This window comes from uncultured Pseudomonas sp. (genome assembly GCF_913774235.1).
In the GTDB taxonomy this organism is placed as follows: Bacteria; Pseudomonadota; Gammaproteobacteria; order Pseudomonadales; family Pseudomonadaceae; genus Chryseomonas.
The window spans coordinates 57672-115160 of sequence record NZ_CAJYDW010000013.1 but is presented as its reverse complement, the minus strand read 5'-3'; the positions used below and the strand labels follow the sequence as shown (position 1 = coordinate 115160).

Annotated in this window: 50 protein-coding genes (2 of these 50 running past the window's edge); 25 read left to right on the top strand and 25 right to left on the bottom strand. The window is 66.3% G+C overall.

Features of this window, described 5'->3' with window-relative positions; translation table 11 throughout:
* The 10 genes from QZ471_RS14440 to QZ471_RS14395 form a co-directional block, all read left to right on the top strand.
* Positions 1-124, top strand: the end of a protein-coding gene (locus QZ471_RS14440) for a polysaccharide biosynthesis/export family protein (RefSeq protein WP_295464908.1). Its footprint begins 989 nt before the window's first position; only the last 124 of its 1113 coding nucleotides appear in the window; the start codon falls outside the window, past its left edge; the stop codon is at positions 122-124.
* A gap of 376 nt (positions 125-500) precedes the next feature.
* Positions 501-3224: a bifunctional glycoside hydrolase 114/ polysaccharide deacetylase family protein gene (locus tag QZ471_RS14435; RefSeq protein WP_295465009.1), complete on the top strand. Its 2724-nt coding sequence runs from the start codon at positions 501-503 to the stop codon at positions 3222-3224.
* Positions 3205-6801 carry a tetratricopeptide repeat protein gene (locus QZ471_RS14430; protein WP_295464906.1) on the top strand — a complete coding sequence of 1199 codons (3597 nt, stop codon included), beginning with the start codon at positions 3205-3207 and terminating at the stop codon, positions 6799-6801. The genes QZ471_RS14435 and QZ471_RS14430 overlap by 20 nt, the downstream gene beginning before the upstream one ends.
* 22 nt (positions 6802-6823) lie before the next feature.
* Positions 6824-7339, top strand: coding sequence for a penicillin-binding protein activator LpoB (locus tag QZ471_RS14425; protein WP_295464904.1), 516 nt, complete (start codon positions 6824-6826; stop codon positions 7337-7339).
* On the top strand, positions 7339-8712 hold the full coding sequence (locus tag QZ471_RS14420) for a PelD GGDEF domain-containing protein (RefSeq protein ID WP_295464902.1): 1374 nt from the start codon (positions 7339-7341) through the stop codon (positions 8710-8712). Before QZ471_RS14425 ends, QZ471_RS14420 begins: the two co-directional genes overlap by 1 nt.
* Positions 8690-9679, top strand: a complete 990-nt coding sequence (locus QZ471_RS14415; protein ID WP_295464900.1) for a HEAT repeat domain-containing protein — start codon at positions 8690-8692, stop codon at positions 9677-9679. The genes QZ471_RS14420 and QZ471_RS14415 overlap by 23 nt, the downstream gene beginning before the upstream one ends.
* Positions 9676-11199 carry a GT4 family glycosyltransferase PelF gene (gene pelF, locus QZ471_RS14410; RefSeq protein WP_295464898.1) on the top strand — a complete coding sequence of 508 codons (1524 nt, stop codon included), beginning with the start codon at positions 9676-9678 and terminating at the stop codon, positions 11197-11199. The genes QZ471_RS14415 and pelF overlap by 4 nt, the downstream gene beginning before the upstream one ends.
* A 1-nt stretch (position 11200) precedes the next feature.
* Positions 11201-12571 (top strand): exopolysaccharide Pel transporter PelG, encoded by a 1371-nt coding sequence (gene pelG, locus QZ471_RS14405; RefSeq protein ID WP_295464896.1) that lies wholly within the window; start codon positions 11201-11203, stop codon positions 12569-12571.
* Positions 12572-12651: 80 nt separating this feature from the next.
* Positions 12652-13263 (top strand): hypothetical protein, encoded by a 612-nt coding sequence (locus QZ471_RS14400; RefSeq protein WP_295464894.1) that lies wholly within the window; start codon positions 12652-12654, stop codon positions 13261-13263.
* 103 nt (positions 13264-13366) lie between these two features.
* The gene (locus tag QZ471_RS14395; RefSeq protein WP_295464892.1) at positions 13367-14860 is read left to right on the top strand and encodes an aldehyde dehydrogenase; all 1494 of its coding nucleotides are present in this window, start codon (positions 13367-13369) and stop codon (positions 14858-14860) included.
* A gap of 185 nt (positions 14861-15045) precedes the next feature.
* Here the strand turns inward: QZ471_RS14395 and QZ471_RS14390 are convergent, their stop codons facing one another.
* On the bottom strand, positions 15046-16098 hold the full coding sequence (locus QZ471_RS14390; protein WP_295464890.1) for a hypothetical protein: 1053 nt from the start codon (positions 16096-16098) through the stop codon (positions 15046-15048).
* Between the two features lie 196 nt (positions 16099-16294).
* Positions 16295-16753, bottom strand: a complete 459-nt coding sequence (locus tag QZ471_RS14385; RefSeq protein WP_295464888.1) for an Lrp/AsnC family transcriptional regulator — start codon at positions 16751-16753, stop codon at positions 16295-16297.
* Between the two features lie 109 nt (positions 16754-16862).
* On the opposite strand from QZ471_RS14385, the gene QZ471_RS14380 reads away from it, so the two are divergent.
* A complete protein-coding gene (locus QZ471_RS14380; RefSeq protein WP_295464886.1) occupies positions 16863-17462 on the top strand; it encodes a LysE family transporter in 600 nt (199 codons plus the stop codon).
* 75 nt (positions 17463-17537) lie between these two features.
* Here QZ471_RS14380 and QZ471_RS14375 read toward each other — a convergent pair whose 3' ends face one another.
* From QZ471_RS14375 to QZ471_RS14360, 4 genes are all read right to left on the bottom strand, one after another.
* Positions 17538-18143, bottom strand: coding sequence for a hypothetical protein (locus QZ471_RS14375; RefSeq protein WP_295464884.1), 606 nt, complete (start codon positions 18141-18143; stop codon positions 17538-17540).
* Positions 18144-18154: 11 nt separating this feature from the next.
* Positions 18155-18673: a hypothetical protein gene (locus QZ471_RS14370; RefSeq protein ID WP_295464882.1), complete on the bottom strand. Its 519-nt coding sequence runs from the start codon at positions 18671-18673 to the stop codon at positions 18155-18157.
* A 603-nt stretch (positions 18674-19276) separates the two neighbouring features.
* Entirely contained in the window at positions 19277-19897 is a 621-nt protein-coding gene (gmk, locus tag QZ471_RS14365) for a guanylate kinase (protein ID WP_295464880.1), read from the bottom strand.
* 10 nt (positions 19898-19907) lie between these two features.
* Positions 19908-20768, bottom strand: a complete 861-nt coding sequence (locus tag QZ471_RS14360) for a YicC/YloC family endoribonuclease (protein ID WP_295464878.1) — start codon at positions 20766-20768, stop codon at positions 19908-19910.
* Between the two features lie 174 nt (positions 20769-20942).
* Here QZ471_RS14360 and rph point away from each other — a divergent pair, with 174 nt between their 5' ends.
* From rph to QZ471_RS14345, 3 genes are all read left to right on the top strand, one after another.
* Positions 20943-21665 carry a ribonuclease PH gene (gene rph, locus QZ471_RS14355; RefSeq protein WP_058791176.1) on the top strand — a complete coding sequence of 241 codons (723 nt, stop codon included), beginning with the start codon at positions 20943-20945 and terminating at the stop codon, positions 21663-21665.
* 13 nt (positions 21666-21678) lie between these two features.
* Entirely contained in the window at positions 21679-22041 is a 363-nt protein-coding gene (locus QZ471_RS14350; protein ID WP_295464875.1) for a DUF4870 domain-containing protein, read from the top strand.
* Positions 22042-22327: 286 nt separating this feature from the next.
* On the top strand, positions 22328-23620 hold the full coding sequence (locus QZ471_RS14345) for a hypothetical protein (RefSeq protein WP_295464873.1): 1293 nt from the start codon (positions 22328-22330) through the stop codon (positions 23618-23620).
* A 65-nt stretch (positions 23621-23685) separates the two neighbouring features.
* On the opposite strand, the gene garD is transcribed toward QZ471_RS14345, so the two are convergent.
* The 10 genes from garD to QZ471_RS14295 all read right to left on the bottom strand — a co-directional run bounded on the left by garD (position 23686) and on the right by QZ471_RS14295 (position 37726).
* Positions 23686-25242 carry a galactarate dehydratase gene (gene garD, locus QZ471_RS14340; protein ID WP_295464870.1) on the bottom strand — a complete coding sequence of 519 codons (1557 nt, stop codon included), beginning with the start codon at positions 25240-25242 and terminating at the stop codon, positions 23686-23688.
* 21 nt (positions 25243-25263) lie between these two features.
* The gene (locus tag QZ471_RS14335; protein WP_295464868.1) at positions 25264-26622 is read right to left on the bottom strand and encodes an MFS transporter; all 1359 of its coding nucleotides are present in this window, start codon (positions 26620-26622) and stop codon (positions 25264-25266) included.
* Positions 26623-26787: 165 nt separating this feature from the next.
* Positions 26788-27825: a LacI family DNA-binding transcriptional regulator gene (locus tag QZ471_RS14330; RefSeq protein ID WP_295464866.1), complete on the bottom strand. Its 1038-nt coding sequence runs from the start codon at positions 27823-27825 to the stop codon at positions 26788-26790.
* Positions 27826-28072: 247 nt separating this feature from the next.
* Positions 28073-29113, bottom strand: coding sequence for a low specificity L-threonine aldolase (locus QZ471_RS14325; protein WP_295464864.1), 1041 nt, complete (start codon positions 29111-29113; stop codon positions 28073-28075).
* Positions 29110-30921: an aminopeptidase P family protein gene (locus tag QZ471_RS14320; RefSeq protein ID WP_295464862.1), complete on the bottom strand. Its 1812-nt coding sequence runs from the start codon at positions 30919-30921 to the stop codon at positions 29110-29112. Before QZ471_RS14320 ends, QZ471_RS14325 begins: the two co-directional genes overlap by 4 nt.
* 121 nt (positions 30922-31042) lie before the next feature.
* Positions 31043-31213, bottom strand: a complete 171-nt coding sequence (locus QZ471_RS14315; protein ID WP_295464860.1) for a hypothetical protein — start codon at positions 31211-31213, stop codon at positions 31043-31045.
* A gap of 118 nt (positions 31214-31331) precedes the next feature.
* Entirely contained in the window at positions 31332-32273 is a 942-nt protein-coding gene (locus tag QZ471_RS14310; RefSeq protein WP_295464858.1) for a LysR family transcriptional regulator, read from the bottom strand.
* Between the two features lie 232 nt (positions 32274-32505).
* On the bottom strand, positions 32506-35556 hold the full coding sequence (locus tag QZ471_RS14305; RefSeq protein WP_295464856.1) for an efflux RND transporter permease subunit: 3051 nt from the start codon (positions 35554-35556) through the stop codon (positions 32506-32508).
* Entirely contained in the window at positions 35553-36626 is a 1074-nt protein-coding gene (locus QZ471_RS14300; RefSeq protein WP_295464854.1) for an efflux RND transporter periplasmic adaptor subunit, read from the bottom strand. The genes QZ471_RS14305 and QZ471_RS14300 overlap by 4 nt, the downstream gene beginning before the upstream one ends.
* Positions 36623-37726 carry an efflux RND transporter periplasmic adaptor subunit gene (locus tag QZ471_RS14295; protein WP_295464852.1) on the bottom strand — a complete coding sequence of 368 codons (1104 nt, stop codon included), beginning with the start codon at positions 37724-37726 and terminating at the stop codon, positions 36623-36625. Before QZ471_RS14295 ends, QZ471_RS14300 begins: the two co-directional genes overlap by 4 nt.
* A 297-nt stretch (positions 37727-38023) precedes the next feature.
* On the opposite strand from QZ471_RS14295, the gene QZ471_RS14290 reads away from it, so the two are divergent.
* Complete coding sequence (locus QZ471_RS14290) at positions 38024-38251, top strand: hypothetical protein (protein ID WP_295464850.1); 228 nt, start codon at positions 38024-38026, stop codon at positions 38249-38251.
* Positions 38252-38380: 129 nt separating this feature from the next.
* Here the strand turns inward: QZ471_RS14290 and QZ471_RS14285 are convergent, their stop codons facing one another.
* On the bottom strand, positions 38381-38590 hold the full coding sequence (locus QZ471_RS14285; protein WP_295464848.1) for a DUF1127 domain-containing protein: 210 nt from the start codon (positions 38588-38590) through the stop codon (positions 38381-38383).
* A gap of 354 nt (positions 38591-38944) precedes the next feature.
* On the bottom strand, positions 38945-40333 hold the full coding sequence (gabP, locus tag QZ471_RS14280; RefSeq protein ID WP_295464846.1) for a GABA permease: 1389 nt from the start codon (positions 40331-40333) through the stop codon (positions 38945-38947).
* A 563-nt stretch (positions 40334-40896) separates the two neighbouring features.
* Between gabP and QZ471_RS14275 the strand changes: the two genes are divergently transcribed.
* The 3 genes from QZ471_RS14275 to QZ471_RS14265 are packed head-to-tail and all read left to right on the top strand — an operon-like array spanning position 40897 to position 44776.
* Positions 40897-41634, top strand: a complete 738-nt coding sequence (locus tag QZ471_RS14275) for a gluconate 2-dehydrogenase subunit 3 family protein (RefSeq protein WP_295464844.1) — start codon at positions 40897-40899, stop codon at positions 41632-41634.
* Positions 41634-43421, top strand: a complete 1788-nt coding sequence (locus QZ471_RS14270) for a GMC family oxidoreductase (RefSeq protein WP_295464842.1) — start codon at positions 41634-41636, stop codon at positions 43419-43421. The genes QZ471_RS14275 and QZ471_RS14270 overlap by 1 nt, the downstream gene beginning before the upstream one ends.
* An 11-nt stretch (positions 43422-43432) precedes the next feature.
* Positions 43433-44776, top strand: coding sequence for a cytochrome c (locus tag QZ471_RS14265; RefSeq protein ID WP_295464840.1), 1344 nt, complete (start codon positions 43433-43435; stop codon positions 44774-44776).
* Positions 44777-44783: 7 nt separating this feature from the next.
* Here the strand turns inward: QZ471_RS14265 and QZ471_RS14260 are convergent, their stop codons facing one another.
* Positions 44784-45698, bottom strand: a complete 915-nt coding sequence (locus QZ471_RS14260) for a LysR family transcriptional regulator (protein ID WP_295464838.1) — start codon at positions 45696-45698, stop codon at positions 44784-44786.
* Between the two features lie 102 nt (positions 45699-45800).
* Between QZ471_RS14260 and QZ471_RS14255 the strand changes: the two genes are divergently transcribed.
* From QZ471_RS14255 to gpmA, 3 genes are all read left to right on the top strand, one after another.
* Positions 45801-46790 carry an aldo/keto reductase gene (locus tag QZ471_RS14255; RefSeq protein ID WP_295464836.1) on the top strand — a complete coding sequence of 330 codons (990 nt, stop codon included), beginning with the start codon at positions 45801-45803 and terminating at the stop codon, positions 46788-46790.
* 361 nt (positions 46791-47151) lie between these two features.
* Positions 47152-47379, top strand: coding sequence for a hypothetical protein (locus QZ471_RS14250; protein WP_145008465.1), 228 nt, complete (start codon positions 47152-47154; stop codon positions 47377-47379).
* Between the two features lie 128 nt (positions 47380-47507).
* Positions 47508-48254, top strand: a complete 747-nt coding sequence (gpmA, locus tag QZ471_RS14245) for a 2,3-diphosphoglycerate-dependent phosphoglycerate mutase (RefSeq protein WP_295464833.1) — start codon at positions 47508-47510, stop codon at positions 48252-48254.
* A gap of 195 nt (positions 48255-48449) precedes the next feature.
* Here gpmA and QZ471_RS14240 read toward each other — a convergent pair whose 3' ends face one another.
* The 4 genes from QZ471_RS14240 to QZ471_RS14225 all read right to left on the bottom strand — a co-directional run bounded on the left by QZ471_RS14240 (position 48450) and on the right by QZ471_RS14225 (position 52439).
* The gene (locus QZ471_RS14240) at positions 48450-49415 is read right to left on the bottom strand and encodes a YihY/virulence factor BrkB family protein (RefSeq protein WP_295464831.1); all 966 of its coding nucleotides are present in this window, start codon (positions 49413-49415) and stop codon (positions 48450-48452) included.
* Positions 49416-49493: 78 nt separating this feature from the next.
* Positions 49494-50336, bottom strand: coding sequence for a galactosyltransferase-related protein (locus tag QZ471_RS14235; protein WP_295464829.1), 843 nt, complete (start codon positions 50334-50336; stop codon positions 49494-49496).
* Positions 50333-51370: a hypothetical protein gene (locus QZ471_RS14230; RefSeq protein WP_295464827.1), complete on the bottom strand. Its 1038-nt coding sequence runs from the start codon at positions 51368-51370 to the stop codon at positions 50333-50335. The genes QZ471_RS14235 and QZ471_RS14230 overlap by 4 nt, the downstream gene beginning before the upstream one ends.
* Positions 51363-52439 (bottom strand): glycosyltransferase, encoded by a 1077-nt coding sequence (locus QZ471_RS14225; RefSeq protein WP_295464826.1) that lies wholly within the window; start codon positions 52437-52439, stop codon positions 51363-51365. Before QZ471_RS14225 ends, QZ471_RS14230 begins: the two co-directional genes overlap by 8 nt.
* 188 nt (positions 52440-52627) lie before the next feature.
* On the opposite strand from QZ471_RS14225, the gene QZ471_RS14220 reads away from it, so the two are divergent.
* A complete protein-coding gene (locus QZ471_RS14220; protein WP_295464824.1) occupies positions 52628-53359 on the top strand; it encodes a glutathione S-transferase in 732 nt (243 codons plus the stop codon).
* Positions 53360-53787: 428 nt separating this feature from the next.
* On the opposite strand, the gene QZ471_RS14215 is transcribed toward QZ471_RS14220, so the two are convergent.
* Positions 53788-53979: a CsbD family protein gene (locus QZ471_RS14215; protein ID WP_295464822.1), complete on the bottom strand. Its 192-nt coding sequence runs from the start codon at positions 53977-53979 to the stop codon at positions 53788-53790.
* Positions 53980-54224: 245 nt separating this feature from the next.
* On the opposite strand from QZ471_RS14215, the gene gloA reads away from it, so the two are divergent.
* The 3 genes from gloA (at position 54225) to QZ471_RS14200 (ending at position 56928) form a co-directional block, all read left to right on the top strand.
* Complete coding sequence (gloA, locus tag QZ471_RS14210; RefSeq protein ID WP_295464820.1) at positions 54225-54749, top strand: lactoylglutathione lyase; 525 nt, start codon at positions 54225-54227, stop codon at positions 54747-54749.
* Positions 54750-54937: 188 nt separating this feature from the next.
* Positions 54938-56566, top strand: a complete 1629-nt coding sequence (locus tag QZ471_RS14205; protein WP_295464818.1) for a methyl-accepting chemotaxis protein — start codon at positions 54938-54940, stop codon at positions 56564-56566.
* A gap of 239 nt (positions 56567-56805) precedes the next feature.
* Complete coding sequence (locus QZ471_RS14200; RefSeq protein WP_295464816.1) at positions 56806-56928, top strand: hypothetical protein; 123 nt, start codon at positions 56806-56808, stop codon at positions 56926-56928.
* A 44-nt stretch (positions 56929-56972) separates the two neighbouring features.
* Here QZ471_RS14200 and QZ471_RS14195 read toward each other — a convergent pair whose 3' ends face one another.
* Positions 56973-57489, bottom strand: partial view of a methyl-accepting chemotaxis protein gene (locus tag QZ471_RS14195; protein WP_295464814.1) — the end only. It continues 1109 nt past the right edge of the window; the window shows 517 of its 1626 coding nt (coding positions 1110-1626); the start codon falls outside the window, past its right edge — the gene reads right to left on this strand; the stop codon is at positions 56973-56975.

Below are 57489 nucleotides of genomic sequence, written 5' to 3'. Positions count from 1 at the left end.
ACCGCAGGACGTGGTGTTCGTCGGCCCGGCCGGCATCACCCGCTGGAACCGCTTCGTCAGCCAGCTCCTGGGCTCCACCAACATCCTCTCCACCAGCGCCAACCTGAACAGCAGCTTCAAGTAACAGCGCTCGCTTGCCGTCATGCCGGTCACGACCGTGCATGACGGCCATTCCTCTGACTTACCCCTCCCCGTCCTCCCGTCGCTCTCGTGTCGCTCTCGCGACCGCGGCCTCCCCGCCCGCCCCCTGAAAGCCGCCAGCCAGACGACTTCTCCGGCAGACCACTGCTCGTTTCGATAACCTATTGATCCCCTTATTGTTGCCGCTCAGCTTGACGCCGACAGTTTTTCGTCACGTTTTTGCGTAATGTAGCTAACCTGATACCAAGGCTGGTTACGGGTAAGGACAGGGTGTGGCGTCAGGTAAGGCAACAAGAACGAACGTCCGCCCCGGTTGGTGGCACAAGCTGACGGTCTGGCTGGTGGGCTATCTGTCCTTCATGGGCACCGCCTTGGCCGCTCCCGCCAGCGTCGCCTTCTGGTACGCCGAAAAGCCGCCCATCGCCGAACTCGCCCAGTTCGACTGGGTGGTCCTCGAACCCGGACATGCCGATTCCGCCGCCGTGCGCAGCCTGCGTCAGGCCGGCGCCGAACCCTTCGCCTACCTGTCTATCGGCGAATTCGCCGGCGATGCTGCCGCCTTGGCGCAGGCCGGCCTGAGCGCCGGCGCCAGTCCGGTGGCCAACAAGGCCTGGGGCAGCCAGGTAATGGACCTGGCGTCGCCGGTGTGGCGCGAGCATCTGCTCAGGCGTGCCGCCGAGCTGGCCAAGGCCGGCTACACCGGCCTCTTCCTCGATACCCTCGACAGCTTCCAGCTGGTAGCTCAGGACCAACGCGAGACCCAGCGCCTGGCGCTGAAGAGCCTGCTCGCCGAACTGCATCGCCGTCAGCCGTCGCTCAAGCTGTTCTTCAACCGCGGCTTCGAGGTGCAGCCGGAGCTGCCCGGCGTGGCCGCGGCCATGGCGGTGGAATCCCTCTATGCCGGCTGGGATGCCGGCAAGAAGAGCTACCGACCGGTCAGCGAGCAGGATCGCGAATGGCTCAAGCCGCGCATTGACGCCGCCCGGAGCGCCGGCCTCCCGGTGATCGCCATCGAATACCTGCCGCCGGAACGGCGGGAAGAGGCCGAGCGACTGGCCAAGCGACTGCGTGACGAGGGCTATGTGCCCTATATCACCACGCCGGACCTCAACACCCTGGGCATCAGTTCGGTACAGCTGCAGCCGCGGCGGCTGGCCCTGCTCTACGACGGCCGCGAAGGTGCCCTGCGCCAGTCGGCGGTGCACCGTTTCCTGGGCAGCGTGCTGGAATACCAGGGCTATCGCCTGGATTACTTCGATGCGTCCAAACCCCTGCCCGACGCCTGGCCCAGCGCGCTCTATGCCGGCGTGGTGCTGTGGATGACCAGCGGGCCGCCGCCCAACGCGCGCAGCTTCAGTGACTGGATCGGCCAACGCCTGGACGAAAAAATGCCGCTGTTGATCCTCGGCGGGCTGCCGCTGGACAACCAGGCCCTGCTCAAGCGGTTGGGTCTCAGCGTCAGCCGCAAGCCGCTGCCGGAGAATTTGACCTTCAAGGTGCTCGACCCGAGCCTGACCGGCAACTTCGAGGCGCCGGCCAAGCTGCGTACCCGTGGCATGCCCGCCGTGCAGGTCCTCCCGGACGGCCCGACGCCGGTGGTGTCCCTCGCCAGCCAAGGCGAAAACTATGTGCCCGTCGGGGTGGCCAACTGGGGTGGCTTCGCCTTCAGTCCGCACCTGATGGAGGAGGGTCCCGAAGCCAATCGCTGGATCATCGACCCCTTCGCCTTCACCACCCGCACCCTGCACCTGCCCCCGCTGCCAGTGCCCGATCCAACCACCGAGAACGGTCGGCGCATCGCCACGGTGCACATCGATGGCGATGCCTTCGTCTCCAAGGCCGAGGTGCCTGGGGCCCCCTACGCCGGCCAGATGGTGCTGGAGCACTTCATCCAGCCGCATCCCTTCCTGACCTCGGCCTCGATCATCGAAGGCGAGGTCGGTCCCAAGGGTCGCTATCCCGAACTCACCGCCCAGCTCGAACCCATAGCCCGCCGCCTGTTCGCCGATCCCAAGGTGGAGGTCGCCACCCATACCTTCAGCCATCCCTTCTTCTGGCAGCCGGCGGTGTCCGAACAGAGCGAGAACTTCGAAGCCCAGTACGGCTACATGATGCAGATCCCCGGCTACGACAAGGTGGACTTCACCCGGGAGGTCGTGGGCTCGACGCGCTACATCAACGAGCGGCTGACCACCCCGCAGAAACCGGTGAAGCTGATCTTCTGGTCCGGCGATGCCCAGCCCGATGCCGCCACCCTCAAGCTCGCCTACGACAATGGCCTGTTGAACGTGAATGGGGGCAACTCCCACATCACCCGCTCGCAGCCCTCGGTGAGTGGCCTCTATCCCTTCATCCGGCCGACCCCGGGCGGTCTGCAGTACTACGCGCCCATCATCAACGAGAACGTCTACACCAATCTCTGGCGCGGGCCCTACTACGGCTTCCGCGACCTGCTCTATACCTTCGAGCGCACCGAGCATCCGCGGCGGCTGCGCGGCCTGCATCTCTACTATCACTTCTACTCCGCCACCAAGCAGGCCTCACTCAAGACCATGGACGAGATCTACCAGAGCATGGCCGCGGAGCGGCCGCTGTCGCTGTGGATGAGCGACTACCTGGCGCGCCTGCAAGGTTTCTATACCGCCAGCCTGGCCCAGCGCGCGGACGGCAGCTGGACGATCAAGGCCCTCGATGGCCTGCGCACCCTGCGCCTGGACCCACGCCTGGGCTGGCCGGACCTGCAGCGCTCCCAGGGTATCGCCGGCGTGCGCGACCTGCCTCAGGGCCGCTACGTCCACCTGGCCGGCGATCAGGCCCGGCTGGTGCTGCGCGACAGCCGCGACACCACGCCCGCCCTCGAAGAAGCCAACATTCCGCTGCAGCAGTGGGAGTACCTCTCGCCGACGCGCATCCGCTTCGCCTTCGCCGGCCAGTTTCCCCTGGAGATGACCGTCCGGGCAACCTCGGCCTGCGAGGTTCGGGTCGGCCGCGAACGCTACAGGGGTCAGCCGGGAACGGCCGGACTCTGGACGTTCAAACTTCCGCTGACACGGGTGAGTGACGGTGAGATCGTCTGCGGCTAAGAAAACCCGTCTGCTGAGTGGCTGGACCCTGTTGTGGATCACGCTCAGCACCGCCCTGGTGCTGGTGCTGACCTTCCACGGCAAGGACGTCTTCATGCCTGGCGAAGAGCCGGCCGACCAGGTCTCCATCAGCTATGCCCAGGTGCTGCTCAAGGCGACGCCCGAGGACACGGCGCTGCGCATGAAGCTGATCGACCAGCTGATCGCTCTCGGCCGGGTCGACGAGGCGCGGCACCAGTTGGAGCTGCTGCCACGCTCCCTGGCGTCGACGCCCTTCTATACCCTGGAACTGGACATCCTGCAGGCGGAAGCCCGCCCAGCGGGTCTGGCCGACGCCGATCGCGAACGCCTGGCGCAGCGCCTGAGTGCCCTGGACGTGGCGAGCCTGAGCACGCCCCAGCTACAGCGGGTGGCCGAACGTGCCCTGCAGCTGGGCGATCCAGGCACCGCCGCCCAGCGTTACGTCGAGCTGGCCCGGCGCGATCCGCCGCGGCGCCGGCAGTGGCTGGAACAGGCGGCGCGTTGGAGCCTGGCCGGCGGGAGGCAGCAGGACGCCGCGCGTCTCTATCTGCGCCTGGCCGACCTCAGCGGTTCGGCCGAGCAGCGTCAGGGTTACCGGCACCAGGCCTTCGACGCCTGGCTGGCCGCCGGCAAGGGTGACGAAGCCGCCGCCCTGCTGGAGCAGGAACTGCCGCGCCTGCAACCCGACGCCGGTGGCCTGGCCTGGTTGCAGGCCGGGGTCGCCGCGGCCCAGGGCAGCGGCCGCCTGGACCTGGCACAACGGCTCATCGAGCAATGGCGCGCCTGGCGCCCGGACGACCCGGCCGCATTGGAAGCCGCCTATCGCCTGGCCCTGGCCCGGGGCGATACCCAGAGCGCCTGGAGCGAAGGCCAGCTATTGCTGGCGCTGCGGCCGGACGACGAGGAATTGCTGGCGCAGATGGCCCAGTTGGGCGAATGGACCGAGCACATGGACGAGGCGCTCGACCTCTGGCTGCGCCTGCTCGCCCGCCACGACGATCCCGCCCGCCGCGACCATGCGTGGAAGCTGGCCGCCCGCGCGTTCCGTTTCGATGCCGTGGTGGCGTTGCTGGGCGATGCCTCCCAGCAGCGCCAGCTGGACAAGACCGAACTGGACTCCCTGGTGTTCGCCTACGAATCCCTCGGCGATCCCGAGGCCGAGGAGCGTTGGTTGCGCGGCTATCTCAAGCGCCAGCCGAAGCAGCGCCTGGCCTGGGAGCGCCTGCAACAATTGCTTGGCCGGACCGAACAGGGCGAGGCCGCGGCTGCGCAGTGGGCCGCGTTCAGCAAGCGCTTCCCCTTGAGCACCGAGGAATACCTGGCCTGGGTACAGGCCCTGCTGCAGATCTTCAAGCCGGAAGAGGCCTGGGCCCTGCTCGAACGCATGCCGGCCAAACAGCGACAAGGCGACGACTATTGGCGGCTGCGCGCGGATCTGGCCTGGGAGTTGGAGCGCGATGGCGAAGCGCAACAGGCGCTCGAACGCCTGGCGGCAGGCAGCAAGGGGCTGAGCGGCACGGACGAGGATCGGCTGCTGCAACTCTACCAACGCACGGCACCGCAGAAAGCCCTCGCCCTGCTGGAAAAGAGTTGGGAAAGGCGCAAGGACCAGAATCTGCTGACCCAGGCCCTGCAATGGGCCGAGCAGCTCAAGGACAGTGCGGCCCTGGAACGCCTGCTGGCCAGTGCCAACCGCGAACCGGCCTCGGCCAACAATCCCGCGGTCTGGCTGGCACGCGCGGGCCTCGACTTTCAACGAGGGCGCATTGCCCAAGCCGAAGCCGGCTATCGGCAGGCCCTCGAACGCTTCCCGGACGACGACAGATTCCGCGAGCGGCTGCTGTGGTTGCTCATCGACCAGAATCGCCAGGTCGAACTGGCCGCCCTGCTGCGCGACTGGAAAGGCCGCGCGCGGGACAGTGAGGTGCTCTGGCTGCCCTTCGGCGGTGGCCTGGTGCTGCTGGGCCAGGCGGAGGAAGCCCTTGGCTGGTATCGCCGCTATCTGGACGCCCATGCCCAGGACTGGCTGATTCAGGCCGCCTATGCCGACGCCCTGGACGCCGCCGGTCACCAGGATGCCGCGCTGCGCCTGCGCAAGGTGGTCACGCCGCACCTGGCAGGCGACGAGTTGCCGGCTACCCCCGAACGCTACGCCACCTACCTGCGCCTGCTGAGCAGTCTGCGCGGTCCCCAGGCGGCGCTGGCCCAGGCCCGCGCCTGGCAGGACGGCTCGCCGAGCATGCTGCAGCTGTGGTTCGACCAGTGGCTCGACGCCCTCAGCCAGAACAACGACGACGGCCTCAAGGGCGAGTGGCTGGCCTGGGCCAAGAGTCGTGGCCTGAAGATTCGCCAGTACGAGCAGTTGCAGGAGGTCCTGCGCCGGCAGAATCGCGGCGAACTGGAGAAGCTGCTGGCAGCGGGCGACCTGGACCCGGCGCAACGGGTCGAGGTGCTGCAGCGCCTCGGCCACGCCGGCGATGCCCAGGCGGCGGCCCTGACGGCGGCCGGTGACGAACCACCGGAGGTCATCCAGCGGCAGTTGCTGCGCCAGGCCACCGAGCAGGCCGAACGCACCCCAAATGGGGTCCAGGCAGGCTGGGAAAGACGCGACTATGGCGGGCTGGTCGAACAGGGCACCGAGGTCCGCGCGGCGCGGCGACTCAGCGACGACGTCTACGCCGACGTCCAGCTCAAGCAGAATCGCGTGGAGAGCAACGGCCTCAAGTCCGATGCCCTGGGCAACGAACACCAGATGCTGCTCAAGGTGCTGAAGAATCTGGCCGACGGCGGTCTGGAAACCACCGTCGACGCCAGCCAGCGCTCGGACAGCAATCGCCTGGGCCTGGGCGTCGCCCGCACCTGGCGCCTCGATGGCAACACCGAGATCGAGGCGGCGCTGGACTGGCATCGGCAACCGGACGAGAGCGGCTACCTGCGCGCCCTGGGGCGGCGCGACAGCGCGAGCCTGGCCGGTCGCCACAATATCACCCCGCGGGACCAGTTGAGCTGGCGCGTCGCCCACAACCGCTATTCCAGTCGCGATGGCGACGACCTGGGTAGCGGCTTCGCCTTCAACCTGGAATTGAGCCATATGATCTTCTTCGAAGGTCCGACCTGGCAGGTGCGCAGCGGCGTGACCTACCAGCAGAACCAAGCGCGCAGCACCCTGCCCGACAGCGTCACCCGCTACCTGCAGCCCCTGGTCGGTAGTGGCGAGAACGGCGAGATCACCGCCGCGGACCTGCAAGCCCTGGGCGGTACCCAGCTGCTGCAGGATCGCTACGGCCAGCTCTACGTCGGCAGCAGCTGGCGCCGCGGCATTCCCGGTTCGCTCAACCGCACCCATCCCCAATACACCTGGCTGGTGGATACCCTGGTCGGCTGGCAGTGGACCGAGCGCGAATTCAACTACGGTTTGAATGTCGGCCTGGGCATGGCAGTGCTCGGCGACGACGAACTGGCGTTCACCGCCGGCTACCAGTCCGCCCCCCAGGGCAGCGGCGGCCAGGCCGGCAGCACCCTGGGCATTCAGTACAGCAATCGAATCGGTCGCTAGGCCGCCTCCACGGAGAGACTTCATGAACATCACCCGCCTGCTCGCCGCCAGTGTCGCCACCGTGCTCCTGGTCGGCTGTTCGAGCTTCACCCGCCCCAGCGGCGAAGCGTTGCCCAAGGACGCGCGCTGGGGCCTGGTGCCCCTGGCCAACTACGCCCAGGCGCCCATGGCCGGCGATCGCGCGGCGCAGATCCTGGTCAGCGTGCTCGGCGAGCGTGGCATCCGTCCGCAGGTCTACGACGACAGCCAGGGCGGCAATCCCACTGACGACGAGAAGGCCCGCCAGCGCGCGGCACTGGACTGGGCGCGCCAGCAGAATCTGCAATACGTGCTCACCGGCAGCGTCGACGAGTGGCAATACAAGAACGGTCTGGACGGTGAGCCCGCCGTGGGCGTAACCCTGCAGGTGGTGGATCCCGCCAGCGGCAAGGTGCTCTGGAGCAACAGCGGCGCCCGCTCCGGCTGGTCGCGGGAGAGCCTGGCCGCCACCGCGCAGAAGGTCCTGCGTGGTACGGCCCAAGAGCTGCAGCTGCGCTGATGGCCCTGCAATCCGTCCACAAGGACTTCACCCTGGCGCCCCGCGCCAGTGGCCGCCTGTCCTGGGTGGAGACCCTGCTGGTCACGGCGGCCGCCCTGGGCCTGGGTTTTTGGCTGGTGCCGAACGATCCGCTCATGGTCGACCTGGCCTTTCCCTGGGTGGTGTTCGCACCGATCCTCATGGGCGTGCGCTATGGCTTCATGCGCGGCCTGGTGAGCGCCGCGCTGCTGGTGGCGGCGCTGCTCTATCTGCACTACCAGGGCTATCCGGCCTATGCGGAGATCCCGCCGTCCTTCATCGTCGGCGTGCTGCTGTCAGCCATGCTGGTGGGCGAATTCCGTGACATCTGGGATCGGCGCCTGGAGCGCCTGGACCTGGCCAACGACTACCGTCAGCTGCGCCTGGACGAATTCACCCGCGCCCACCACCTGCTGCGCATCTCCCACGATCGCCTGGAGCAACGTGTCGCCGGCAACGACCTCAGCCTGCGCAGCTCCTTGCTCGACCTGCGCCGCCAGCTGCGCGAGGTGCCTCGCGAGCAGGATGCCCTGCAGGCGCTGGCCGAGCCCATCGTCGGCCTGCTGACCCAATACGGCTCGCTGCGGGTAGCGGGCCTGTATCGGGTGGCGGCGGATGGCACGGTGGATCGCCGCGCCCTGGCCAGCCAGGGCGAGATGCCCGGCCTCGACCCCGACGACCTGCTGGTGCGCCTGACGCTGCAACGCGGCGAGACCCTCAGCATCCGCCAGGCCCTGCTCGAACGCGGCGAGACCCAGCATTCGGCCTTGCAGGCCTGCGTGCCGCTGCTGGATACCGAAGAGCGACTGCTGGCGATCCTCGCCATCGAGCAGATGCCCTTCTTCTCCTTCAACGAACGCACCCTCAACCTGCTGACCATCCTCGCCGGTCACATCGCCGACCTGCTGGGCAGCGACCCCCAGGCCCTGACTCTGGCCGATGACGACGCCCAGCAGTTCTCCCAGCACCTCAAGCGCTCACTGCGCGACGCCCAGCAGCACGCCCTGCCCGCCTGTCTGTTCTGCTTCGAGATGACCGAGGCCGACGGCGGCGAACGGGCCCTGGCGCTGTTGGAAGGCAGTCGCCGCGGTCTCGACCTGCAGCTGCGCCTGACCAACCAGGCCGGCCACCCCTGCCTGCTGGTCCTGCTGCCGCTGACCTCGTCCGACGGACTGGAAGGCTATCGCCGGCGCCTGCGCCAGCTGCTGGCGGAGCGCTACGGCCAGGACAGCACCCTGGAAAGCCTTGGCGTACGCAGCCACGAACACGAGCTGCTGCCCAAGACCCGCGCCCAGGAGCTGCGCGTCTTCCTGTTCAACGAGTGTGGCCTGCATGAACAGCAAGTGGCTGTTTAGCGGCGCCTTCGCCTTCGAGGCCAGCAGCTGGGCGCTGCTGTTCGCCAACCTGCCGGTGGCGGCGGCGGCCCTGGCCTTCGCCGCCGCCCATGCCGCCGGCAGCGCCCTGCTGGCGGGCGGCGCCTGGCTGCTGCTGCCGCGGCGCTATCAGCGTCCGCTACCCTGGAGTCCGCTGTTCCTCTTCGCCCTGGCCTTCTTCATCCCCCTGGTAGGTGCGGCCGGGGTGATCGCCGCGGTCTTTCCGGCGCTCTACCTGCCGCGCAAGAGACGCGAGATCGCCTGGGAGGCGCGCAGCGTGCCCAATCTGCCGTTCCGCCCCCTGGAGCGCCGCGAGGAGATGCTGTTCAGCGACGGCGGCCTGCAGGATGTGCTGCGCCACGCGCCAAGCCCGGACAAGCGCCTCACCGCTCTCTTCGCCACCCGCCGCATGCCGGGGCGCGACGCCATCCCCATTCTCAAGCTGGCCCTGCGCGATCCAGCCGACGACGTGCGGCTGCTCGCCTATTCGATGCTCGACCAGCAAGAAAGCCAGATCAACCAGCGCATCGAGACCCAGCTCGGCGAATTGGCCAGCACCCCGGCGGAGCGCCAGCCCGCACTGCACGGCACCCTGGCCCGTGGCTACTGGGAGCTGGCCTATCTGGGCCTGGCCCAGGGCAGCGTGCTGCGCCACGTGCTCGGCCAGGCCCGCGAGCACGTCGAACTGGCGCTGGCCGGCGAAGAGAACGAAGAACTGCGCATCCTCGCCGGCCGTATCGCCCTCGAACAGGGCGAACCCGAGCGGGCCCTGGAGTTCTTCCAGGCCGCCGAGGCGGCCGGGGTGCCGCCGGCCCAACTGGCGCCCTTCCGCGCCGAGATCGCCTTCCTGCGGCGTGACTACGCGCTCATCCCGGCGCTGCTCGACAGCCTGCCGGCGGATCTGAAGAAGCGGCCGCCGTTCGCCGCCCTGGTGAAGTACTGGTTATGAAAGACGCCCCTGCCGCCACCGTCACCCCCGATGTCTGCCTGCTGCTGGAAGGCACCTGGCCCTATGTGCGCGGTGGGGTGTCGAGTTGGGTCAACCAGCTCATCCTCGGTCTGCCGGAGCTGACCTTCTCGGTGTTCTTCATCGGCGGCCAGCGCGAGAACTACGAGAAGCGCCACTACGCCATCCCGCCCAACGTGGTGCACATCGAGGAACACTTCCTGGCCGGCTCCTGGGTGCCCAAGGCGGCGCCCAAGAACCCAAGAAGGCAGGCGCCGGTGCAGTTGCTGCGTGACCTGCATGCCTTCCTGCACCACCCCGACGAGCCCAGCGCCGCCCAGGGCGACGCCCTGGTGGACGCCTTCGCCCAAGGCACCGTGACCCTCGAAGACTTCATGTACAGCCGCGCCAGCTGGGAGGCCATCACCGACGGCTATGAGCGCTACTGCACCGATCCCTCCTTCGTCGACTATCTCTGGACCCTGCGCGCCATGCAGGCACCGCTACTGATGCTGGCCGAAGCCGCGCGCCGACTGCCGCGGCCGCGGATGATCCACTCCATCTCCACCGGCTACGCCGGCATGCTCGGTGCCATCCTGCAGCGCCGCTGGGGCTGTAATTTCCTGCTCAGTGAGCACGGCATCTACACCAAGGAGCGCAAGATCGACCTGGCCCAGGCCAAGTGGATCGCCGAGGGGCCGGACGAGGCGCTGCGCACCGGGCTGGATGTGGATGTCAGCTATATCCGTCGGCTATGGATTCGCTTCTTCGAGCGCATCGGCCTGCTCACCTACAAGGCGGCCGATCCGATCATCTCGCTCTACGACGGCAACCGCCGCCGGCAGATCCAGGACGGCGCCGATCCGGCGCGCTGTCGGGTGATCCCCAACGGCATCAGCCTCACCCAGTGGCAGGACGCCCTGGAGCGGCGCCCGGAAGGGGTGCCGCCGGTGGTCGGGCTGCTCGGCCGGGTGGTGCCGATCAAGGACGTCAAGACCTTCATCCGCGCCATGCGCGGGGTGATCAGCGCCATGCCCGAAGCCGAGGCCTGGGTGGTCGGCCCGGAAGACGAAGACGAGGAATACGCCGCCGAATGCCACAGCCTGGTCACCAGCCTGGGCCTGGAGGGCAAGGTGAAATTCCTCGGCTTCCAGAAGATCGGCGACATCCTGCCCAAGCTCGGCCTCATGGTGCTGACCTCCATCAGCGAGGCCCAGCCACTGGTGATCCTCGAAGGCTGGGCCGCCGGGGTGCCGGTGGTGAGCAGCGACGTGGGCTCCTGCCGCGAACTCATCGAAGGTTCGATCCCCGAGGATCGCGCCCTAGGCACCGGCGGTAGCGTGGTGGCCATCGCCGATCCCCAGGCCACCGCCCGCGCCATCCTCGCCCTGCTGCGCAATCCCGGGCGCTGGCAGGCCGCCCAGCGCACGGGCCTGGCCCGGGTCAATCGCTACTACACCGAGCCGCTGATGCTGGAACGCTATCGCGAGCTCTACCAGGACGCCATCGGGAGGGTCGTCTGACATGGCCGGCATCGGCTTCGAACTGCGCAAGATCCTCGCGCGCGACTCCTACACCGCCACCCTGCGCGCCTACGTCTACGCCGGCCTGATCAGTTCGGGGCCCTGGGTGCTGTCGATCATCAGCGTCATGCTGATCGGCGTGCTGGCCACCGGCATCGTCACCCCCAGCGTGCTGATCAGGCAGTTCCTGGTCACGGTGACCTACCTCATGGCCAGCTCGCTGATCCTCACCGGCGGCCTGCAGCTGTACTTCACCCGCTTCGTCTCCGACCGCCTGTTCGAGGAGAAGCAGACCAGCATCCTGCCCAATCTGGTGGGCATCCTGCTGCTGGTCACCCTGGTGGCCGGCGGCCTGGGTTTCGTGCTGCTGGCCACCCTGTTCGACCAGCCCTTCGCCTACCGGCTGCTGGTGCTGGCCAACTTCGTCACCCTCTGCGATCTCTGGCTGGTGATCATCTTCCTGTCCGGAATGAAGGCCTACAACCGCATCCTGGTGGTGATGACGCTGGGCTACGCCATCATGATCGCCGCCGCCTTCGTGCTGCGCTTTCTCGGCATGAACGGCCTGCTGATGGCCCTGCTGCTGGGGCATGCCGCCCTGCTGTTCATGTTCCTCTACGACATCATCCGCGAGTACCCGGCCGACCGCCTGGTGGCCTTCGACTTCCTCGACCGCAAGCAGATCTTCGTCAGCCTGCTGGTCACCGGCCTGTTCTACAACCTGGGCATCTGGGTCGACAAATTCGTCTTCTGGTTCAATCCACCGACCTCCGACGCCGTCATCGGCCCGCTGCGCGCTTCCATCCTCTACGACCTGCCGATCTTTCTCGCCTACCTGGCCATCATCCCCGGCATGGCGGTGTTCCTGGTGCGCATCGAGACCGACTTCGCCGAGTGGTACGAGCGGGTGTTCAACGCGGTGCGCGGCGGCGAGACGCTGCAGCACATCGGCCAGCTCAAGGAGCAGATGATCCTCGCCATCCGCCAGGGCCTGTTGGAGATCTGCAAGGTCCAGGGCCTGACCCTGGTGCTGGTGTTCCTCCTGGCGCCGCAGTTGCTGGAATGGCTGGGCATGTCCCACTACTACCTGCCGCTGTTCTACATCGACGTGGTCGGGGTGAGCATCCAGGTGGTGTTCATGGCGCTGCTCAACGTCTTCTTCTACCTCGACCGACGCGACACCGTGCTGATGCTCTGTACCCTGTTCCTCGGCCTCAACCTGGCGCTGACCTTGCTCAGCATCGAGTTGGGCCCAAGCTTCTTCGGCTATGGCTTCACCGTCTCCCTGGCCTGCTGCGTGCTGCTCGGCCTGCACCGGCTGGACCGGGTGCTGGACGACCTGGAGTACGACACCTTCATGCTCCGGCACTGACGGCCGGCGGCACCGGACGAACGGTGTGACCCGATACCCGCGGGGGCGTCCAACACAGCTCACCCCTGCAGGACCCTGCCATGAATACCGCCGCCTTGCGCCTCGTGATCCAGACTACCCAGGTGCGGGCCCGGGACAGTGGCGAGGCCAGCCGTACCTTCGCCGACCAGGCGGCACGCAACGCCAGCGACGGCGCCAGCCGTGGCCCAGCCCTGGAGCGCTTCGCCAGCGCCTATGTCGACAAGGTACCCGACGCCCTCGAAGCGCTGCTGCTGCAGGCGCGGGCGGTGGCCTTCGAAGCGCCCCTGGCACAGGTCCTCGAACGCGCCCTGGCCGGCTTCGCTCCGGCCGCCCTGGCCCAGGCGCCCTCCGCCAGTCTGGCGCTGCTGGCCGCCGCCTATCGCGTCCATCGCCTGCTCGAAGGCCTGCAGGACAGATTCGCCGCCTGGTGGGGCGCCACCTGCGCCCCGGCCGCGCCCAGCCTGGGTAATCTCATCGCCCACCAGGTGCTCGGCCAGTTGACCGTCGACGCCCTGGAAGACGCCGTGGACGGCTGGCTCGACGATCTGGATGCCAGTGTCGAACCCCGGCTGACGCGCCAGTGCTTCCAGCCGCGCCAGAGCCGTACCCCGCTCGCCAGCCCGCGCGCGCCTCTGACCCGCAGCCGCCAGCGGCAACGCAGCGTTCGATAAAACGCACGTTTCGGCGTTTTTAGCCGCCGAGTGTCAAATATATTGATAACCCTTCCGGGCCGGTTTAGGGTGGCTGCTCACCGCCATTAGCGAGGAGTCACCCATGAGCATGCCCAGCCGCGCCGAGTGGGAGCAGCGCTTCCAAGGTCTCACCCTGGAAGGTCGCGCCTTCATCGACGGCGCCTACGTCGACGCCGCCTCCGGCGCCACCTTCGATTGCCTGAGCCCGGTGGATGGGCGCTTCCTCGCCAAGGTCGCCAGCTGTGACGCCGCCGACGCCGATCGCGCCGTCGCCGCCGCCCGTGCCGCTTTCCAGCAGGGCACCTGGGCGCACCTGGCACCGGCCCAGCGCAAGCGCGTGCTGATCCGCTTCGCCGACCTGCTGCTGGCCAATGCTGAAGAGCTGGCGCTGCTGGAAACCCTCGACATGGGTAAGCCCATCGCCGACTCCTTCACCATCGACGTACCCGGCTCGGCCAACGCCATCCGCTGGAGCGCCGAGGCCATCGACAAACTCTACGACGAGGTCGCGCCCACCCCGCACGACCAACTCGGCCTGGTCACCCGTGAACCGGTCGGCGTGGTCGCCGCCGTGGTGCCCTGGAACTTCCCGCTGATGATGGCCTGCTGGAAACTCGGCCCGGCCCTGGCCACCGGCAACTCCGTGGTGCTCAAGCCCTCGGAGAAGTCGCCGCTGACCGCCATCCGCGTCGCTCAGCTGGCCCAGCAGGCCGGCATCCCGGCCGGGGTGTTCAACGTGCTGCCGGGCTACGGCCACCAGGTCGGCAAGGCCCTGGGCCTGCACCCGGACGTCGACACCATCGTCTTCACCGGCTCCACCCGGGTCGCCAAGCAACTGCTGGCCTACTCCGGCGAATCCAACATGAAGCGGGTCTGGCTGGAAGCCGGCGGCAAGAGCCCCAACATCGTCTTCGCCGACGCCCCCGACCTCAAGGACGCCGCCGCGGCCGCCGCCAGCGGCATCGCCTTCAACCAGGGCGAGGTCTGCACCGCCGGCTCGCGCCTGCTGGTGGAGCGTTCCATCAAGGAGCAGTTCCTGCCCCTGGTGATCGAGGCCCTCAAGGGCTGGAAGCCCGGCCACGCCCTGGACCCGGAGACCAACGTCGGCGCCCTGGTGGACACCACCCAGCTGGAGACCGTGCTGCGCTATATCGAAGCCGGCCATGCCGAAGGCGCGACCCTGGTCGCCGGCGGCAAGCGCACCCTGGAAGAGACCGGCGGCGTCTACGTCGAGCCGACCATCTTCGACGGCGTGAACAACGCCATGAAGATCGCCCAGGAAGAGATCTTCGGCCCGGTGCTCTCGGTGATCACCTTCGACACCGCCGAGGAAGCCATCCGCATCGCCAACGACACCCAGTACGGCCTGGCCGCCGCGGTCTGGACCCGCGACATCTCCAAGGCTCACCAGACCGCTCGCGCCCTGCGCGCCGGCAGCGTCTGGGTCAATCAGTACGATGGTGGCGACATGACCGCGCCTTTCGGCGGCTTCAAGCAGTCCGGTAACGGCCGCGACAAGTCCCTGCACGCCTTCGACAAGTACACCGAGCTCAAGGCGACCTGGATCAAGCTGTAAGAGCCTGTTCATAATCTAGCGAGCTAGAGCCAAACAAGGCGAAAATGGCTGAGGAAGCGGAGTTTACGCGTGGTAAATGAGCATTCCGAAGCTATTTTCAACGCAGTTTGGCCGACGCGCAGCAGATTTTGAACAGACTCTAAGCCCTCGGCAGGCTGGCCCGGTCGGGGCCAGCCTGCCGCTACTCAGCGCTGGTAGACCGTCGCCTGGTTACCGAAGCCGCGCTGGTCGATGCGCGCCGTGGAGCCGACCTGGTCGATCACCGCCGAGTTGGAATCGCCGGTCTGGCCGATGAAGGCACTGGCGCCGGTGAAGCTGTCCGGCACCGTGCTCTGGGTGATGGACGCCAGGTTGTCATTGCCCTGCTGCTGGATCTCCGCCGTCACTTCGAAACCGTCCTGGACGAAGGTCGCCCGGTTGCCATCGCCCACGCTGCTGCCGGCGATCCGCGCCTCGATTCCGCTCTGGGTCGCGCCCACTTCGTTGGCATTGCCCTGCTGGGTGAAGGTGATGTCGCTGAAGCCGGCGCGCTGCGCCAGGGTTGCCTGGTTGTCGTTACCCACCTGGGTCAGCGCCAGGGCACTGATGTAGCGATTGGTCTCCTGCACGGCCTGGACGCCATTGCCATCACCCTGCTGGCGCAGCGTGGCCCGCCCACCGGCGAAGGAGACGTTCTGCCCGAGCTGCGCGGTGTTGCCGTTCCCGGTCTGCACCACCTCGGCCAGGCCGCCGCTACGCTGTTCCACCGTCAGCCGGTTGCCATCGCCGGTGGTGGTGGCGCGCAACTCGTTACCGCCGAAGCCCAGCTGGCGCACCTGATGGACGTTGAGATCACCCGCCTGGCTCAGGTAGGCCGAAGCCGCATTGCCGAGCTGCTCGAGCTCCAGGCTGTTGCCCGCACCGCCGCCGGTCTGCACGATCTCGGCGAAGTGGTTGCCGTTCTCCAGCTGGGTCACGGTGGCCTGTTGGGCGCTGCCCTCCTGAACCAGTTGCAGGACGTTGCCACTGGAGGCCTGCTCGATCCGCGCCAGGGAACCGAAGGCCCGGCGTTGCTCGATGCTGGCGCTATTGCCATCGCCGCTCTGCACCTGATCGATAGTGCTGGCGCGCCCGTCGCTCTGGCTCAGGCTGGCCTGATTGTCATTACCGGTCTGGCTCAGGGTGGTGCTCTGCTCGACGGCGAAGGCCGGCGTCGCAAGGCCGGCGAGCAGGGCCGCCAGCAAGGTAGGAATCTTCATGACGGTCTTCCGCTCCGGTGGAATCTACCGAGGGCAGGACGACTAGCCGCGACCCCGGCCAGCTGCCGGAATCGACCGTACTGCAACGAGGGAGCCGCCCACGAGCGGCCCCTGCCGAGTGTGATCAGCCACGCACCGGCTGCCATCCATCCAAAGAGCGATTTCGATGAGCGCTGGCTGCCGATTACCCAAGTGCTCAGCCGGTAGTCTCTTCAATGGGCAAGGGCCGTGGCGCCAGCCGGGTCGACAGCACCACCGCCGTCTCGGTCCGCCCGTAGGGGTCGAACACCGCGAGGGTGCGCTCCAAGGCAGCCAACGAGGGCGCTACCACCTTGAGCACGAAGGCCGCCTCGCCAGTGACATGGAAGGCTTCCCGAACTTCGGGCATGTCGGCCAAGAGGGCTTCGATCCGCGGATAGCGCTCGGCCGGCACGAACAGGCGGATCAGGGCGGTGACGGGATAGCCCACGGCATGACTGTCGATTTCCGTTCGATAGCCACGGACCACGCCACGCTCTTCGAGCCGCCGGAGACATTCCGCCAGCGCCGGGCTGGACAGCCCTACCCGCCGACTCAACTCGGCGAGACTGAGCCTGGCATCTGCCTGCAATTCCCTGAGCAGACGTCGATCGAGGCGATCCAGCGGCTTGGTCATCGACGAACCTTCGTTTCTTCGGTTTGCCCAGCAGCATACCTGCGAAAGCCCCTAGAGCCGCCCACCTCCAGGTAGCCAGACTGACCTCCTTCATCGGGAGGATAGTCGCATGCTCGTCTGGCAAGGAATGTTGTTGGGGATCGCCATCGCCGCACCGGTGGGTCCGATCAGCCTGCTGTGCATGCAGCGGAGTCTCGCCGGAGGTTTCGATGCCGGCCTTAGGTTCGGCCTGGGTATCGCCCTGGCCGATGGCCTCTTCGCCGTGGCCGGCGCCCTGGGCGCCACCGCCCTGGCGACGCTGTTCGCCAGCGTGCAGCCCTGGCTGCAACGCCTGGCCGCACTCTATCTGGGCTATCTGGCCTGGCGGACCTGGCAGGCCACACGAGCGGAGAAGACGCCCCAGGCACCGGCGCCTGGTGGTTACCGGGAGATCGCCACGGGTTTTTCGCTGACACTGGCCAACCCCCTGACCATCGTCAGCTTCGCCACCCTGTTCGTCGGTCTACCACCGAGCGCGTCCTCGCTGAGCAGTCACCTGAGCCTGGCGCTAGGTCTCTTCCTCGGTTCCCTGCTCTGGTGGCTGGCACTGGCGGCACTCTGTGGCAGCGCGAGGCACACCTTGAAGCCGCACTGGCGGCGACGGATCGACTTGCTGGCTGCGCTGGGGCTGGCCGGCCTGGGGCTGTTCGTCCTACTGCGTAGCCTGTGAACGGAACTTGCCGTGGCGCCAACCGAACGGGTCCACCACGACCGGCCGGGTCGCCTGCGACCCGGCCGGTAACCTTCACTGGTAGACGTGGTAGCTGGCGAACCTGCTGACCTCGAGGTTGCCACTCCAGCTACTGCTCACCCGGTTGCCGTCCCACTCGTACCAGTGCGGCCCGACCGGATCGCCGACCCCGACCGAACAGTTGCCGGTACGCACCCAGGCACCGCGGAACTGGCCGCTCTTCCAGCGCCGCTCGACGACCTGGATGGGCTGGGCGTTCCACCCCGGACTGATGCGAATGTCCCAGTTGTAGGACGTGGTCATCGAGTGATCCTGACTGTAGTTGCCGTCGACGCCCAGGATGCTCAGGAACTTGCCGATGAAGGGAAGCTTTTCCGGATTGAGACTGACCCCTACCGACCAGCCGTAGCCGGTGGTCTTGGACTCGCCCCAGCGGTAGGTGCAATCGATGGTGCCGCCGCCCGGACAACGGAAGATAGGTCCGCGCCAGATCCAGTCCTGCCAGGTATTGCGCGCCTGCTGAGTGGCGAAGGCCTTCGAGCCATCACCGAGAATGACCGGCTCGGTGTGGTTCTGGAAACACTCTCCCGCCTCGGCCAGACCGGATGCCAATACGAGGCCGAGCGCCCCGCCCAGGGTGAATTTCGCAAAAGAGGTCATGGCTTCACTCCTTAAAGGCCGAAGACGTTTTCGATGGTGTTTTCCAACGGGCCCTGTTTCGCCCCGGAGCCAGCGCTAGAGCCGGGGACCCGCAGCTTGCTCTCGGACAGGGTGTCGAGCACGCGGGGACGATCGACGGGGGTCATCAGCAGGCCGGAGCCACTCTTGGGCTTGCTGACCACCAGGGCATCGGCGTCGAGACTCATGCCGAGGGCGTGCTGGGCATTCTCGCTGGCCAGTCCCAGACCGATCTGGTTGTCGAAGAGCACCTTGCCGCCCTGGCTAAGGGTGGTGTTGACGGCCTTGCGCACGTTGTCGTCGACGATGACGTTGGGGCCCACGACCAGATAGTCGTAGCTGCCCGTGGTCACGATCTTGGTGTCCGCGCCCTTCAATCGATTGAGCACGAAGCCCGTATTGCCGAGGACCTTGAGGCGCAGGTAAGGCCCTTGATCGGTGGTTTCCGCGGCCTGGGCCGTAGTGGCGAGCCAGGCTGACAACAAGAGTACGGGTACGAATTTCGACGGCATTCCGTTGATCTCCCTAAGTTCTCCAAATGAATAAGCGATAGCGCTTTTGAGAGTAGAGTCAACGCCAAGCGGAATCGCGGCCAATGCCTGAGCAATGGGCTTGATCAAAACGAATGAAAAGCCACGCACAACTGGCAAAGTTATGCAGTTCTTTGAATTCGCCTGGATAAAGCCAAGCCTGGAAACGCTTGGCGCGGGGCATCCATAGCAGCAGAGCGCCAGAAACTTCCTAACGAACCGCAACTCAGAGACCGAAGTAGAGACTAATAATTATTTGTTAAAAACTAAAGAAAGTCGCAGAAAGGTACAGGGAAGCCAAAATAATAATAAGATATTATCAAAAGAGAAAATCAGATATGTGCCGTAGGCGTCGAAAATACAGGGAATATTGTCGCCCAACCCGTAATATCAAAATTCCATTAATGGAACGGCTAGACTTTTATCAGGGTGGCGCCAGGAAACCAGCAAGTCAGAAGAGGCAGTTTTTCTTGCAATTTTGTAACAAAATATTTCCAAACCGATGAACAAACGGATGGACTCCGGTGCGTCCAGGCATGCCAGGAGCCCGGCTCGCGCGGAGAAGCGGGCCGGGCAAGAGGGCACTCAGCCCAGCAGATCTTCCAGCAGATCGTCGTGCCGCCGCTGCTGCCGATCCAGGCGCAACTGGCGGGTACGGAAGATCGACTTGAGGTCTTCCAGGGCCTTGGCGAAGTCGTCGTTGATGATCAGGTAGTCGTACTCGACGTAGTGACTCATCTCGCTCACCGCCTCGCGCATGCGACGCTCGATGATCTCGGCGCTGTCCTGGCCACGGTTGTCCAGGCGCTGGCGCAGGGCGGCCTGGCTAGGTGGCAGGATGAAGATCGACTGAGCCTGGGGCAGCTTGCGGCGCACCTGCTGGGCGCCCTGCCAGTCGATCTCCAGGATCAGGTCGTGGCCTTCGGCGAGGGTGCGCTCCAGCGCCGCCTGGGAGGTACCGTAGTAGTTGCCGAAGACCTCGGCGTGTTCGAGGAAATCACCATGCTCGAGCAGGCCGGTGAAGGTCGCGCAGTCGACGAAGTGATAGTTCACCCCGTCCACCTCGCCCGGGCGCATGGCACGGGTGGTGTGGGAGACCGACACGCGCACCTCGGGCAGGGCGTCCAGCAGGGCCTTGACCAGGCTGGTCTTGCCGGCGCCGGAGGGCGCGGAAACGATGTAGAGGGTGCCGGGAAGGGCTGTCATGGAAATCCGCCTATTCGATGTTCTGCACTTGCTCGCGCATCTGTTCGATGAGCACCTTGAGATTGATGGCCGCCTGGGAGGCACGGGCATCGATGGCCTTGGAACCCAGGGTGTTGGCCTCGCGATTGAGTTCCTGCATGAGAAAGTCCAGGCGCCGACCCGCGGCGCCCTGGGCAGCCAGCACGCGGCGCACCTCGGCCACGTGGGTTTCCAGGCGATCCAGTTCCTCGGCCACGTCGCTCTTCTGCGCCAGCAGCACCAGCTCCTGCTCCAGCCGCGCCGACTCGAAATCGACGCCCGCCTCGGCGCAGCGCTCGAGGATACGCCGCCGCTGCAGGGCCAGCAGCTCCGGCAACAGCGCCCGCAGCGTCGCCACTTCCGCCAGCACCAGCACCAGGCGCTCTTCGATCAGGCGCCCGAGTTCCTCGCCCTCGCGTTGGCGACTCTCCAGCAATTGGTCCAGCGCCGTCTCGAACAGCGCCAGGGTCTGGGCCCTGAGTTCCGCACCATCCACCTCGTCGCCCACCAGCACGCCGGGCCAGGCCAGTACGGCCAGCGGATCGAGCTTGGCCGGCCGGGCGATCAGCGCGGCGACGTCTTCGGCGGCGGACACCAATTGTGCCGCCCGCCGGGCGTCGACGCGCAGGGCGACGGCCTCGTCGCGCTCTTCGCGCAGCACGCACTCCACCTTGCCGCGCGACAGCCGTCGGCGTAGCGCTTCGCGCACCCCGGCTTCGACGTCGCGAAAGGTCTCGGGCAGGCGCAGGTGTGGCTCCAGGTAGCGGTGATTGACCGAGCGCAGCTCCCAACTCAGGGTGCCCTGGGGCCCCGGCCGCTCGACCCGGGCGAACGCCGTCATGCTGTGCACCATGGCTGGATCCTCGTCTGGCGATACGCGGGAAGCGAGGGCGCCCCACCCACTTTCCACGCATGTAAAACGTACGATTCTAGCGCACCTGATCGGGGCGGCCCAACGCATCCGTGTGCACGAAGCGGGCGCTCCTATACTATGGCCCCGATATCTACGCCTTACAGGAAGCCCGCAATGAAGCGTCCCAGTGGCCGCGCCGCCGATCAGCTGCGCCCCATCCGCATCACTCGTCAGTACACCAAGCACGCCGAGGGTTCGGTCCTGGTGGAGTTCGGTGACACCAAGGTGATCTGCACCGCCAGCGTCGAAGCCGGCGTACCGCGCTTTCTCAAGGGCAAGGGTCAGGGCTGGCTCACCGCCGAATACGGCATGCTGCCGCGTGCCACCGGCGAGCGGAACCAGCGGGAAGCCGCCAAGGGCAAGCAGGGCGGCCGCACGCTGGAGATCCAGCGGCTGATCGGTCGCTCGCTGCGTGCCGCCGTCGACCTGTCCAAGCTGGGCGAGAACACCATCTACATCGACTGCGACGTGATCCAGGCCGACGGCGGGACCCGTACCGCCTCGGTGACCGGCGCCTGCGTCGCCCTGGTCGACGCCCTGGGCGCGCTCAAGCGTCGCGGCAACCTCAAGGGCAATCCGCTCAAGCAGATGGTGGCCGCCATCTCCGTGGGCATCTATCAGGGTACTCCGGTGCTGGACCTGGACTATCTGGAAGACTCCGCCGCCGAGACCGATCTCAACGTGATCATGACCGATGCCGGTGGTTTCATCGAAGTCCAGGGCACCGCCGAAGGTGCGCCCTTCCAGCCGGCCGAACTCAACGCCATGCTCGAACTGGCCCAGGGCGGCCTGCGCGACCTGTTCGAGATCCAGCAAGCCGCCCTGCGCGGCGAGTAAGGGAGTCTGCTCGATGCACGACCTCGTCCCCGCTCCCAGTGCCGATGCCCGGCGCTGGGCCATGCTCTGCCACTACGCGGCCTTCTTCGGCTTCCTGGTGCCCTTCATCGGTAACGTCATCGGACCGCTGGTGGTCTGGCAGCTCAAGCGCGAGGACGACCCCTTCATCGATCGCCAGGGCAAGGAGGCGCTGAATTTCCAGCTCACCGTGACCCTGGTGCACATGATCTGCTGGCTGCTGGTGTGGGTGCTGATCGGCTTTCCGCTGATGCTGCTGGTGGCCTGCGTGGCCTTCGTGCTGACGGTGATCGCCGGCATCAAGGCCAACCAGGGTCACGACTACCGCTATCCCCTGACCTGGCGGATGGTCAAGTGATAAGTGTGGCCTGCTTCCGATATCCGCGTTGAGGATTTCCGCTAGCGCCGGCGCCGTTTGACAGGCGCCGGAAGGCCTCCGCTATCATCCCTTCGGCTTACTCTTCGCACCTGCGCCCGCGCCCGTTTCCGACGGCCGTGGGCGGTAGCGTGTCCGCTTTTCCGCCTTAGCGCTTCGCGCCTGCAGTCCCACGGTCACGCCAAGGTGGCGCGCCGTCGGCTGTCCTTCGTTGCTCACGTCAGGACTGGTGGCCTCCGCCACCGGCATCAAGACAGGGATGATCACCATGTCGGCTGCAACCGCACCCTCTTCCGCCTTCCCGCGCGTACTCGAATGGCGCTATTCCACCCTGATGGTGTGGACGGCCATCGGCCTGCTGGTCGTCGAGACCTTCTCCGGCTTCCTGCGCTATGCCCTGGACATGGTCGGCGCCTCGGCGCTGGTCTATCTGCCCAAGATCGCCTGCTTGGCGCTGTTCGCCCTGCAGCTGGCCACGGTCAAGATCCCCAGGGTGATCTGGGTCGGGCTGCTGGCCGGTCTGGCCTACGCCGCCCTCGCCCTGCTCCACGGCGGCACCTTCAACAACGTGCTGTTCTCGCTGTTCGTCTACAGCCCGCTGTTGTTCGGCCTGCTCTGTGGCCGCGAATTGCTCAAGCAGCGCCGCCTGCTGGGCCGGGCCATGTTCCTGCTGCTGCTCGCCAGCCTGATCGGCATCGCCCTGGACAAGTACACCTCGGTGCCCTGGAAGGGCTACAGCTACAACCTCGGCGGCAACGACATCGCCGGCAATACCCAGTGGGTTGCCGGTGAAGAGGACCGGATCGCCGGCTTCGCCCGGGTCTCCAACGTGCTGGCGGCGCTGATCGCCGTCTACTGCCTATTCCTCGCGCAATTCGCCCGGTCCAAGGCGCTCTGGCTGGTGGTCGCCCTGGTCGGCTTCTTCGGCATCCTGCTCACCACCAGCAAGGCGCCCGCCGCGGCCTTCGCCTTTACCCTGGCGCTGATGATGACCCGCCGCTTCCAGTGGCCGACCTATGCGCTGATCCTGCTCGCCGTGGTCGGCGGCATGCTGCTGCCGGTGCTGAGCCTGATCCGCGACTTCGACCCCTTGGTGGTGATGAGCGACAGCGGCCTGGCCTCCTTCTACGATCGTCTGGTCAACACCTGGCCGAATGTGGTCGCGGAAATGAGCCGCCATGGCTGGACGGTGGAAGGTGCCGGCTTCGGCCTGTTCGGCAGTTCCATGGCCGCCTTCCCGGTTCCGGGGATAGACCTCTTCGTCACCAGCGACAGCAGCCTGGTCTATCTGTGGTGCGTGTTCGGCGTGGTCGGCATCCTCGGCTATGCCCTGCAGCTGCCGGTGTTCATCCGCCTGCACACCGCGCCCGACCGCCTGAGCCACACCCTGCTGGCCATCGCCTTCTGCCTCTGCCTGATCGGCTGGACCACCGACCTCTTCGATATCGGCGTCGGCAACCTCTTCGTCGGCATCATCCTCGGCTACGTGCTGATGCGCGACGCGGAAGAGGACGGCCAGCCGAGCCTGCGACCGGTCAGCGGCAGCGCTTTGACCGACTGAGACCCGGCGATAATGAAAAAGGGCCGATCCCGCGAGGGGTCGGCCCTTTTTCGTGGGCGCTCGACTCAGGTCACCGGAGCCGGATTGAACAGCGCCAGATCGTTGTGCAGGCGATGGCGCTCGGCCCAGGTCTGGCGGCGACCGCTGGCCACGTCCAGGTAGCATTGGAAGATCTCCCAGCCCATTTCCTCCAGCGACAGCCGCCCGCTCACCACCCGACCGGCATCGATGTCGATCAGGTCCGGCCAGCGCTCGGCCAATTGGGTGCGGGTCGAGACCTTGATCACCGGCACCATGGACAGTCCATAGGGGGTACCGCGGCCGGTGGTGAAGATGTGCAGATTCATGCCCGCGGCCAGTTGCAGGGTGCCGCAGATGAAGTCGCTGGCCGGGGTGGCGGCGAAATACAGGCCCTTGCCGCGGATCTTCTCGCCGGGAGCGATGACGCCGGCGATGGGGCTGGTGCCGGACTTGGCGATGGACCCCATGGCCTTTTCGACGATGTTGTTCAGCCCGCCCTTCTTGTTGCCAGGGGTGGTATTGGCGCTGCGATCGGCCATGCCCCGCTCCAGGTAGCGGTCGTACCAGTCCATCTCGCGGATCAGGGCGTCGGCTACCTCGGCGGTAGCGGCGCGCGGGGTCAGCAGGTGGATGCCGTCGCGCACCTCGGTGTTCTCGGAGAACATCACCGTGGCGCCGGCCCGCACCAGCAGATCGGCGGCTACGCCCAGGGCCGGATTGGCGGTGATGCCGGAGAAGGCGTCGCTGCCGCCGCACTGCATGCCCACCACCAGCTCGGACGCCGGCACCGTCTCGCGACGACGCTGATCGAGCACCTCCAGCCGCGCCTCGATCAGCCCCATGATCTGCTCGACCATGCCAGCGAAGCCGTTGGCCGAATCCTGCAGACGGAACAGCCAGTCCTCCTCGTTCTGCCCGGCGGTGAGGTCGTCGCCGGGCATCAGTTGGCTGGCCTGCAGCTTCTCGCAGCCCAGGCCGATGACCAGCGCCTGGCCACCGAAGTTGGGATTACGGCTGATGTTGTGCAGGGTGCGAATCGGGATCACCGCATCCGGGGCGTTGATGGCCACCCCGCAGCCGTAGCTGTGGGACAGCGGCACCACGTCGTCGACGTTGGGATAACGCGGCAGGATCTCATTGCGTACCCGTTCCACGCAGTGGTCCAGCACCCCCACCACGCACTGCACGGTGGTGGTCACCGCCAGGATGTTGCGGGTACCGACGCTGCCGTCCGGATTGCGGAAACCCTCGAAGGTATAGCCTTCCAGGGGTTCGCCGACCTGGCCGGGCGCGGTGGCCTTGGGCAGGTTGTCCAGCGCGGGCGGCTCCGGCATGCGCAGCAGGGCTTCGGTGATCCAGCTACCGGCGGGCACGTCCTGCAGGGCGTAGCCGATGACCTCGCCATAGCGCACCACCTCCGCGCCCTCCTTGAGGTCCACCAGGGAGACCTTGTGGCTCTGGGGAATGGCCTCGACGGTGGTCAACCCATCGGCGAAGGCCGTACCGGCGGCCACGCCGGGTTCGTTGACCACCACCCCGACGTTGTCCTGGGGGTGGAGCTTGATGTAACGCGGCGAATCTCGGTGATCGATCAGATTCATCTTCTTATCCTCTGCCGGGGCTCAGGCCCGGGCCGGGTCAGGCTGGGTCGCGCCCAGGATCTCGCCGTCGGCGGTACGCAGCTCGACGCGCTGGATGCGACCGACGATGAACAGGTAGCTGAACACCGCCACCAGGGCATTGGCCCCGACATAGACCAGCGCCCACTTGAAGGAGCCGGTGGCGGCGATGAGATAGCCGATGACGATGGGGGTGGTGATGGAGGCCAGGTTGCCGAAGGTGTTGAACAGGCCGCCGGAGAGCCCGGCGATCTGCTTGGGCGAGGTGTCCGCCACCACCGCCCAGCCCAGGGCGCCGATGCCCTTGCCGAAGAAGGCCAGGGTCATGAAGCCCACCACCATCCAGTCGGCCTCGACGTAGTTGCAGAAGATCATGCTGGTGGAGAGCAGCAGGCCGCAGACGATGGGCAGCTTGCGGGCAAAGGTCAGGGAATGCCCGCGACGCAGCAGGTAATCGGAGATCACCCCGCCCAGCACCCCGCCGATGAAGCCGCAGATCGCCGGCAGCGAGGCGATGAAGCCGGCCTTGAGGATGGTCATGCCGCGCTCCTGCACCAGGTACACCGGGAACCAGGTCAGGAAGAAGTAGGTGATGGCGTTGATGCAGTACTGGCCGAGGTAGACGCCGAGCATCATGCGATTGGTCAGCAGCTGGGTGATGTAGTGCCACTTGGGCCCGCCATCCTGCTGGCGCGCGCTGTTGTCCATGTCCACCAGGCCGCCGTTGTCACGGATGTGCGCCAGCTCCGCGGCGTTGATGCGCGGATGCTCCTTGGGGTTGTGGATGTACTTCAGCCAGGCCAGGGAGAAGAGGATGCCCAGGGCGCCCATGATGACGAAGACGTGCTCCCAGCCGAAGTGGAAGACGATGCCGCCCATGATCGGCGCGAACAGCGCGGTGGCGAAATACTGCGCCGAGTTGAAGATCGCCGAGGCGGTGCCGCGTTCGGCGGTGGGGAACCAGGCGGCGACGATGCGTGCATTACCCGGGAAGGACGGTGCCTCGGCCAGGCCGACCAGGAATCTCAGCATGAACAGGGTGGTGACCGCCCAGGCCACCGGCAGGCCGCCGACTAGTCCCTGCAGCAGGGTGAACAGCGACCAGAAGAAGATGCTACCGGCATAGACCTTCTTCGAACCGAAGCGATCCAGCAGCCAGCCGCCGGGAATCTGCCCAGCCACGTAGGCCCAGCCGAAGGCGGAGAAGATATAGCCAAGGGTGACGGCGCTGATGCCCAGGTCTTTCTGCAGGCTGGAGCCGGCGATGGCGATGGTGGCGCGGTCGGCGTAGTTGATGGTGGTGACCACGAACAGCATCAACAGGATCAGGTAGCGCACCCGGGTGGGTCTGGTGGCATCCATGTGAAGCCCTCTTGCATGATTGTTTTTATTGAAGACGCGGATCGCTGGATGATTGCGCAATCATATCTCGATGCGACAACCGGTCTCAGCCTGGTGTTTGCCCAAGACTAAGCCATGATTGCGCAACCATACAAGTACGACGTCTAACGACATCACCGCCGGTGGTCAGGTCGTGGCGCGATCGATGATATGGAAGCCGGTGTCGACGCGTACCGCGTCCTGGGTACCGTCACCCTCGTTGAACCGCTGCAGCAACGCCTCCGCTGCCAGGGTGCCCATGCGGTCGCCCTCGACGCTCACCGACGACAGTGCCGGGTGCATCTGGGCAGCGCTGGAGAGATTGCCGAAGCCCAGCACCGCCAGGTCCTCGGGCAGGCGCAGCCCCCGACTGGCGGCTTCCGCCATCACCCCTTGAGCGACGGTATCGGAGCTGCAGACCACTACGTCGAAGGCCTCGCCACGAGCCAGCAACTGGCGCAACCCGGCCCGCCCGGATTCCACCAGGGCGGGCGCCGGCAGGATCTCCACCGCAGGGGCCGGCAGGCCCAGCTCGGCCAGGCGCACGACCAGGCTGCGGCAGCGGCGCAGGGCGCGCGGATCGTCCACCGAGACCACGGCGAAGCGGCGATAGCCACGGGCATGCAGATGCTCGGCCTGGGCGCGGCCCACCGCCTCGTGGGAAAACCCCACCTGCATGTCCAGGGGGTCTTCACCGAGGTCCCAGGACTCCACCACCGGGATGCCGGCCTGGGCCAGGCGCTGGCGGCTGGCCGCGGTGTGCAGGGTGCCGGTCAGCACGATGCCATCGGGTTTGCGCCCCAATACCGCGGCCAGCAGCTGCTCTTCCTGTTCGGCGCTGTAGCCGGTCAGGCCCAGCAGGGTCTGGTAGCCGGCCTGGGACAGGCGCGCCATCAGTGCCTGGACGGTCTCGGCGAAGATGGAGTGGACGATGGTCGGCACGAACAGCGCCACCAGGCGACTGCGATTGGAGGCCAGGCCACCGGCGAGCAGGTTGGGCACGTAGCCGGTGGCCCGCACCGCCGCCAGCACCTTCTCCCGCGCCGCCTCGCTGACGATCTCCGGCCGATTCAGCGCCCGGGACACGGTGATCGGCGACACCCCGGCGACCCGCGCCACGTCGATGAGCGTGGGGGCAGCGGAATTGATCGCGGCGGAGAGGGCTTTGCTGGACTTCTTGGCCATGGAGCGCCGGAGACGAGGAAGAGATCGGCCATGGTAACGGTTGGTGCGGGCGGCGTCCCCGGAGAACACCGTAGCGTGGAAAACCGCGCAGCGTTTTCCACATTGAGTGGCGTGGCAGCGGTAGATTAGAGAAGCGATACTGTAGGAGCGGCCCATGGCCGCGATCAGATCTGGCACCAGTGTATCGCGGCCATGGGCCGCTCCTACAGCTCAAGCAGCCACCGCACCGCCATGGCCGCGATACGCGCTACCCCCCCATCGCCGTCCGAATATCCGTCGCCAGCTCCAGCACCCGGGCCTCTTCGGTATCCCAGGAGCACATGAAACGGGCGCCGCCGCTGCCGATGAAGGTGTAGAAGCGCCAGCCACGGCTGCGCAGGAATTCCAGCGCCGGCTCGGAGAGCTGCAGGAACACCGAGTTGGCTTCCACCGGGAACATGAAGTCCACGCCGGGCACGTCGCGCACCCGCTCGGCGAGCAGGCGCGCCATGGCATTGGCGTGACGGGCGTGGCGCAGCCAGGTGTCGTTCTCCAGCACGCCGAGCCAGGGCGCGGAGAGGAATCTCATTTTCGAGGCCAACTGGCCGGCCTGCTTGCAGCGGTACTCGAAGTCCTCGGCCAGGTCGCGGTTGAAGAAGAGGATGGCCTCCCCCACCGCCATGCCGCTCTTGGTGCCGCCGAAGCAGAGCACGTCGACCCCGGCCTTCCAGGTCACCTCGGCCGGGGTGCAGCCCAGGCCAGCCACCGCATTGGAGAAGCGCGAGCCGTCCATGTGCAGGTGCAGGCCAAGGTCGCGGCAGGTGGCGCTGATGGCCTGCAATTCGTTGAGGCCGTAGAGGGTGCCCACCTCGGTGGCCTGGGTGACGGTCACCGCGCGCGGCTTGGGAAAGTGGATGTCGGCGCGCTTGGTGGCGATCTGCTGGATGGCGCCCGGGGTCAGCTTGCCCTGGTGGGCGGGCGCCAGCAGCAGTTTGGAGCCGTTGGAGAAGAATTCCGGCGCGCCGCATTCGTCGGTCTCGACGTGGGCGGTGTCGGAGCAGATGACGCTGTGGTAGCTCTGGCACAGAGCCGCCAGGGCCAGGGAGTTGGCCGCGGTGCCGTTGAAGGCGAAGAACACCTCGCAATCGGTCTCGAACAGCTGGCGGAAGCGATCGGCGGCGCGGGCGGTCCAGGTGTCGTTGCCGTAGGCGGTCTCGTGACCGACGTTGGCCGCGGCCATGGCGGCCCAGGCTTCCGGGCAGATGCCGGAGTAGTTGTCACTGGCGAATTGCTGGGCGTTGCTGCTCATAGCGCGATCCTCGCGACGGGTTCGGTGCGGGCCAGCAGCCAGTCGCGCGCGGCGCCTTCGACCAGCGGCAGCACGCGGCGCCGGACCTCGGCATGGTAGTTATCCAGCCAGTCCAGCTCGTCGGCGCGCAACAGGGCGAGATCCAGGCAGCGGGTATCCAGCGGGCAGAGGGTCAGGGTTTCGAAAGCCAGGAAGTCACCGAATTCGGTGTGCCCGGCCTGGGTACACAGCAGCAGGTTTTCCAGCCGCACGCCCCATTGGCCCGGCCGATAGATGCCCGGCTCGTTGGAGGTGATCATGCCCTCGCGCAGCACGTGGTGCGGGGTAACGGTGGCATAGAAGGAAATCGACTGCGGCCCCTCGTGCACATTGAGGAAGTAGCCCACGCCATGGCCGGTACCGTGGCCATAGTCGATCCCGGCAGCCCAGATCGGCTCGCGCGCCAGGGCGTCGAGCATGGGCGCGGCGACCCCGGCGGGGAAACGCGCCCGCGACAGCGCCAGCATGCCCTTGAGCACCAGGGTGAAGTCACGCTTCTGCGCCGCGTTGGGCGTGCCGATGGGCACCACCCGGGTGATGTCGGTGGTACCGCCGAGGTACTGGCCGCCGCTGTCGATCAGCAGCAGACCATCGCCCTGGAGTTCGGCATGGGCCTCTTCGGTGGCGCGGTAGTGCGGCAGAGCGCCACCGGCGTTGAAGCCGGCGATGGTGGCGAAACTCAGGGAGACGAAATTCGGCCGGGCCGCCCGGGCCTCGCTCAGCCAGTCATCCACGGTCAGCTCGGTGAGGCGTTCGCCACGGGCCAGGGCCGCCTCGAAGCGGGCAAAGAAGACGCACAACGCCGCGCCATCTTCTTCCATGGCGATGCGTACCTGGGCCACTTCCGCGGCGGTCTTGCAGGCCTTGAACAGGGTGGAAGGATTGATCTGCTCCAGGCGGGTGACACCGGCGGGCGCCGCCTCGGCCAGTCCCAGGGTGACTCGCGCCGGGTCCACCAGCAGGCGACTACCGACCGGCAGCCTGGCCAGTTCCGCGGCCGCCTGGTCATAGTCGGCCAGGGTCACGCCGTCCTCGACCAGGGCGGCACGGATCTCGGCCGGGACCTTGGCCGGATCGATGAACAGCTGGCAACTGTCCTGGCCCAACAGCAGATGGGCGAGGAATACCGGGTTGTAGGGCACGTCCGCGCCACGCAGGTTGAGCAACCAGGCGATGTCGTCCAGCGAAGAGATGAAATGCCAGTCGGCGCCGGCCTCGGCCATCGCCTGGCGGACCTGGGCGAGCTTGGCGCTGCGCGGCTGGGGCGCAAAGGGCGCGGCATGCGCGAAGACCGGCGCCACCGGCAACCCGGGCCGGTCGCTCCAGATTGCCGCCAGCGGATCGCGGTCGGTGCGCAGGCGGATCTGCTTCGGCTCCAGGGCCCGACGCAGCGCCGCGGCGGCGCCCAGAGACAACACCTGGCCATCCACCAGCACCGTGCCGCCGGCCGGCACCTGCTCGGCCAGCCAGTGCAGGTGGGCCTGGGGCTGGCTGGCCACCTGTTTCATCAGGGCGATGCCGCTGCCGTCCAGTTCGCGGGCGGCCTGTTCCCAGTAGCGGCTGTCGGTCCAGACGCCAGCGGCGTCACGGGTCACCAGCAGCAGGCCGGCGGAGCCGGTGAAGCCGGACAACCAGGCGCGACCCTGCCAGTACTCGGGCAGGTATTCGGACAGATGGGGATCGGCGCTGGGGATCAGGCAGGCGTCGGCGCCCTGCTCGGCGAGGAAGGCGCGCAGGCGGGCGAGTCGTTGGGCGGAAGTGGCGGTCATGGGCACCTCGACAAGGTCAGGGAGCCAGTGTGCCGCAGATAGAAAAAAGCCGCACCCGAAGGGTGCGGCGGAGAAAGACCAAAGGAGCGAAGAGGGGGTGGTCTTTCGAAAGCGGAGCGGCTCAACGACGCGCGTTGCTGTCCTGAGCGGACTGATCGGCGTAGTGCTGCATGGCCGCATGATTCTGGTCGACCAGCTTGTATCTCAGGCTAGGATTTTCGTCGGCGAAGGCGAACTGAGCGGAAGTCAGGGCAGCGACGGTCAACAACAGGGCAGACAGAGAACGTTTCATCTCGAACTCCTACAAGGATGTGTTCATCGGGGTACGGGTCCATTGTAGGAATTGAACGCAACCTTATAAATAGTATGCTAACTAAATCACTGTTGCAAAAGCCGCAACAGCGCCTGCTTCAGTCCTTGGCCCAGAAGCGCTGGTCCTCCAACACTCGATTCTCCAGTTGCAGGCGTTCGGGCAGTTCTTCCTTGAGGAAATCGATCCAGGTCTTGATCTTGGCGTCGAGGAAGCGTCGTGACGGATAGAGCGCATGGATGTTGCGTTCGCGCAGCCGGAAGTCGGGCAGCAAGCGCACCAGGCTGCCGTCGCGCAGGTAGTTGACCGCGATGTAGCTGGGCAGCAGGCAGATGCCCATGCCTTGGCGGGCCACGCTGGCCAGGGCCTCGGCGACGTTGACCTGGAAGACATAGCGCGGGGTCACCTGCTGCTCGCCCTCGGGGCCGGCGAACACCCAGCGCTCGGAGAAGTTCGGATCGAGCAGGCGCAGGCAGTCGTGCTCGGCGAGGTCGGCCGGCACCTTGGGCGCCGGGCGCTGCGCCAGGTAGCTGGGTGCCGCGCAGACCACGCTGTAGACACCACCCAGGCGCTGGGCGACGAAGTCGGAATCGGCCAGTTCGGTGTCCAGGGTGATGGCGATGTCATGGCCCTCTTCAAGCAGCGCCGGATGGTTCTGCGACAGGTTCATGACGATCTCCACCTGGGGATAGCGGGCGCAGAAGCGCGACACCAGCGGCGCCAGCAACTGGGTGCCGAGACCGGTCATGGAATGCAGGCGCAGGTGGCCATGGGGCTTGAGGTGCGCACCACTGGCCTCCGCCTCGGCCTCACCGACGTCTTGCAGGATGCGGCGACACCGTTCGAGGTAGCGCTCGCCCGCCTCGGTCAGCGCCAGGCGCCGGGTGGTGCGGTGCAGCAGGCGGGTCTGCAGATGGCTTTCCAGCTCGGCCAGCAGCCGCGAGACCTGGGCGGTAGACAGGTCGAGGGTGTGGGCGGCCGCTGTGAGACTGCCCAGATCCACCACCCGGACGAAGATGCGCATGCCTTGGAAAATATCCATTATTGCCTTTTTCGCAATGGAGTTTCGTCAAGGCGTCACTTTATTGAAAAAGACCGACGCCCGATAGTGGTGCGGTGAGCTGCTGTGGATTCGACATCCTGACCGTTCGAATCCTTCCCTCCGGCAGTGGCTCCTTGGATAGCTCCTTGCGGCCTCCTGGCAGATGTCTTCGCTGAAGACCTCCGCCAGGGGGTCGTTTTTTTTGCCCGCCCGTGGCCGACGCACCCACTGATCAACCCGCACGACCCGGTTCGCGAATGCGATAGCTGGCGATGTACAGCGCGGGCAGAAACAGCAGGGTCAGCAGCGTGGCCGCCACGATGCCGCCGATCATGGCGTAGGCCATGGGCCCCCAGAACACTTCGCGGGCGATGGGGATCATGCCCAGGCTGGCCGCCGCGGCGGTGAGCAGGATGGGCCGGCGGCGGTGCTGGGTGGCCTCCACCACGGCATCCCAGGGCGAGCGACCGGCCTGTTCGAAGGCATCGATCTGGGTCACCAGGATCACCGAGTTGCGGATGATGATGCCGATCAGCGCCAGCACCCCGAGGATGGCGACGAAGCCCAGCGGCTGGCCGAAGGGAATCAGCCCCAGCACCACCCCGATCAGGCCGAGGGGCGCGACGCTCGCCACCAGGAACAGCTTGCGGATGCTGTGCAGCTGGATCATCAGGAAGGTGGCCATGAGGAACAGCATCAGGGGCACCACCTCGGCGATGGGACCCTGGGCCTTGCTGCTCTCTTCCACCGTGCCGCCCACCGCGACCTGATAGCGCGGCGGCAACTTGGCGATGAAGGCATCGACGTCCGGTTGCAGCTGCTTGACCAGGTCCGGCGCCTGGATGTCGCTGAGGATCGAGGCCTTGAGGGTGATGGTGGGCAGGCGATCGCGGCGCCACACCAGCGGCTGCTCCAGGGCGTAGTCGATGCGGGCGAAGGCCTTGAGCGGCACCGCGACGCCCTGAGGCGTCATGATCTGCAGGTTTTCCAGGGTTTCCACCGAGCGCCGCTCGGCCTCGCTGGCACGGGCCACCACATTGACCAGGTAGATGTCGTCACGCACCTGAGTCACGGTGGTGCCGGTGACCACGCCGTTGAGGATCTGCGCCACGTCCTGGGAGGAGAAGCCCAGCTGCCGCGCCTTGTCCTGGTTGACCTCCACCTTGAGCATCCGCGCCGGCTCGTTCCAGTCGTAGAGGAAGTCACCCAGTTGCGGACTCTTGCCCAGCACGCTGGCCAGGGCCAGGGCCTGGCGCCGCACCTCGGCGACGTCCGGGCCACTGACGCGGTACTGGATCGGCCGCCCCACCGGCGGGCCCATCTCCAATGGCTGGACATAGCCGGACAGGCCGACGAAGTCCTGGCGCAGGCGCTGCTTGAGCTTGGGCAGCAGGCGATTGCGCGCCTCCAGGTCCTTGGCCACCAGGATCACCTGGCCATAGAAGGGATTCTCCAGTTGCTGGTCCAGCGGCAGGTAGAAGCGCACCGCGCCCTGGCCGACATAGGAACTCCAGTGGGCCACGTCCGGGTCGTCGGCGAGGGTCTGCTCGAACCTGTCCATCTGCGCGCGGGTGGCATCGAGGGAGGCGTTCTGCGGCAGGTTGAAGTCGATCAGCAACTCGGGCCGGTCCGAGGACGGGAAGAACTGGTTCTGCACGAACTTCATCGAGAACAGCGCCGCGGCGAACAGCAGCACGGTGAGGATGATGGTCAGCCAGCGGTGGCGCATGGCGCCGAGCAGGAGGCCATCGGACCAGCGCGCCAGCCGACCGGGCTGGTCATGATCCTTTTTCTTCACCTGCTTCGGCAGGATGTGCACGCCGATCACCGGCGAGAAGAACACCGCCACGATCCAGGACAGCAGCAGGGCCACGGCGATCACCGCGAACAGGGTGAAGGTGTACTGGCCGGCGCTGCTGGAATTGAGGCCGATGGGCACGAAGCCGGCCACCGTCACCAGGGTGCCGGTGAGCATGGGAAAGGCGGTCGACTCGTAGGCGAAGGTCGCCGAGCGGTGCAGCGACTCGCCCTCCTCGCGCTTGGTCACCATCATCTCCACGGTGATCATGGCGTCGTCCACCAGCAGTCCTAGGGCGATGATCAGGGCGCCCAGGGAGATCCGCTGCATGGTGATGCCGCTGTATTCCATAAAGACGAACACCAGCGCCAGGGTCAGAGGGATCGACAGCGCCACCACCAGGCCGGCGCGCACGCCGAGACTGATGAAGCTCACCACCAGCACGATGATGACCGCCTCGAACAGCGCCCGGGTGAAACCGCCGACGGCCTTTTCCACCACCTGCGCCTGGTTGGAGACCACGTGCACGCCGATGCCCACCGGCAGGTCGGCGGTCAGTTCCTGCATCTTCTCGGTGAGCGCTGCGCCGAAGGTCTGGATGTTGCCGCCGCTGCTCATGGCGATGGCCAGGCCGATGGCCGGCTGGCCGTTGTAGCGGAACAGCGAACTGGGCGGATCGGCGTAACCGCTGCGGATGTCGGCCAGGTCGGTGAGGCGATAGAAGCGGTCGTCGATGCGCAGGTTGACCGCGGCGAGATCGGCGGTGGAACGGAACTCGCCACTGGTGCGCACGCTGATGCGCTCGGCGCCGGATTCGATGGTGCCCGAGGGCGCTACCGCATTCTGCTGCTGCAGACTCTGCATCACCTGGCGCTGGTCGATCCCCAGGGCGGCCAGCTTGCGGGTGGAGAAGTCCAGGTAGATGACCTCGTTCTCCGCACCGAGCACCTGCACCTTGCCGATGCCCGGCACGCTGCGGATCTCGCGGCGCACCTGCTCCACCTGGTCGCGCAGCTGGCGCATGCTGAAGCCGTCGCCGGTGAAGGCATAGATGCTGCCGAAGACGTCGCCGAATTCGTCGTTGAAGGCCGGCCCCTGGATGCCCTGGGGGAATTCGCCCTGGATGTCCGCGATCTTCTTGCGCACCTGGTACCAGATGTCGGGAATCGCCTTGGCCGGGGTGGTGTCGCGCAGATAGACGAACACCGTGGATTGCCCGGGCCGGGTGAAGCTCTTGGTGTAGTCCAGCGAATCCAGCTCTTCGAGCTTCTTCTCCACCCGTTCGGTGACCTGGCGCAGGGTCTCCTCGGTGGTCGCTCCCGGCCAGCGGGTCTGGATCACCATGGTCTTGATGGCGAAGGACGGATCTTCCTCCCGCCCCAGCTTCATATAGGAGAAGACGCCCATCAGCAGGGCGACGAACATCAGGTACCAGACGAAGGATTGGTGGCGCAGCGCCCAGTCCGACAGGTTGAAGCCCTTCATGGCCGTGCGCCCTCCTGATCCTTCACCCGCTGTCCCTCCTGGAGACTGTTGACGCCCGCAACCACCACCCGCTCACCGGCACTCAGGCCCTTGCCGATCCACGCCTGGCCAGCGGCTTCGCGCAGGACCTGGACCGGACGCTGGCGCACCTGGGCCTGGTCGCCCTTACCTTCCACCACCCAGACCGAGGTCTGGCCGTCCTGGCGTCGCAGCGCCTGGGCCGGCAGCGCCAGGCCGGTGGCCGGCGGCAATTCCAGCTCGCCCTGCACCAGGGTACCGATGCGTAGCGCCGCGGGCGGATTCTCCAGGGTCAGCCGGACCCGCCGGGTGCGGGTGGTGGCATCGGCCTGGGGTTCGATTTCCCGTACCCGTCCCTCGACGGCTACGTCCGGGTCCAGCGCCATGCGCACCGTCAGCCGGCGTTCGGGCGCCAGGTGGCCGATGGCCTGGGCGGGTAGGTCCAGCACTGCCTCGCGGATGTCCGGCCGGGCGACCCGTACCACCGGCTGGCCGGCGGATACCACCTGGCCGACCTCGGCCTGCCAGGCGGTGATCACTCCGTCGAAATCGCTGTAGAGCTCGGCATAGTTGCGCTGGTCACGAGCCTGGCGTTCGGCGCTCAGAGCCTGTTCGCGCGAGGCTTCCAGGGTGTGCAGCCGGGTCAGCGCCTGGTCCAGCTGGGAGCGCGAGCCGACACCCTGGTCGAACAGCTGCTGCTGGCGGCGGGCATCGTTGCGGGCATCGCGCCATTGCGCCTCGGCATCGGCGGTCTGGCCTTCGCGACTGCGCAAGGCATTGTCCTGGTCGGTGGGATCCAGCGCCGCCAGCAACTGGCCGCGGCGTACCGGAGCGCCCACGTCCAGCAGGCGGCGGGTCATGCGTCCGCCCACGCGAAAGCCCAGCACGCTCTCGTAGCGTGCCTGGATACTCCCGGCGAATACCTCGCGCTGCAGCGGCGGCGCACTCACTGTCACGGTCGCCACCGGCCGGATCGGCGGTGGCGGCGCCTCGTCGTCATTGGAGCAGCCGACCAGCGCCAGCAACACCCCGATCAGCAGGAGGGGCTTCATGGCCGCACCTCATCGAAGGCGGAACGCTCCGCCACCTCGACCTTCTGATTGGGGCTCAGCGCCTGGCCGCCGGCGATCACGATGCGCTCGCCGGCCTTGAGGCCCTCGCTGACGATGATGCTGTCGCGGGTGAATCGCTCGATGCGCAGCGGCTGCAGGCTGACCCGGCCGTCTTCGTTGAGGCGCCAGGCGGCGGGCTGGTCGGTGGTGCCGTTCAGCGCCGTCCAGGGTAAGGCGAAGCCCTGTCCGGCCGCACCGACCAATTGGGCGTTGACCACCGCGCCGAGGGTCATGGCCGCGGGTGGCTGATCGAGCTGTACCTTGATACGCACCGTGCCACTGCTCGCCACCGTCGGCGCGATCTCGCGCAGCCGACCCTGAGTGGTCACCTCCGGACGTGCCTGCAGCGCAATGGGCAGGCTCTGGCCCACCTGCAGCTGACGGGACAGGGATTCGTAGAGATCGAAGACGGCATCGAGTTCACCGCTCACCGCCAGATCGAAGATCGCCGCCCCCGCCTGCACTACCTGCCCGGCCTCGGCGTGGCGGGCAGTGAGCACGCCAGTGGCGCTGGCGCGCAACTCGGTGTAGCCCAGTTGCTTGCGGGCGTCGTCGCGCTGCGCCGTGGCGGTCTGCAGCGCACTGCGGGCACCATCCAGGGTCGCCTGGGCCTGGTCGTACTGGCTGCGACTGGTATAGCCCTTGGGTAGCAGCGCGGCCTGCCGCTCGAAATCGATCCGCGCCAGGCGCACCCGGGCTTCCTGGGCATCCACCTGGGCCTGGGCGGCCGCCAGGTTATTGCGCAGATCCTGGGGATCCAGGCGCGCCAGGACCTGCCCCTCGCGCACCCGGTCGCCCACGTCGGCCAGGCGCTCGCTGAGCTTGCCACTGACCCGGAAACCGAGGGGCGCCTGGACCCGCGCCTGGACGTCGCCGGTGAAGGGAATCCGCTGGCTATCGCTGACCGGCTTCACCTGGGCCACTACCACCCGCGCCAGCTCCTCGGCCGGCGTCGGCTCCTTGGAGCAGCCCGATAACGAGGCGACCAGTAACAGGATGACCGTTACCGGGTAGCAGGGGATACGGCGGGGAGCCCTCATGATTGTCCTTATCTATGGAAGAGGAGCGATCTGCGAACTGACCACGCGCTTGGCAGGGGGTTCGCCTCGGAATTGTCGGGCGCAGCGCGGCACTTGGAAAGTGCTCACACCGGTTACGTTGAGCAATCGTCCCGACATCTCGCCCACAAATGTTCACAAATACCCCGGAACCCCGCATTCCAGGCCGCAGTCAACTTAAAGGTGCACTGCGGATCAGAAGATTCGCGGCAGATGCCCGACTCCCTGCCGGAGCGGGCCCATTCGAATTCACGGGTTCATTCGAGAGAGGCCGTACTCATGAAAAAGCTGCTGATCACGTCTACCGCTGTTGTGATGCTGTCTATGGCCACGGGTGTCTTCGCGGCCGAAACCTCCAAGAGCGCCACCGCGGTCAACGGTTCCGCCACCGAGGCCGTACCGGGCAAGACCACGGTCAAGGGCGGTGCTGACGGCGCCACCGAAGTCCCCTTCAAGACCGAGAAGCCCAACAAGGTCGACGCGCGTAACCAGAACAACATGCAGTAACCCCTGCCCCAGGCAGGCGGTAACGAAAAAGCCCCGGCATGCCGGGGCTTTTTCTTGTCCGTACGGTAAGCGCCGGACAAAACAAACCCCGCCGGAGCGGGGTTCGAGAAAACTGTGCAGCCGTACGGCTTAGCGCCAGAAAGGCTTGTGCATTTCCTGGTAACGCTGGGCCTCGGTGATGCCGGCATCGGCCAGCATACGGGTATCGAGACGAGCCAGTTCGTTACGGCTGGCGATCCGACGTTGCCAGGTGGACAGCGTGGAGAGCACGCGCAGGGCGACGGGGATGCGATTGCTGGGTTGGGCATTGTGCAGCGAGGAACTGAAGGTGCGTTCCATGGTGGCTTTCCTTCCCGCTTATGACGGGTACTGGTCATCGAATGGCGCCATTGTCTCGCCAGGCGAGTGCTACCACCAGTAACAGTCCAGGGAAAGGTTCGCGGATCACCCCTGACACAATTGCAACTGTACTGCTGCAATATGGGTCATTCTGTAACGTTACGCACCATTGCAGTGCATTTTTAGGTTACCAGAGGGAACATTTGGAGAATTCCGGGCCGCACAGTTGGTTTCGAACGCGGCAAACCGGTGTGCTGTTCTACCTGTTACCACGCGCGCTGTCCAGTGCGAGGCCGATTTTTGCCCCAAGAAAGTGCGACCCCAACGACAGCCTCGGTGGGGTCGCTACGCGGATCAGCGCGCCGCAGCCGGCATGGCCGGAGCGCTTGGCTGACGCCGTCCTACCAGGGTACCGATGGCGACCACCACCAGCGCCAGCAGACCGGTCGCCAGGATCTCGAAGCGGTGAGCCTCACTGAACAGCATCACGGTCAGGGCGCCGACGATGAAGACGATCACCGCCCAGGTCAGCCAGGGGAACAGCCACATGCGGAACTCCAGGGTTTCGCCGCGGGCGATCAGCTTGCGTCTCAGGCGCAGCTGGGTAACGGCGATCACCAGGTACACCAGCAGCGCCACGGCACCGGAGGTGGACAGCAGGAAGCTGAACACGGCCTCGGGCATGGTGTAGTTGGCGATGGTGGTGAGGAAGCCGATGGCGGTGCTGGCCAGCACCGCCGTGCGCGGTACGCCAGCACTGGAGGCACGACCCAGCTTGGCCGGAGCATCGCCACGGCGAGCCAGGGAATAAAGCATCCGCGAAGCGGTGTAGAGCGCCGAGTTCAGGCAGCTGGCCACGGCGACCAGCACCACGCAGTCGACGATCAGCTTGGCATGGGGGATCGACAGCACCTCGAGGGCGCGCTGGTAGGAACCCACGATCGGCAGCTGGGCATCGTTCCAGGGCACCATGGAGACCACCAGGAAGATGGAGACCAGGTAGAACAGCGCGATCCGCCAGATCACCGAATTGGTGGCCTTGCTGATCTGCCGGGACGGGTCCTTGGACTCGGCGGCGGCGATGGTGACGATCTCAGTGCCCATGAAGCTGAACATGGTGGTCAGCAGGGCACCCAGCACCGCACCGAAGCCATTGGGCATGAAGCCACCGGTGTGGGCCATCAGGTTGCTTAGGCCGCTCACCTCGCGCCCTGGCAGGGCGCCGACCAGCGCTGCCGCGCCCAGGGCGATGAAGGCGACGATGGCGATGACCTTGAGCAGCGCGAACCAGAACTCGAACTCACCATACTTGGCGACGCTGAACAGATTGGTCACGGTCAGGATGCCGGTGATCACCAGCGCGAACTGCCAGGTGGCGATGGCCGGGAACCAGGCATTGAGGATGGCGGCGGCGGCCACCGCTTCCAGCGGAATCACCAGCACCCAGAACCACCAGTACAGCCAGCCGATGGTGAAGCCGGCCCAGCGACCGATGCCCTGCTGGGCATAGGAAGAGAAGGACCCGGTATCAGGGGAGGCGACCGCCATTTCCCCCAGCATGCGCATCACCAGTACCACCAGGGTGCCGGCCAGGGCATAGGCCAGCAGCACGGCGGGACCGGCAGCAGCGATGGCATGGCCGGAGCCGACGAAGAGACCGGCGCCGATGACGCCAGCAATGGACAACATGGTCACATGGCGCGGTTTGAGCGCCGGGGACAGATTGCATTCTGCGTTGGACATAAGGTGTTACCTGACAACGGAAAGCCTCCCAAGTGCAACTTGCGCGCCACCCCTGTCGAAATCGGCACAGAACGATCTAAAAGAGTGCAATCACTCGCGGAAAGCGGCGAAAAATCAGCACCTAAGCCACCTATCGCGCTAACCATATGATGGATAAGCGACTTTCCTGGAGAGCCATGCGCACCTTCAGCATGCTTCGTTAGGTATCACCTGTTGCAACTTGCACCTTTATGGTGCCATTCAAGGTGAAACCTTAGGTAACCCAGCCAGCTGCCTGGGGCGTTGTCGAAGAACCTCTAACCGAGGTTGGAAATTTTCTACCAAAACGGCAACTGGTCCGCGGACCTGAAACGCCTGCTCTAGCACCAAGGCCTCACCATGGCTCCAGGCCAAAAGGTTTCCGGAGCGACCTTCTAAATGTCTGGGAACTTGGCGCTACGCCAAGCCTCTGCACAGCTGCGACAAAATGTAACTGCCGCTGCCATATGTTGGTAATATTTCAACATATTAGCCAGCTAACTATAAGCCCGCGGCTCACCTCGGGCACCTGATGAGACCCGAGCATGCCCGCTGACGATTCCGTTCCGGCCCGGCGCGACTTCCTGCGCAAGTCCCTCTCCCTGATCCCCGTGGTCGCTCTGGCCGGCGGTGCAACCCCGGGCCTGGCCCTCGCTGCCACGACCACCAAGCCTGTGGACAAGCCCGGTAGCAGCGCCGAGGCTGATGCCTATCAACCGGTGTTCTTCACCGCCGAGGAATGGGCCTTCGTCCAGGCGGCGGTGGCCCGGCTGATCCCCGCGGACGACCTCGGCCCAGGCGCGCTGGAAGCCGGAGCGCCCGAGTTCATCGACCGCCAGATGCAGACCGCCTATGCCCGCGGTGGCCTCTGGTACATGCAGGGGCCCTTCGCCGCCGACGCGCCGCCGGAGATGGGTTACCAGAGTCGCCTGGTACCCCAGGATCTGTACCGCCTGGGCATCGCGGCAGTAAATCGCTGGACCGGCCAGCAGCACGGCAAGGCTTTCGCCGAGCTCACACCCGCCCAGCAGGACGAGACCCTTAAGGCCCTGGAAAGCGGTGACGCCCAACTGGACGGGGTGCCGGCCAAGCTGTTCTTCGCCCAGCTGCTGCAGAACACCAAGGAAGGCTTCTATTGCGATCCGCTGCATGGCGGCAACAAGCGACTGGTCGGCTGGAAACTGGTGAACTTCCCCGGGGCCCGCGCCGACTTCATGGACTGGGTGGAGCGCGACGAGCGCTATCCGCTGCCGCCAGTCTCCATTCGCGGGGAGCGCGGCTGATGGCCAAGGTATTGCCCAGCAAGCAGGTAGTGATCGTCGGCTTCGGCTGGACCGGCGCCATCATGGCCAAGGAACTGACCGAGGCCGGCCTGGACGTGGTGGCCCTGGAACGTGGCAGCTACCGCGACACCTATCCCGACGGCTCCTATCCCCAGGTGATCGACGAACTCACCTACAGCATCCGCAAGAAGCTGTTCGTCGATGTCTCCAAGGAAACCGTCACCATCCGCCATAGCGTCAACGACGTCGCCCTGCCCAACCGCCAGCTCGGCGTCTTCCTGCCCGGCGATGGGGTCGGCGGTGCCGGCCTGCACTGGTCTGGGGTGCACTTCCGCGTCGACCCGGTGGAACTGCGCCTGCGCAGCCACTACGAAGAGCGCTACGGCAAGAAATTCATCCCCGAGGGCATGACCATCCAGGATTTCGGCGTCAGCTACGCCGAGCTGGAACCCTATTTCGACTTCGCCGAAAAGGTGTTCGGCACCTCGGGCACCGCCTGGAGCATCAAGGGCCAGGTGGTGGGCGGCGGCAAGGGCGGCAATCCCTACGCCGCGGATCGCTCCAGCGACTTCCCGCTGCCGGCGCAAAAGAACACCGTCTCGGCCCAGCTGTTCGAGCAGGCCGCGCGGGAGGTGGGCTATCACCCCTACAACCTGCCCTCGGCCAACACCTCGGGCCCCTACACCAATCCCTACGGTTGCCAGATGGGACCCTGCAACTTCTGCGGCTACTGCAGCGGCTATGTCTGCTACATGTATTCCAAGGCTTCGCCGAATCTCAACATCCTGCCGGCGCTCAAGCAGGAGCCGCGCTTCGAGTTACGCAGCCAGGCCCATGTTCTCAGGGTCAATCTCGACAGCACCGGCAAGCGGGCCACCGGGGTGACCTACCTGGACGCCCAGGGCCAGGAGCTGGAGCAACCGGCCGATATCGTCATCCTCGCCGCCTTCCAATTCAACAACGTGCGCCTGATGCTGCTCTCAGGCATCGGCCAGCCCTATGACCCCAAGACCGGCGAAGGCGTGGTCGGGCGCAATTTCGCCTACCAGAACATGGCCACCATCAAGGCCTTCTTCCGCCAGGACCAGCACCACACCAATCCCTTCATCGGCGCCGGCGGCAACGGCGTGGCGGTGGACGACTTCAACGCCGACAACTTCGACCACGGCCCCCACGGCTTCGTCGGCGGCTCGCCTATGTGGGTCAACCAAGCCGGCACCCGGCCCATCGCCGGCGCGGCCAATCCGCCCGGCACGCCGCAGTGGGGCAGTGCCTGGAAAAAGGCCCAGGCCGGCTACTACAACCACCAGCTGTCGATGGACGCCCACGGGGCGCACCAGTCCTATCGCGACAACTACCTGGACCTGGACCCCACCTACCGCGACGCCTACGGCCAGCCGCTGCTGCGCATGACCTTCGACTGGAAGGACAACGACATCCGCATGACCCGCTTCATGGCCGCCAAGATGAAGAAGATCGCCGAGGCCATGAATCCCGAGCACATCAGCGTGTCGGTCAAGGATTTCGGCGGTCACTTCAACACCGCAAGCTACCAGACCACCCACTTGAACGGTGGCGCCATCATGGGCACCGACCCCAAGACCAGCGCGGTCAATCGCTACCTGCAGAGCTGGGACGTGCACAACGTCTTCGTGCCGGGCGCCTCGGCCTTTCCCCAGGGCCTGGGCTACAACCCCACCGGCCTGGTGGCGGCCCTGACCTACTGGTCGGCGCGGGCCATCCGCGACCAGTACCTGAAAAACCCCGGCCCGCTGGTGCAGGCATGAGAGGCGCGCCCATGATCCTTCGTACCCTCGCGACCCTGCTCTTGGGCACTGGCCTGGCGCTGGCGGCCCAGGCCGCCGAAGACGTCGATCCGGCGCTGGTCAAGAAAGGCGAATACCTGGCCCGCGCTGGCGACTGCGTGGCCTGCCACACGGCGCCCGGCGGCCAGCCCTTCGCCGGCGGCCTGCCCATGCAGACGCCCATCGGTACCCTCTATTCCACCAACATCACCCCGGATCGCCGGACCGGCATCGGCGCCTACAGCTTCGCCGACTTCGACGCCGCCATCCGCCAGGGCATCGCCAAGGAGGGCCATACCCTCTATCCGGCCATGCCCTACCCGTCCTACGCCCGGGTGACCGAGGGCGACATGCGCGCCCTCTATGCCTACTTCATGCACGGGGTGACGCCGGTCGAGCAGGCCAATCGCGACAGCGACATCCCCTGGCCGCTGTCCATGCGCTGGCCGCTGGCGATCTGGCGCCAGCTGTTCGCCCCCGAGGTGGTGCAATTCCAGCCGGCGCCCGACCAGGACCCGGTGGTGGCCCGTGGTGCCTATCTGGTGGAAGGCCTCGGCCACTGCGGCGCCTGCCACACGCCGCGTGCCTTCACCATGCAGGAGAAGGCCCTCTCCCCCGCCGACGGCAAGGATTTCCTCGCCGGCAGCGCGCCCCTGGAAGGCTGGATCGCCAAGAATCTGCGCGGCGACCAGCGCGACGGTCTGGGCCGCTGGAGCGAGGAACAGCTGGTGCAGTTCCTCAAGACCGGTCGCTCCGCCGGCAGCGCCGTGTTCGGCGGCATGACCGAGGTGGTGCAGCACAGCCTGCAGTACCTCAGCGACGCCGATCTGCAGGCCATCGCCCGCTATCTCAAGACCCTGCCGCCCAAGGACCCGCACGATGCACCCTTCCAGCCGGATGGCCGCGCCGCTGCCGCCCTCTGGCGCGGCGACGACAGCGCCCGCGGCGCCCAGGTCTATGTCGACAACTGCGCCGCCTGCCACCGTACCGACGGCCAGGGCTACGACCGGGTGTTCCCGGCGCTGGCCGGCAATCCGGTGCTGCGCACGGCCGATGCCAGCTCGCTGATCAACATAGTGCTCAAGGGCGGCACCCTGCCCGGCCTGCACACCGCGCCCTCGACGATCGTCATGCCGCCCTTCGGCTGGCGGCTGGACGATCAGCAGGTGGCCGACGTGGTCAGCTTCATCCGCGCCAGCTGGGGCAACGCCGCCGCGCCGGTCAGCGCTGCCGAGGTCGCCAAGTGGCGCACCGATGACAACCGCACCACCTCGGGCGACGACCTGGGCCAGGCCTTCGGTCACGGTCAGCCACAGACGCGCGAGGCGGGTAAGTAGCGGTCGCTCAACGCCGCAACCAGGCCGGATCGACCGCGGCGAATACCTCCTCCAGCCACTCGACCCAGGCGCGTACCCGCGGTGAGGTCTGGCTGGCCAGGGGATAGACAGCCGCCAGCGGCAGGCCCGGCGGACGCTGGTCGGGGAGCACCTCGCACAGGCGCCCTGCCGCCAGGTGCGCGGCGAGGTGATAGAGCGGTGCCTGGATCAGTCCGAGTCCGGCCAGGGCGGCACCGACATAGAGATCGGCGCCGCTGACCGCCAGGCGTCCGCCTGGCTCAAGCCGCCGGATCTCGCCTGCCTGGCAGAATTCGAAGGGCAGCCGGCGGCCACTGCGCAGCGAGCGGTAGTGCACCAGCTGGTGCTCGCTCAGGTCGTCCAGGCCATCGGGCAGGCCCTGTCGTTCGAGATAGTCCGGACTGGCGCAGGTGATCTGCACCAGCGCGCCCAGCGACCGCACCGCCAGGCCCTCGTCGTGCACTGGACCGCCGCGCAGCACACAGTCAATGCCCTCGCCGATGACGTCCACCGGCCGGTCGTCGGCACTGATCACCAGCTCCAGGTCTGGATAGCGCTGGCAGAAGTCCGGCAGGGCGGGCATCACCAGCACCCGCCCCAGACTGCTCGGCAGGTCGATACGCAGGCGGCCGCGCGGCTGCCGACGCCGCTGGCTGAAGGCGTCCTCGATGTCATCCAGCTCGGCCAGCCAACGGACGCAACGCTCGTAGTAGGCGGCGCCGTCCAGCGTCGGGCTGACCCGGCGGGTGGTACGGTGCAACAGCGTCACCCCCAGATGGGCTTCAAGCTGTTGCACCAGCAGGGTCGCCATCGCCGGGGACAGGCCCAGGTCAGCCGCCGCCCGGATGAAGGAGCGGCGCTCGACGATGCGCACAAAGCCGCGCATGGCTGCCAGTCGGTCCAAGATTATTCAATCCGGTCGAATAGAGTCTATCCGAATAGCAGCTTTGTTCACTTCGCTTCAACACCCAGACTGATCCTGTCATCGAAGAGAGGAGCAAACGTCATGCTGCAACGACGACTGGGCCACAACGGTCCGCTGGTATCCGCCCTGGGCCTGGGGTGCATGGGCATGAGCGAATTCTATGGGGCGACCGATGAACCCGAGGCCCTCGCCACCCTGGACCTGGCCCTGGAGCGCGGCGTGACCCTGCTGGATACCGCCGACGCCTATGGACCTCACCATAACGAAGAACTGCTCGGCCGCGCGCTGCGGGGACGCCGCGAGCGGGTGTTCCTGGCCACCAAGTTCGGCCTGGTGCGCAGCGACGACCCCAACACCCGCGGGGTGAATGGCCGGCCCGACTACGTACGCCAGGCAGTGGACGGCAGCCTGCGCCGGCTAGGCGTCGAGCAGCTCGATCTCTACTACCAGCACCGGGTCGATCCCGAGGTACCCATCGAAGAGACTGTGGGCGCCATGGCCGGACTGGTGCAGGCCGGCAAGGTGCGTTACCTGGGGCTGAGCGAAGCCTCCAGCGAGACCCTGAGACGTGCTCACCGGATCCATCCCATCGCCGCCCTGCAGAGCGAATTCTCGCTCTGGTCGCGCGATCCGCAGGAACATGGCGTGCTCGCCACCTGCCGCGAACTCGGGGTCGCGCTGGTGGCCTACAGCCCCCTGGGCCGCGGCTTTCTCACCGGCGCGCTGAAGTCGCCGGACGATTTCGCCGCGGACGACTATCGCCGCCTGAGCCCGCGCTTCCAGGGCGAAAACTTCCAGCGCAACCTGGAACTGGTGGAGCGGGTAGGCGCCCTGGCCAAGGCCAAGGGCGTCACCCCCGGCCAGGTGGCCCTGGCCTGGGTGCTGGCCCAGGGCGAGGACATCGTGCCCATCCCCGGTACCCGGCAACGCCACTATCTGCTGGAAAATCTCGCCGCCCTCGAGGTGCAGCTGAGCGCCAGCGAAAGGGCCGAGCTGGATGACCTCTTCACCCCGGAGAGCGTGGCGGGTACGCGCTATCCGGCCGCCTGGATGCAACTGGTCGAGCGTTAGCCACCGCCAGGCCCGTCGCCGACCGACGGGCTTGCACCTTTGGCATCGATCCTGCTAGCTTGATCGGGTTAGTACCAAGCTGACCCCAATCGCTGGACGCCTTTCCGCTTGCAATAGCAGCGCGAAATCAGTGTCACCCGGATCGAACCGATCCCTCGATTGCTCAGGATCTGCCGCCCTGGCCTCTGAATCTCGTGCCCGGCCGGTTGCCTGCCTTCCCAAGTACTTACCTGCATGCCTGGGCATCTTGCCCACACGCTGCCTTCCTCCAGCCAGAGATTCAGCCGTCGGCCGTTATGGGCACGAGGTTGCTGGAGTTATTTCACCGCGCCGACTGAGCGTGGATCCCAAGGATAGTCGTATGAACATTCAAAATCAGGCCATCGCGGCCATGCAACACCTCCAGGCGGCCTTCGCGCCGTTCCAGTGCATCACCACCCCGGCTTCGCGCAAGGGCGGCTTCAGCTTCACCGTGGTCGACGAGCGCGGTGTCGCCTGTCGCAGCGAGCGCCTCTACCCCGAGCAGTACAGCGCTGCTGCCGGTCTGGAGCGCGTCATCGAGCGCACCCGTCGCGCCTTGGCCGCCTAAGACTCGCTACGAGTGCCGGACGCATCACGGTTTCCGTGATGCCGATGCCGGCAGCCTCCATCTGCGGTATGTTTGGCACAGCTTCGCGTAGGCGTGAGCCAAACAATGAATCCCAAGATGGAGGTCGCATGTCGCAAGTCGTATTCATCCGCCATGGCCAGTCGGCATGGAACCTGGAAAACCGCTTCAGTGGCTGGGCGGATGTGGATCTGACCGAACAGGGGATCCGCGAGGCTCACGAGGGCGGCAAGGCGCTCAAGGACGCCGGTTTCCTGTTCGACGTGGCCCATGTCTCGGTGCTCAAGCGCGCCGTGCGGACCCTGTGGCACGTGCAGGAAGGCATGGACCAGATGTGGCTGCCGGTGGTGAGCGACTGGCGCCTCAACGAGCGGCATTACGGCGGCCTGACCGGCCTGAACAAATCCGAGACCGCCGCCAAGTACGGTGAAGAGCAGGTGCTGGTGTGGCGCCGCAGCTACGACGTGCCGCCGCCCGAGCAGAGCGTCGAGGAGCAAAAGGCCCTGGCCGCCGATCCGCGCTACGCCGGTCTGTCGCTGGATCAGGTGCCGCGCACCGAATGCCTCAAGGATTGCGTCGAGCGCGTCCTGCCCTACTGGAACGAAGTCCTGGCGCCGGCCATCCGCAGCGGCCAGCGCGTGCTGGTGGTCGCCCATGGCAACTCCATGCGCGCCCTGATCAAGTACCTGGACAACATCTCCGACAGCGACATCGTCAGCCTCAACATCCCCAATGGCGTGCCGCTGGTGTACGAGTTCGACGACAACCTCAAGCCCACCAAGCACTACTACCTGGCCGATCCGGATGAGGTCGCCGCCAAGATGGCCGCCGTGGCCAATCAGGGTAAGGCCAAGTAAGGCAGCTTTCGTCCGTCCCCCGGTGGCGACCTGGCAAGGTTTTCCACAGGGAGGACGAGGCGGGAGCGGTGGATAAGGCTGAAGCCGTTATCCACCCTACCGGCGGTGCTGCCCTATCGCGGCCATGGGCCGCTCCTACGGGGGGATACTTTTGTAGGAGCGGCCCATGGCCGCGATTAGCTTATGTGAAAACAGCTAGCGCCTTACCACCCGCGGTGCACCCAGTACGCCCTCTTCTTCCTCCTTAGCCGCCTGGATTTCCTCGTCGGCTTCCACGCCGCCATCGCCTGGCGTCTTCTCGCCCTTTTCCTTGCCGTCGTCGCTGTGGTGTTCGATCACCGCATTGATTTCCGCGCCGAACAGCAGCACCGCCGAGGAGATATAGAAGTACAGCAGCAGCACGATGATGGCGCCGATACTGCCGTAGGTGGCGTTGTAGTTGGCGAAGTTCTGCACGTAGTAACCAAAGCCCAGGGACGCCAGGATCCAGACAACCACCGCCAGTGCCGAGCCGGGGGTGATGAAGCGGAAGCTCTGCTTCACGTCCGGAGTCACGTAGTAGAGCGCCGCCACTGCGATCATCAGCAGGAACACTGCCAGCGGCCAGCGGATCAGCGCCCAGAGGGTCACCATGTAGTCTTCCAGACCGACATAGGCAGCCAGCCAGTTCATCACCTGGGGACCGAGCACCATGAGGGCAGCGGCGCTGAGCAGCAGCCCGGCGAGGCCGATGGTGTGCAGCACGGACAGGGGAATGCGCTTCCAGGCCGGGCGGCTTTCCACCACGTCGTAGGCGCTGTTCATGGCGGTCATCAGCGAGCGGAAACCGCCCGAGGCGGACCAGAGGGCAATGATGATACTGAAGGACAGCAGCCCGCCCTTCTGTGTCTGCAGCTGGTCGATGATGGGATTGACGGTGTCCAGCGCACTGGTCGGCAGCAGGTAGGCGGCCTGTTCGCGCAGGAAGGTGAAGAAGTCCGGCAGGTGCAGGAAGCCGATCAGGGCGATCAGGAACAGCAAAAAGGGAAACAGCGAGAACAGCATCTGGTAGGCCAGGGCCGCCGCATAGGTAGGCATGTCGTCGGCGACGAATTCCTGGACGGCACGCTTGATGAGGGTGAACGGCGAAACGCCGCGCAGGCTGAAGGCGAACAAGGACATGGCGGCTCCTGACGTACGTTCCTCGAAAGGGATGCCTACCTTCAGAGTCGCCCGGGCCCGGTTGGTTGCGCGCCGGCGTCAGAAGCCGGACCCGGAGGCGTCCCGGCAGGCGGCGATCTCGGCGGCGCTGGGCACCCTGAGTTGTTCTATCCCGCGGCTTTCGTCGAAGTGAATGTAGCCAGCGGCGGCGAACTCGCGCAGCCAACCGTCCATGGGCCAGAGTCCCCAGCGTTCCTGAAAGCGCCGGGCGTTCGCCAGGATGCTGGCGAAGTGATTGAGCGGCGGATGATAGGTGGGATGGTACTGGTGGAAGGCCCGCGCCTCGGCCTGATAGACCGCTACTCCCGCGTCACGGGCGCGAAAAGCGAAGTCGGTATCTTCGCCCCCATAACCACGATAGCCCTCGTCGAACCCGCCGATACGCTGGAAGGTGGCGCGGCGGCAGGCGAAGTTCAGTGACCAGAACAGCGGATGGGGAATCGCCTCGCCAGCTGGGCGATCCCGATGCAGCGGATGGACGACGCCGGTGGCCAGCAGCCCCTCCGGCGTCCAGTCACCCTCGGCGACACCGGCCGGCAGGTAATGGACGAAGCCTTGGTGCAAGGCCTCTGGCCGTGCCTGCAGGGCCTGGCGATAGGCGTCGAGTAGGTCCGGCGCCGGAATGCAGTCCACATCGAGAAACACCAGTTCCTCGCCCGGCGCGGCAGCCACGGCGGCATTGCGCGCGGCGGCCAGGGGCAGGATGCCGTCATCCTCGACGCCGAGCACCTGGATGGGAAAGCATGGGCTGTGCAGGACCCGCGCCGGCTCGTTCATCTGCACCACCACCAAGGCGGCAGGGGGCGTCGGGGCCAGTTCCAGGCCGCGGATGAGGTTGGCCAGTTGCCGCTCGCGGCCATGGACCAGGGTCAGCACGATCATGCCAGCACCTCGTGGGCGACCTGCTGGATGCAGGCGGCGGCGCGGCGGGCGCCCGCGCCGTCGCTCACGGCCGCCCAGCGTTCGGGGTCGAGCTGGCGCGCCTGGACGAGCAATCCGGGCCAGTCTTGGTCGGCAGGCCAACGCTCGCGGGTGATGGCAAGGCCTTGGGCGGCCAGCAAGCGGGCCGTGGACAGTTGCTCGTCGAAGGGTCGAGCGTCGGGCAAACAGATGAAGCGGCAGCGCAGATCGGCCAGTTCCGCCACCAGGCTGTCGCCGGCCGAGCCGACCACCACCTCGGCGCGGGTCAGCCAGGGGGCGGGATCGGCGACGCTGCCGAGGAACGTCAGGTTGGCCGGGGCCGGTGTGGTGTCGTCCGCTATCGGACCCAGCACCGTCCAACGCCAGTCCGGGCAGCGCTGCGCTGCGGCGGCTAGACGCGCGCGGCTGAAGGCGGTGCCGCCATGACCGGCGATGACGGTGACCGTGCCGGGCTCCCGCGCTATCGCAGGTACTTGCCCGGCATAGCGCGACAGGCTGCCGGCATAGCAGGTCTTGGCCCGCCAGGTGTCCGGCGTGCCAGGCTCTTCCAGGCATTCCGGATAGGGCGCCAGCAGGCGGCTGGCACAGGCGCAGGCCAGTTCGTGGGCCGCGTCGAAGCGGCTGCCACGCTGGCGCAGATAGATCGTCGGCACACCGCACAAACGGGCCAGCAGCGCCACTTCCACCGAGACGTCCACCACCAGCAGGCAGGGCCAGGCGCGGCGGAACCAATCCACCAGCAGCCCCATGCGCTCGCGCAACCCCGCTACTCCTAGAGGGGCATAGTGCAGGCAGGCAAAGGCTTCGCCTTCGACACCTGGCGCCACGTCGGCCGGCAAGGGACAGAGCTGGACGTTGGGCAGGTCCACTCGTTCGGGCAGCCGACTACCGAACAGGGTCAGGGGTCCATCGAAGGCGGCCGCGATGGCCAGGGCGCGGGTCACATGACCGGCACCGTGATGGTGGGCGTAATAGCCAATGCTCAACTTAGCCACGGGCCACCCGGCCGGCGGCGACATCGGCGAGCAGGCGCTCGTAACGATCGATCATCAGCCGATGGCTCCACTGAGCCTCGGCCCGCTTCCGGCATGCCTGGCGGGACAGCGACAGGGCCTCGCGCAGGGCCGCCGCCAGGGCCGGCACATCGCCTGGCGGAGCCAGGGCGCCGGTCTCGGCGGTAAGCAACTCGGGTAACGCTCCCCGGGCGAAGGCGGCCACCGGCGTGCCACAGGCCAGGGCTTCGGCGACGATCAGGCCGAAGGGTTCGTCCCAGCAGGGGGTGACCAGGCAGGCGCGTGCCTGGGCAACTTCGGCGGCCAGGGCGGTGCGGTCCAGATGACCGAGATAGACCGCCTGCTCGCCGAGTCGCGGTTCGATCTCCTGGCGGAAATAGCGCTCGTCGGTGGCCTGGCCCGCGAGGCGCAGCGGCACGCCGGCCTCGCGGGCGGCATCCAGCGCCAGGTGCGGCCCCTTGTCCGGCACCAGGCGACCGAACCAGAGGGCATGCTCGCCGATCGGCGTATCGCGTGGGCGCCAGGCGTCGAGGTCGATGCCGTTGGGAATCACGTGGCAGGCCGGCGCCAACTGCGCCCAGTTGTCCGCATTGGCCTGGGACACGGTGCAGTAATGGCCGCCGCCGCGTTTATGCAGTTCGCCGATGGCGTTGATCAGCTCGAAGAATGGCGGGGTGTGCAGCACGGTGAGCATGGGCGTGCGGATCAGCCCGGACATGGTCACCGGCACGTAGTGCAGGGAGTTGTTGAAGATGACGTCGAAGCCGTAGCCATCGATGCGTTGCAGGCAGTCGAGATAGCCGTGGTGTTCGTCGAGGTACTCGGAGCTGAGCACGTTGCGCTTGCGCCGGCAGCCATCCGCGCCGTAGTTGCCGTCGTCGAGGATGGGCACCACTTCCAGCTCCGGCGCCGAGGCCGAACTGGCGAACAGGGTCACCGCATGGCCGCGCTCGCGCAGTTGCAGGGTGATGTCGTAGGTGAAGGCTTCGAGGCCGCCGGCGAAGGGCTGGCGGACCGGATGTTTCACGTGGGTGAGAATGCCTATGCGCATGGAACCGTCCGCCCGTTGTTGCCCCGTCATCCCACCGTCCTCATTACTAGCCGCTGGTTGATAGGAGTCGCAGAGATGGGAATTGGTTGTGCGCTTCGTCGTGAAAGGCGCACGACGGGCAAACCTTCGAACCGCGCCGAGGGTCACGACTCCTGGACCGGTAAATCTGGCAGATGATGGAGGTTCCCATGCGATACGAACTGCACTATTGGCCCAGCATCCAGGGCCGCGGCGAATTCGTCCGACTGGCGCTCGAGGAGGCCGGCGCCGACTACCTCGATGTCGGCAATGCACCTGAGGGTGACGGCCTCGGCGTACCGGCCATGAAGGACTACCTGCAGGGCAAGAGGACCCGGCGCCCGCCCTTCGCCCCGCCCTTCTTGAAAGCCGGCGACGAGGTCATCTCCCATGTCGCCAACATCCTCCAGTACCTGGGTCCGCGGCTGGACCTGGTGCCGGCCGATGAGGAATCGCAGTTCTGGGTCCACGGCCTGCAACTGACCATTACCGATCTCACCGCCGAGGCCCACGACGTCCATCATCCGGTGGCCATTTCCCTCACCTATGAAGAGCAGCAGGAGGAAGCACGGCGGCGCGCCAAGGCCTTCGCCGGCGAGCGCATCCGCACCTACCTGAGCTACTTCGAGCGAGTGCTGGGCTACAACCCGGCCGGCGACACCTGGCTGGTGGGTGACCGCCGCTCCTACGTCGATCTGTCGTTGTTCCAGGTGGTGGCCGGCCTGACCTACGCCTTCCCCAACGCCATGCGGCGCCTGGCGCCGGAGATTCCCCGGGTGCTGGGGGTGGCCGAGCGGGTGGCGACCCTGCCCAACATCGCGGCCTATCTCGCCTCGCCACGGCGCCTGCCGTTCAGCGAGCACGGTATCTTCCGGCACTATCCGGAGCTGGACCCGGCCTGATGGATAACAGCCCCGGGGCAATGCCGATCAGTCACGCCTTTGCCTAGCGGGCGGAAGAGCATGGAGGGTCATGGGCAACGGTGGAGCTTGTATCCAGCGTTCGAGAGCTGCTATCGCGGCCATGGGCCGCTCCTACAGTGGCATCCGTACCTGTAGGAGCGGCCCATGGCCGCGATAGGACAGTTGCTCTACAGGCCGACCTATTCCCAGTTTGGGCGGGCCGCCATGGCCGCGAGGTGGCTTTAGTGGAGGCCTAATGGATGGTCCATAAGAGCCCGGCCCTGACCAATTCCGATCAGACAATTAAAAAACGCCGCGCTCCTGAGAGGGAAGCGCGGCGTTTTCACGGTCACCAAGCTAGCTGGGAGCTTGGCTTGGGCTGCAATCGGCGATCAACCGAATGACCTCAACCCGGTTCGGAAGCGGACTTAGGCGCGATCAATGGTGTTCTTGATCGCATCCTTGCCCTTACCGACATTCTTCTGCAGTTTGCCTTCGGCTTCCTGGGCGCGGCCCTCGCCTTTCATGCGCGAATTGTCGGTGGCTTCGCCAATACCCTGCTTGACCTTGCCGGCCACTTCTTTGGCGGTACCCTTGATCTTGTCGGTAGTGCTGCTCATAGCAAGTCTCCTTCGATTCGCACAGGCAGTGTGCTCATGAAATCCGACTACGGCTCTAGCGCCGGGGTTTCGACCATTCGTCGTTCAGCGTAGCGGCCAAAAGTATCCAATCGTGTTTGGGCAAGGCTCATAGGTCCCTTTAGACTTGCTGCCCTTTTCGTGAGCGACCACCCAGGCGTCGCCCCTCGCGGGAACGTTGCGTCAGGTCGCCTCTCCAACTTCCACACCCTCACAGGAGAATCCTGATGTCGCTGAGCCAATTCGATAACCTGCCGGGCGTGACCGCCCAGCCGGACGCCGCCACCCGGGAATTCGTCTTCAACCACACCATGCTGAGAGTCAAGAACCTGGAGACCTCGCTGGACTTCTATACCCGCGTGCTGGGTTTCACCGTGGTCGATCACAAGGACTTCCCGGACGCCAAGTTCAGCCTGACCTTCCTCGCCCTGGTCGATCGCAACCAGGTGCCGGCGGATCCGGAAGCCCGCCAGCGCTGGCGCAAGTCCACCCCGGGCATCCTCGAGCTGACCCACAACCACGGTACCGAGAACGACGCCGAGTTCAGCTACCACAACGGCAACAGCGAGCCGCGCGGCTTCGGCCATACCTGCGTGGCGGTCCCGGACATCCGCGCCGCCTGCGAGCGTTTCGAACAGCTGGGCGTGGCCTTCCAGAAGCGCCTGACCGACGGCAGCATGAAGGAAATCGCCTTCATCAAGGACCCCGACGGCTACTGGGTCGAGGTCATTCAGTTCACCCCGCTGTCCTGATCCCTCCGGGCCCGGCGCTCGTCGGGCCCTTCGCTGTGAATAGATGTCTGGCAACTTCTCAGCCCCTTCCTGCTACCGGCTGGCTTCTGGCCATCGACGCTGGCTAAAGTCCTACCGTATTCCTGACGAAAAAGTTTTACGAAAGGCGCCCCGTGCGTTTCAGCTTTTTTTCCCTCAGGAAGATCGCCATGCAAAGAACAACAAGAATCCGTACCGGGATGTACAGCGTGCTCAGCCTGTTCGTCGTCTGCCTGCTGCTCTCCTGCCTCTACGGTTGGTTCAGCGCCCGCACCAGCGCTCAGCAGATCCGCGACCTTGATAGCCTGACCATGGAGCAACTCGACAGCGTCAACAATGCCGCCACCTGGATCAGCCGCGCGAGTGCCAACTCCCATACGGCCATGCTGGATCGCGTGAACGGCGATACAGCCAAGGCCGAAAAAGGCGTGAAACTGGCGCTGGAACGCCTGGACATCGCCCGCAAGCTGATCACCGACATGCAGGCCAAGGTCAGCGAGCCCAAGCTGCGTGACCAGATCGAGGCCATGCTCAAGGCCTTCGATGCCTACAAGGGCATCGTCGAGGGACAGATCGCCGCCTGCCGCGCCGGGGACCTGCCGGGCTACATCCGCATCAGCGACGGCGCCAAGGGCGCCAGCACGGCCTTCGCCGATACCCGCCAGGCCTTCACCGACGAGATCACCGGGCGCATCGAGGCCACCCTCGCGGCCTCCGACAGTCGCGTCTCCCAGGCGCAGATCGGCAGCCTGCTGCTGGTCGGCCTGACCCTGCTGCTGGCGGTACTGTCCGGCTGGTTCATCGCCCGCCGGGTACTGGCGCCGCTGCGCGAGGCCGGCGAGCACTTCGCCGCCATGAGCACCGGCGACCTGACCCGGCGCATCGAGGTACGCAGCCATGACGAGATCGGCCAGCTGTTCGCCGGCCTGCTCACCCTGCAGACCAGCCAGCGCGATACTCTGGCTCAGCTCAACCGCACCGCCGAACAACTCGATACCGCGGCCCAGGAACTGGGCCAGGTAACCGCCCAGAGCAATCGCACTCTTAACCAGCAGCAACAGGAGCTGGAGCAGGCGGTGACCGCGGTGACGGAAATGACCACCGCCGTGGAAGAGGTGGCGCGCAATGCAGCCTCCACCTCCGATACCGCGCGCGAATCCGATCGCCTGGCCGCTGGCAGTCGCAGCCAGGTCTCCCAGGTACTCAGCGAACTGCACACCATGCAGACCACGGTCAACGAAAGCGAAGCCGTCATCGCCAGCTTGGCGCAACAGGCCAATCAGATCGGCAAGGTACTCGACGTGATTCGTGCGGTGTCCGAGCAGACCAACCTTCTGGCGCTCAACGCGGCCATCGAGGCCGCTCGCGCTGGCGATGCCGGTCGAGGTTTCGCCGTGGTGGCCGACGAGGTGCGCAGCCTCGCCCATCGCACCCGTGAGTCGACGCTGGAAATCGAGCAGATGATCGGCAGCATCCAGACCGGCACCGGATCGGCGGTAGCCGCCATCCAGCGCAGCAATGCCCTGGCCCACACCACCCTGAGCACCACCGAGCGGACCGGCGAGAGCCTGGAGCACATCTTCGTCGCCATCAGCGACATCAACGAGCGCAACCTGGTCATCGCCAGCGCCGCCGAGGAGCAAGCCCAGGTGGCGCGCGAGGTGGACCGCAACCTGATCAACATTCGCGAACTGGCCGGCGTCTCCAAGAACGGTGCCGACCAGATCGAGACCTCCAGTCGCCAACTCGCCGAGCTGACCCACGAAATCCACGGCCTGGCGGCGCGCTTCCGCGTCTGATCGACCCGGCGCCGCTGCCGTTCTTCAACGGCTCGGCGCTTGGGTCCTCGACCTCGCCGAGAGGTCACGATCCGACCGCTCGCGCGCCTCGCTCAGCCCTCCGGCCCAGCGCTTTATCTCACTGGGCTTTACGCATCTTTGCGCTTTCTTGACATGACGCTGTGCCTCGGCTGATGGACAATTCGTCCTACGGAGCCCTGTGGCTCCCGACTCCCTTTCCGAGCCTTGAGAGAAACGTCATGCCGACCATTTCGCGTCCCGGCGCCGGCAAGGCGCTGTCCCTGTTGCTTTCCGCGGTACTCACGCCGCTCGGCCTGCTCGTGGCGCTGACCGTGGTGTTGCAACTGCTGTACTCGCATTGAGACCCTGACCCGGCGGCGGCGCTCCAGGCGCCGCAGCCGCGGTTTCACAGGCGGAAGCGCGCCACCATGCCATTGAGGTCGATAGCCAGGCGCGACAGCTCGGCGCTGGCGGCACTGGACTGCTCGGCGCCCGCAGCGGTCTGGATCGACAATTCGCGGATGTTCACCAGGTTGCGATCCACTTCGCGGGCGACCTGTGCCTGCTCCTCCGCCGCACTGGCGATTACCAGATTGCGCTCGTTGATGGCCCCGATGGCCCCATGGATACGTTCCAGGGCATTGCCCGCGCCGCGAGCCACGTCCAGGGTGCTCTGCGCCCGCTCGGTACTGCTGCGCATGGCGGCCACGGCCTGATCGGTCCCCTGCTGGATGGTGCCGATGGAGGTCTCGATCTCGCGGGTCGATTCCTGGGTGCGATGGGCCAGTGCCCGCACCTCGTCGGCCACCACGGCGAAGCCTCGACCGGCCTCGCCGGCGCGGGCCGCCTCGATGGCCGCGTTGAGCGCCAGCAGATTGGTCTGCTCGGCCACGCTGCGGATCACGTCCAGCACCTTGCCGATG

Coding starts and splice junctions, on each gene's coding strand:
- QZ471_RS14435 (WP_295465009.1), top strand. CDS start 501: ATGGGCACCGCCTTGGCCGCTCCCGCCAGCGTCGCCTTCTGGTACGCC.
- QZ471_RS14425 (WP_295464904.1), top strand. CDS start 6,824: ATGAACATCACCCGCCTGCTCGCCGCCAGTGTCGCCACCGTGCTCCTG.
- QZ471_RS14420 (WP_295464902.1), top strand. CDS start 7,339: ATGGCCCTGCAATCCGTCCACAAGGACTTCACCCTGGCGCCCCGCGCC.
- QZ471_RS14415 (WP_295464900.1), top strand. CDS start 8,690: ATGAACAGCAAGTGGCTGTTTAGCGGCGCCTTCGCCTTCGAGGCCAGC.
- pelF (WP_295464898.1), top strand. CDS start 9,676: ATGAAAGACGCCCCTGCCGCCACCGTCACCCCCGATGTCTGCCTGCTG.
- pelG (WP_295464896.1), top strand. CDS start 11,201: ATGGCCGGCATCGGCTTCGAACTGCGCAAGATCCTCGCGCGCGACTCC.
- QZ471_RS14400 (WP_295464894.1), top strand. CDS start 12,652: ATGAATACCGCCGCCTTGCGCCTCGTGATCCAGACTACCCAGGTGCGG.
- QZ471_RS14395 (WP_295464892.1), top strand. CDS start 13,367: ATGAGCATGCCCAGCCGCGCCGAGTGGGAGCAGCGCTTCCAAGGTCTC.
- QZ471_RS14390 (WP_295464890.1), bottom strand. CDS start 16,098: ATGAAGATTCCTACCTTGCTGGCGGCCCTGCTCGCCGGCCTTGCGACG.
- QZ471_RS14385 (WP_295464888.1), bottom strand. CDS start 16,753: ATGACCAAGCCGCTGGATCGCCTCGATCGACGTCTGCTCAGGGAATTG.
- QZ471_RS14380 (WP_295464886.1), top strand. CDS start 16,863: ATGCTCGTCTGGCAAGGAATGTTGTTGGGGATCGCCATCGCCGCACCG.
- QZ471_RS14375 (WP_295464884.1), bottom strand. CDS start 18,143: ATGACCTCTTTTGCGAAATTCACCCTGGGCGGGGCGCTCGGCCTCGTA.
- QZ471_RS14370 (WP_295464882.1), bottom strand. CDS start 18,673: ATGCCGTCGAAATTCGTACCCGTACTCTTGTTGTCAGCCTGGCTCGCC.
- gmk (WP_295464880.1), bottom strand. CDS start 19,897: ATGACAGCCCTTCCCGGCACCCTCTACATCGTTTCCGCGCCCTCCGGC.
- QZ471_RS14360 (WP_295464878.1), bottom strand. CDS start 20,768: ATGGTGCACAGCATGACGGCGTTCGCCCGGGTCGAGCGGCCGGGGCCC.
- rph (WP_058791176.1), top strand. CDS start 20,943: ATGAAGCGTCCCAGTGGCCGCGCCGCCGATCAGCTGCGCCCCATCCGC.
- QZ471_RS14350 (WP_295464875.1), top strand. CDS start 21,679: ATGCACGACCTCGTCCCCGCTCCCAGTGCCGATGCCCGGCGCTGGGCC.
- QZ471_RS14345 (WP_295464873.1), top strand. CDS start 22,328: ATGTCGGCTGCAACCGCACCCTCTTCCGCCTTCCCGCGCGTACTCGAA.
- garD (WP_295464870.1), bottom strand. CDS start 25,242: ATGAATCTGATCGATCACCGAGATTCGCCGCGTTACATCAAGCTCCAC.
- QZ471_RS14335 (WP_295464868.1), bottom strand. CDS start 26,622: ATGGATGCCACCAGACCCACCCGGGTGCGCTACCTGATCCTGTTGATG.
- QZ471_RS14330 (WP_295464866.1), bottom strand. CDS start 27,825: ATGGCCAAGAAGTCCAGCAAAGCCCTCTCCGCCGCGATCAATTCCGCT.
- QZ471_RS14325 (WP_295464864.1), bottom strand. CDS start 29,113: ATGAGCAGCAACGCCCAGCAATTCGCCAGTGACAACTACTCCGGCATC.
- QZ471_RS14320 (WP_295464862.1), bottom strand. CDS start 30,921: ATGACCGCCACTTCCGCCCAACGACTCGCCCGCCTGCGCGCCTTCCTC.
- QZ471_RS14315 (WP_295464860.1), bottom strand. CDS start 31,213: ATGAAACGTTCTCTGTCTGCCCTGTTGTTGACCGTCGCTGCCCTGACT.
- QZ471_RS14310 (WP_295464858.1), bottom strand. CDS start 32,273: ATGGATATTTTCCAAGGCATGCGCATCTTCGTCCGGGTGGTGGATCTG.
- QZ471_RS14305 (WP_295464856.1), bottom strand. CDS start 35,556: ATGAAGGGCTTCAACCTGTCGGACTGGGCGCTGCGCCACCAATCCTTC.
- QZ471_RS14300 (WP_295464854.1), bottom strand. CDS start 36,626: ATGAAGCCCCTCCTGCTGATCGGGGTGTTGCTGGCGCTGGTCGGCTGC.
- QZ471_RS14295 (WP_295464852.1), bottom strand. CDS start 37,726: ATGAGGGCTCCCCGCCGTATCCCCTGCTACCCGGTAACGGTCATCCTG.
- QZ471_RS14290 (WP_295464850.1), top strand. CDS start 38,024: ATGAAAAAGCTGCTGATCACGTCTACCGCTGTTGTGATGCTGTCTATG.
- QZ471_RS14285 (WP_295464848.1), bottom strand. CDS start 38,590: ATGGAACGCACCTTCAGTTCCTCGCTGCACAATGCCCAACCCAGCAAT.
- gabP (WP_295464846.1), bottom strand. CDS start 40,333: ATGTCCAACGCAGAATGCAATCTGTCCCCGGCGCTCAAACCGCGCCAT.
- QZ471_RS14275 (WP_295464844.1), top strand. CDS start 40,897: ATGCCCGCTGACGATTCCGTTCCGGCCCGGCGCGACTTCCTGCGCAAG.
- QZ471_RS14270 (WP_295464842.1), top strand. CDS start 41,634: ATGGCCAAGGTATTGCCCAGCAAGCAGGTAGTGATCGTCGGCTTCGGC.
- QZ471_RS14265 (WP_295464840.1), top strand. CDS start 43,433: ATGATCCTTCGTACCCTCGCGACCCTGCTCTTGGGCACTGGCCTGGCG.
- QZ471_RS14255 (WP_295464836.1), top strand. CDS start 45,801: ATGCTGCAACGACGACTGGGCCACAACGGTCCGCTGGTATCCGCCCTG.
- QZ471_RS14250 (WP_145008465.1), top strand. CDS start 47,152: ATGAACATTCAAAATCAGGCCATCGCGGCCATGCAACACCTCCAGGCG.
- gpmA (WP_295464833.1), top strand. CDS start 47,508: ATGTCGCAAGTCGTATTCATCCGCCATGGCCAGTCGGCATGGAACCTG.
- QZ471_RS14240 (WP_295464831.1), bottom strand. CDS start 49,415: ATGTCCTTGTTCGCCTTCAGCCTGCGCGGCGTTTCGCCGTTCACCCTC.
- QZ471_RS14235 (WP_295464829.1), bottom strand. CDS start 50,336: ATGATCGTGCTGACCCTGGTCCATGGCCGCGAGCGGCAACTGGCCAAC.
- QZ471_RS14225 (WP_295464826.1), bottom strand. CDS start 52,439: ATGCGCATAGGCATTCTCACCCACGTGAAACATCCGGTCCGCCAGCCC.
- QZ471_RS14220 (WP_295464824.1), top strand. CDS start 52,628: ATGCGATACGAACTGCACTATTGGCCCAGCATCCAGGGCCGCGGCGAA.
- QZ471_RS14215 (WP_295464822.1), bottom strand. CDS start 53,979: ATGAGCAGCACTACCGACAAGATCAAGGGTACCGCCAAAGAAGTGGCC.
- gloA (WP_295464820.1), top strand. CDS start 54,225: ATGTCGCTGAGCCAATTCGATAACCTGCCGGGCGTGACCGCCCAGCCG.
- QZ471_RS14205 (WP_295464818.1), top strand. CDS start 54,938: ATGCAAAGAACAACAAGAATCCGTACCGGGATGTACAGCGTGCTCAGC.
- QZ471_RS14200 (WP_295464816.1), top strand. CDS start 56,806: ATGCCGACCATTTCGCGTCCCGGCGCCGGCAAGGCGCTGTCCCTGTTG.